Here is a 57,671-nt window from a genome sequence, read left to right as displayed (position 1 = left end):
TGTGCTAAATAATCCAAGTATGTTAACTCGGCTGAAAGTTTAGTGCTTTCTGAAAGCTGATAGCCAATATGAGCAAAGATATTTTTAGACTCAAATTCAGAATTAGGTCTAAAGCCATCTCCTTTTTTATAGTTAAAAAAGGTATAATAGCTCCACTTATTTTTTGTTCCGCTAATGCTCGTAAAATTGGTATAAAGTCCAAAACTGCCCAACGTGTTTCTGGTAATTAATTCGAAAGGTTTATTTGGGTTGGGTTCCTTCATTACAAAATTTACGAGTCCACCAAACTGTGTACCGTACTGCAATGAAGCTGCACCACGAATCACTTGAATTTGCTTCACTCCTTCGGCAGCTGGCGCATAATAACTTTCAGGATAACCAAGTACGTCAGCGCTTATATCGTAACCATTTTGGCGTGTGTTGAAGTTTGCTGTTCGGTTTGGATCGAGACCACGACCTCCAATGTTAAGCTGCAAACCTGCATCATCATTCTGATAAATATTCAATCCTGCGACTTGTGCATAAATTTGACGCGCATTGTTGGTGGCTAAATTTGCCATAGATTGCTCTACCAACACTACCTCTGTTTTTTTACCTGCATAAATGGCGGTTTCTTCTACGTCCCTTAGCCTACTTAACTCAAATACTCTGTTTTTTCTTGCTGTGATTTCTACCGCTGTTAATTCTTCTCCCAACAACTCCAGTTGCTGATTTAAAACAACATCGCCATTGATTATAATTTCAGTTTCAACAATTTGAAAATCATAGGTAAAAAACACCAGATTCAATGTTGAAGCTTTTCTTGAAAACTCATAGTAACCTTGCTCATTAGTCTTCGCCAATAATCCTGCAGTTTTGTCGTACACCTCAACATTATTTAATGGTTGTTGTGTCGCTTTGCTTGTGACGACGCCAGACACTTTATTTTGTGCGGTAGCAGTTAAAACGAGAGTAAAAAATAATATGAAAATTCTAAAGTCCTTTAATTTCATCCTTAAATGGTAAAATCCAATTTTTGGGTTTAAACGTTTCTTTTTCTTTGGTTAAATCAACCTTTGGGTCTATGTAGCGTTGGCTTCGTCTTCCATTAAGCGCAACGAAGCTATCTACATAAATTTCAATATTTTGATGTCCTTGTGATTCAAAATGCTGCTCTAAATAATTGGCATATTGTAATATGAAATCGGGTTGTGTGCTCATTTCCTTTTCCTGAAATGGTGTGAGGAAATCTGAATTATCCACTAAAAAAAATTGTCCAGTTTTGCCATCCACCACTTTAAATTCTGCATAACCTGTTTTTTCAATAAGCATAACGCGCCATGAAAATCGGTAGCCTTCTTCTGTCCAGAATAATTCGTTTGGATACCACAGATAACGCCATGGTAAAATGAATTGTATGCTAAAGAACAGAATTAAAATTGGAAGGATAATTTTTCGATTTGAAATGGTTAGAGTTTCAATTTTTGTGATTTCTGATTTCGGCTTAAAGCGTTTGAAAAGTCTTCGGAATAGGTTTAAAATTCGTTCATGAATGTTTGCATCAAAAAATATCAGTGCTGAAACAATCATGACATAAGGAAACATACCGATAGGAAACAATACTCTTGTGAACAAATGGAAAAACACTACGAGTACAAAGGCGAAAATTCTGGTTTTTCGAAATAACAATAAAAACGGAATCATTAAATCATATAGCATTCCAGACCAACTCATTGCTACGTGGAACCAATGCTGCATCAAAGTTTCGCCAATAAACGGCAAATCGTATTTTGAAGGTAGCCAGATTTTAAGAGGCATAGCCTTAAACAACCAATCACTATTTATTTTAGCCAAACCTGCGCAAAAATAGACGATAGAGATAAGCAGTTTTATACTGTCAATCGTCCACCTTGGGATTTGATTATATTGTTTTTTTCTAATTAAATTATCGACGGAATAATAGGCATTGGCAGGTAAAAAACACATTAAAAAACTCAACATACTAATAAAATAGTAGTGATTGAGATATGTGGTTTTATCCATTAACTCAATGTAAGTGAAGCTCAAAAAAAAGGTAATAATAGCGATGCGGTATTTTAATCCCATAGCCACGAAAAGTGCAGCTAAACCGCAGATTGCAAATAAAATGTAGGTATAATTTCCGATGGGTTTTATCCAATCGAAACCATAATAAGTGAAATGAAATTTTGGATTGATGTAGAGTTTTTCAATCCAACCGTAAGTCCAAAATCTTATGATACTTATGAGCATCATCAACCCAAAACCAATTCTACAAACCGCTAAAGGTGCGGCTGAAGTTTTGAGGTTTAGATATTTTTGAATTTGGTATTTCATAAAACAAAAAAAGGATTCCCGAAAAATGAGAATCCTTTACTGACTCTTATTTTTTATTAATCTCCGTCACTATCGGTAAAATCTACTTGCACATCGAAAACTGAAACCATATCCACTTTTAATAATACCACAGCTTGTTGAAGTAAATCGTAAGCCTGTGTCATTTGCGTATTGTCATTAATGACTTGCTGACTAAAACTAGGGTTTAAGGTCTGTATCTTTTGTTTTGCCGCTTCAAATTGTGCATTAGTATCGTTCTTTAAATCTGAACTCTCCAAATAATCTAAATACGAAGCAAAACTTACTCCCGATGTGGATGCATCTACTAAAGATTGACCATTAAATACTTTTTGAATAGCTTCCAATCCAAGCAATGCCAATTCTCTTGAAACATCATTCTTATAAAATGCCTCTACTTTTTCAGGAAATGTATTTCCCGCTGAGAAATTTCCTGCAGGTGTACCTATTTTGTTGGCACGAAGTCCTTTTTCGTAATAATATATATAGTCATTCACAATTTTATTGAATGAACCTGTAACACTAGATGATGTGTTACTTATAAATTCATCTCTATAAGCAACTTGCCAATCGTTAATTACCAGGCTGAACTTACTATTCATTTGCAACTGTACATTGTTTAAATAATCTATATAGCCCAAATTGTGAACGTTTGTTGTGAACTTATCCAATGATGAAGCATCAGCATCTGCGACCCCGTGAATTAAAAAATCCAAAGCAGGAAAACCCTGTGCATCATAATAATTGATGCTATTTAAATCATAGTTTCCTGATTCTGCACCTGTTTCAATATCTGAAACTGTGACAGGATATCTATTAAAAAATACCACAAAACCATCATTTTCATCAGCAGAGAGTGTTTCTGCTAGACCAATATTGAACATTTCAACAAACTGCCAAGCTTTGTAAGCGTCCAGCCAAGCCTCACTCAACAAATCTAAATTAGTTTGATTGATGTCGTTTACAAAGTTCTCGCGAGCTATATCCATAGCAGCCAGTTTAGATTCAAAATTCTCTAAGGCTGGGATTATGATATTGTCTGCGTAATTTGTTAATAACGCTTCTCTATCGAAACCATCGTTTCCATTATCATTGCTGTCATCGGAAGATGTACATGCTATTGCAACAAATACAATTGCAACAAGCAGGATTGCTTTTTTAAACATAAAATTCAATTTTTCTTTTACGGCTGCAAAGATAAATAAGCATAAGCTTGCAACCTAATGAAGCTTATGCTTTAGTGTTATTAAAATATTAATTACTTGCCTGCTCAACCGTAAAGTCGAAACGTGCTGCAATCTCATCAGACATAGTGTCTAACTTTTCTGATGTGATGTCCCAAAATCCGTTGCCTTCCAACAATTCCGCTAAATAACCATCTACTTCTGATTTGGAAAAATATGGACTGTCAGTTCCTGGTTGTCTTGTAAATTGTAAACTCATTACAAAACCGAAACCTTCAGATAAATCGTGAAATGCACTTGCGTTATCAGTTCCTAATACTGTTTTAGCAGATTGTAAATAATAGACTGCTCTAATGCCAATGATTTCTGAAACTTTTTCTCTAATGATTTCAGCTTGCTCATCTCTAACTTCATAGTTTTTCTCAACAATTGCAGCTCTTCCTAATTTAAAAGCATTATAGATTGTTTCAGCATAATCACTAAAATCTTGATCATTATTGACACGTTGTAAATATTTATTTAAAAAACTATCTTGATTTAATTGTGGTGCCAATGGGTCGTCAGTTCCATAAAGATATCCGAAAGCTTCATCCCATTTGTGCTCCATATTGGTATAGTTTTTACCTTCAGCAAGGATTTCTGTGTCATTATCAGTTCTGTTGCTACCAGCGTCCAAAACCGATGTGCTTAAATAGTTATTAAGCATTTGGTCTACTATTAGTGCACCAATCAATCCTTTATTAATAGCTTGGTTATATTCTAATCCTTTACTATTTACATAGCGAATTGATCCGCCAGCTTCTTGTATTTGACCAGCGTTTCCAGCCGTTGCAACGTTATCCCAATTTGGGAATACCTCATTAACTTGAGCCGCGATGTAACCATCAAACTGAGCTTTTATTTCGTTTGCTTCTGTTGTATTTGCTGCAAAATAATCGCTTGATGCTGCTGTTTTACTTCTTATGTTTTTTGTGGATTCATTTAATTCTGTAGTAGAAAAATAATCTCCGGTGTTTGTGAACATGCCATCCAACTTTGCTTCCGTATTGGTATTATCTGTTAAAGCACCTAAAAACTCAGCACCCATTTGAATGCGAGTGGTTTGACCACTGTAACTTACTGTAGTATTTCCGTTTCGTTGAAACTGATAGGTTGCAGGAGCTTCAACTTGCTGTTCTGTTGCAGTGTTGTCATCATCGTTAGAGCATGATGTAAGTAAGGCTCCAATTGTAAATAAACTTAAGGCAATTTTCTTCATTTTTGACTGTTTTGTTATTCTTATTAAGACTTGTTATAAATAATTTGTGCAAAAATAATAGGGTAAGTCAAAATCACAAAATTTATTTAGATTAATTTTAAATAAAAAATCAATTAAATTTTAAGGTGATGATTATTAACGATTTAATGAATTTCAATAGAATTTAGTGAGCTCTGCTCACTTATTGATTTTAGATTTTAAAATATTTTTAGTGCGCCATATCCACTTATAAATTGTTGGTATTGGATCTGATAATGAATATTTTAAAGGAGTATTATTTCTTATAAAGTTGAATTTTACAATAAATCTTTTGTCTTTTTTTATTTGCTTTATTAAGCCTTTTAAATTCAAAAAGTCTATAACCTTGTATTCTGGCGCTATAAATTCTTTATCTAAACTTGAAAGACAATACAGGTAAGGAAAATTTACGCCAGCGAGCAATGACGCCTCCAAAGAAACCCAGAATCGTGTGTTGATTTCTATGGCTTTATATTGGTCGGTATGTGCATCATAGCGCATATCTAAATGAGCTACTCCACTCCAGTTGAGGGATTTCATAATGTGTTTTACGGTATCAATGAGCTTTTTGTTATACTGAAACTGTACGCCAAACTGCGGTGAAAATTGGTGCGTCCCAATCATATTGCCTTTTTGTATGGTGTATGCCAATATTTGTCCGTCCTTACAGAGCACGCTGCAATCTATATCGTATCCTTGAACATATTCTTGAACGATATTGTTGTATATCATTGGATACTTCTTAAAATGAGCCAATAGCTCATCTTTACTATCAAATTTGAAAATGCCCTGTCCTCCACCATAACCTTCCACTGGTTTAATGATTACCGGAAACTTTAAACCATTCACTTTGTCCAAATCGGCAAAAGAAGTAACCAAAGTGCATTTTGCATAAGGAATTTGATTGGCCTCAAGATGTTTGGTCAGTTTATTTTTATTGAAAGCTGTTTCGTAATCTTCGATATTGGATAATAATCCTAGTTGGTCTTGTTGAATTATTTTTGACCTGTATTGAATCAGAGTTTTTATACGTGATTCAAAAATGGGCATAACAACATCGATAGAATGACGTTTTACTTCTTTATTAATGTTTTCAATCCAATCTAAATCTGAGCTTGTTTCAGCATAATATGTGAATTTTTTAATGTAGCGTGAATAACGCATTGGGTGATACTTTGTATTGGACATCACATAAATATCTATATGTTTTATTTGAGCCAAACAATTGACGACATAAAGCAAGATATGGCTTTCACCATCTGGTATTAAAACAGAAATAATATTTTGTTTCGATTTAGTTTTCATTCAAAGCAATAATTTTAGGACTTTTACGAGTAAAATCTTTAGGCAAATAGAATAGTACAATTAACCAAAAAACAACAAGCTGGATACTATGCATTATACTACCGTTAAATAGAAATCTAATGAGTTGATCAAAAAGAAAAATTGATATATAGAAGTTAGGAGTGAATTTTAATAAATGCCTAAGAGCGCAATTATTTATTAAAGTTTTTCCGTCAGATTCGACCTTTAGCCAAAACGTTTTCTCTTTGAATTCTTTTTGGTAAACAACAGTACTATTCGAAAAATAAAAATCAACGATTGGTCTAAAAAATGAGTTGATATTTTTATTAATAAAGACCACTATTTCAGTTTTTGGCCATACCAGGAAAATCAATAATATAATTACAATATCGTCAAAAAAGTGGCCAAATCTAAAGAAGGTCATAGTATATAATAGTGAATGAAATAATAAAATCATCCAAACTGCCAATACATGTTTTCTTCTGAACCACAAAAGAATAGCAATGGTAAACTCAATTATCATTGAGCTCCATGAAAGGATTTTAGCCAACCACATATCTGGTAAAAAACTTGAAAATGTTATAAAAAACTGATTCTCTTTTGAGTTGACCAACCAATTATACATAAACTGCCCAGACCACCAATCTGGCTCAAATATTTTATTCAAAACAGCTCCAAAATACACTAAGCTTAACTGAATGCAGAGCAACCACGGAAACTCTTTTCTATCTGTCAATCCTGCTAATAAAAAGGCACAACCACATATAAACAAATGATTTCTAAACAATGATTTAGAAGCCAGTAACATAAAAATAACAGAGCAACCCAAGATAATAGACATGGCCCTTGGTTTTACATTAAATAACAGTAATATGCCAGAGCCTAAAAACAATGTTTTTATCGTAATCTTAAAAATATTGGGGTAATCCAACACAAAATCAAAGAGTCTGAAAAATGGTACAAATGGATCACTTATATATCCATGAAATCCGTGAACCACTAACAACAAAAACAGCAACTTACACATTAACAGAATGTTGGGCTGCATTTTTTCTACATTAAAATTTAATGGAAAATAACGATTATGGAACGTGTATTTTATTGCTCTAAGTTCCATATACGTTCTTCCTTACCATTAGTTGTGTATATAATCTTTACTGAAGTCTTATCTTGTTTACCATAAGTTGATTCATACTGCCTTACAATATTAAAAACATTATTGATGCTCCGAGGCTCCCAACCTTTGGAAACATAACGGTAACGCTTTTCTATTTCTTCGTTGGATAATTTTTTACCATTAACATCGACATTAATATCCAAATACGTATGCTCATCATAAGGTGCCCAGCAGAAAAAACGTTCTGGGACAAACCTTGCGTAAATAATTAGAGCTATTTGTGAAACAATAAAAAGAACGCCTATTTTTTGTCTTAGCTTCATTTAAGTCAGTGAAAAATGGTAACTGTATACCAATCTTAACATAAACTTTTGAGAATGAAAAACTTAATCGTTCAAGGTATTTATTTGTGAGTTAAAACAAACTCAAGCTGAAGAAAAACAAGCATCGACTAATGATACGTTGTAAAAATTTTGGTGGCTTCATTATAAGCACTTTCAAAACTCATTGCATTAAGATTGTGTGCTTTTTTCTGTGTGAAGTACGATAGCATCTTTTCCGTAGGCATATTGCCCGTAAGATCATCCTTTGCCATTGGACAACCACCAAAACCTTGTATGGCACCATCAAAACGTCGGCATCCAGCTTTGTAAGCTGAATCAATTTTCTCAAACCATGTGGTAGGTGTCGTGTGAAGATGTGCACCAAACTCAATATTTGGATATTTTGGAATTAAATTTGAAAATAAATAATCAATATTTTCAGGATCTGAACTTCCGATAGTATCACTTAACGATAGAATCTTGACTCCCATTTTAGATAATCGCTCTGTCCAGTCTCCAACGATATCAACATTCCAAGGATCACCATATGGATTACCAAAACCCATGGAGACATATACCACGACTTCTTTGTTACATTTATCTGCAATCTCTAAAATTTCCGAAAGAGTCACAACTGATTGTGCAATGGTCTTGTGCGTATTTCGCATTTGAAAATTTTCAGAGATAGAAAATGGAAAACCCAGATAATCAATTTCAGGATGTACAGATGCATCATTTGCGCCTCTCGTATTGGCGATGATAGCGAGCAGCTGACTTTCTGTTGCACCTAAATCCAACTGGGCCAAAACCTCAGCAGTATCTACCATTTGCGGTATAGCTTTTGGCGAGACAAAACTACCAAAATCAATAGTATCAAAACCAACACGGAGCAAGGATTGGATGTATTGCACCTTCTTTTCGGTAGGAATAAAGTCTTTGATACCTTGCATGGCATCCCGTGGACATTCAATAAATTTTACCGTTTTTTCCATTGGTTCAAATATACGTTAGTTGAAGTTGAAAACGAAGCGGAAACTTAATTTGAAGTTGAGTGGTTTTTTGTTTCACGAATTTCAAGAATTGGCTCGAATAAAATTCTTGTCAAGTTGATTTTTAATGATACGATTATATAAGAATAAAAACTGCTATGCCTATAAATACCACTATCTGGAGCCATTTTAAAACCACTCCGAAATAATCATTCTTAGTTATATAAGTTTTAATCTGTCCTGCCAAAAGTGCAATAGCGGCAAAAATAACGAATGAAACTAGCACGAAAATACCGCCAAGTATATAAAATTGAATAACTGTACTTAAAGTCTCACTAAACAGAAAGGCTGGAAAAAATGCCAAAAAGAAAATGGTCACTTTGGGATTAAGAACGTTCATAAAGAATCCTTGAACAAACAATTCTTTTAAGCTCTTGTCTTTGGCGTTATTTTCATCTATTTTCAATTTAGCATCAGATTTAAAAACCTTGTATGCCAAATACAGAAGGTAAATTGCTCCCAAAATTTTAATACCAAAAAACAAATTTTCGTTCGCCTTGATTATGGCAGATACACCAAAGGCTAACAATGTGGTATGAATTATACAGCCTGTAATAAGGCCACAAACAGTTGCTAAACCATGTTTTTTACCATTGGTTATGCTCTGTACCAACACATAAATATTATCTGGTCCTGGCGAAACAGCCAGTGCCGACGTTGCTAGTGCAAAAGATATTAAGATTTCATCGTTCAACTGAAAAAGTTCATGTCAATTAGTATAAAAACGGCTACTACTATCCTTTATCGTTTTTCATTAATTCTATGTTTTAACAAAGCCTTATTAATGTCTCTCACCAATCTTGGACCCTCATAAATAAAACCTGTATAAAGCTGAAGTAAATCTGCACCTGCATCTAATTTTTCAATGGCGTCTTCGACAGAATGAATACCTCCTACACCAATGATCGGAAATGCCTTATTACTTTTCTCTGCTAAAAATCTTATGACCTCTGTAGACTTTTTCGTTAAAGGTTGTCCGCTCAAACCTCCCATTTCAACTTTGTTTTCACTAAACAATCCTTCTCTCGATATTGTAGTATTGGTCGCAATGACACCATCAATTTTAGTAGTTTTTACAATATCTATTATATCCATCAACTGCTCATTGGTTAAATCCGGAGCTATTTTTAACAGAATAGGTTTTGAATTTTGTTTTTGAAAATTAAGCACTTGTAATGCTTTCAGCAATTCAGTTAGAGGTTCTTTATCTTGAAGCGCCCGTAAGTTTGGAGTATTTGGCGAGCTTACATTCACAACAAAATAGTCCACATATTCAAATAATGCATTGAAACAAATTTTATAATCTTCTACAGCATTTTCATTAGGTGTAATTTTATTTTTACCAATATTACCACCTACCAAGACGCCTTTGTTATTTTTCAAACGATTTACGGCAGCCTCTACTCCTCCATTATTAAAGCCCATACGGTTAATAATTGCTGAGTCTTCCTTTAGTCTAAACAATCTTTTCTTTGGGTTGCCATCTTGCGGTTTTGGTGTCAAAGTTCCAATTTCAATAAAACCAAAACCAAAATTAGAAAGTTCATTATATAATTTCGCATCCTTATCAAAACCTGCTGCGAGGCCCACAGGATTTTTAAAAGTTAAACCAAATAAATTTTGCTCGAGCTTATCATCTTTAATAAGATACATTCTTTTAAAAAGCCATTTCATTCCAGGGATCAAAGAAAGGTTCCGAATTAATGAAAATGTAAAATGGTGCACTTTTTCCGGGTCGAAAAAAAATAGTATTGGTCGAATGACTGATTTATACATGAAGGCGGTTTTGAACAGCAAAAATAAACCAATTCAATATAACTAAAAAGAAACCAAGCTTACACTTGTACCTTAAAATTGTTGTAACTATTTTTGAATGCAATCTCCCTATTACTATGACATCAAAACAAGCGATTATAGATCGATTTATAAGCTACGTAACAATTGATACCGAATCTGATCCCGATTCAAAAACCACACCAAGTACAGAGAAACAATGGGATTTAGCACATAAGCTAACCAAAGAGCTTATTTCTATTGGGATGAAAGAGGTCACGATAGACCAAAATGCATATGTCATGGCAACATTACCAAGTAATGTAGATCATGATGTACCAACCATAGGCTTTATATCACATTTTGACACCACACCGGATTTTACGGGTAAAAATGTAAAACCTCGTGTTATCGAAAATTACGACGGAAAGGATATTGCACTTAATGCTGAACAAAATATCATTCTATCTCCAAATTATTTTGAAGATTTACTGCTTTACAAAGGCCAAACGTTAATTGTAACCGATGGTACCACATTATTAGGAGCAGATGATAAAGCAGGTATAACCGAAATTATGACTGCTATGGAATATCTCATTAACCATCCGGAGATAAAACACGGTAAAATAAGGGTTGGATTTACACCTGATGAAGAAATTGGTCGAGGAGCACATAAATTCGATGTCGAAAAATTTGGAGCTGATTGGGCCTATACTATGGACGGAAGCCAAATAGGTGAGCTCGAATACGAAAATTTTAATGCAGCCGGTGTTACCGTAAAGGCAACAGGAAAAATTGTACATCCAGGCTACGCGAAAGGTAAACTCGTAAATTCCATGTATTATGCTACAGAATTTATTAATGCTTTACCACCTATGGAAACCCCTGAGCACACAGAAGGTTACGAAGGATTTTTTCATCTATATAGTATAGAAGGTAAGGTTGAAGAAACAGTTTTAAAGTACATCTTACGTGATCATGATAAAGATAAGTTTGAGGCTAAAAAAGCTTTAATGGAAAAAATTGTATTCGATCTTAACACTAAATTTGAATCAGAAGTTTTTAATATTGAAATAAAGGACCAATACTTTAACATGCGAGAAAAGGTTGAACCCGTAATGCATATTGTTGATATTGCAGAAGAAGCTATGAAGGCCGTAGGGATAAAACCTTTAATTAAACCCATTAGAGGAGGTACTGATGGTTCACAACTTTCTTATATGGGCTTGCCTTGTCCAAACATTTTTGCTGGTGGCCATAACTTCCATGGTCGTTATGAGTATGTGCCAGTAGAAAGTATGCAAAAAGCTGTGGAGGTGATTTGCAAAATAGCTGAGTTGGTCGGACAGAATCAGGAAAGAGACCAATCCTAAAGCAAACATATGTGGATTTCTCAAAAAAAACATAATTGCAACTTTTGCTTTGCTTTGCTTTTCTTTGCTTTGTATGAAGCGATTATGCGCAAAAAAAAAAAAATGAACTATTGACTCCTTTATTTTAAAGCTCTCATATCTAAGTTAAATTTAATAATCTTTTAATTGGTCACTTTATTGTCATTATAATTAGTTGTCATCAATGAAATATTTCATTTTCAAACTTATTTTTCTTCAAAACTCAAAAACCATTGCCAATTAACTTTCCTTTTATTACTTTAGTTCTATGACAGCCGAGGCGATAGAAATAGAGAACGCAGCCATTGCAAAAGCTTACAAAGAACTACTCAAAGTAAGTTACCTGACCCTAACCAAAGACGATAAGAAATTAATCCGTCATGCGTTTGAGGTAGCCGTCGATGCACACAAAGACCAGCGACGAAAGTCTGGTGAAGCCTATATTTTTCACCCAATTGCAGTTGCTAGAATTGTTGCCAAAGAAATTGGCATGGATGCCACTAGCATTGCCGCTGCCTTGCTTCATGATGTGGTTGAGGACAATCCAAATTACACCTTAGCCGATATAGAGCAATTATTTGGTGATACGGTAGCTCGAATTGTAGATGGTCTTACCAAAATTTCTTCCTTAAAAAAGGATATGGATGATGTCTCGTTACAAGCGGAAAACTTCCGTAAAATGCTACTTACCCTCAATGAGGATGTCCGGGTAATTATAATTAAAATAGCAGACCGACTGCACAATATGCAGACGATGGATGCTATGCGTCCAGATAAACAAGTCAAAATTGCCTCTGAAACTTTATACATATATGCTCCACTAGCGCACAGAATTGGGCTTTATAATATTAAAACAGAACTCGAGGATCTTGGCCTCAAATATACAGAGCCCGAAGTTTATGACGATATTCTGACGAGGCTAAAAGAAAGTAAGGAAGATCAGGACGCGTACATCAAAGCATTCTCAAAAGTAATTGAGGATTCCCTAAACAAAGAAGGGCTCAATTACGAAATTAAAGGTCGTCCAAAATCCATTTTTAGTATTCGTAGAAAAATGGTAAAACAAGGGGTTTCTTTTGATGAAGTTTATGACAAATTCGCTGTAAGAATTGTCTATAAGTCTGATTTAGAAAACGAAAAATTTCTAGCTTGGAAAATATATTCGGTTGTTACAGACCATTTTACGCCCAATCCTGTAAGACTAAGGGATTGGATTTCGTCACCAAAATCTACAGGATATGAAGCTTTGCACATTACTGTTGTCGGACCAAAAAGTCGTTGGGTAGAAGTCCAAATACGTAGTGAACGCATGAATGAGATTGCAGAAAAAGGCTATGCCGCACATTACAAATACAAGAATAAAGATGATAAGGATGACAGTTTAGACCTTTGGATCAATCGACTGCAAGAAGCTTTGGAAAACAACGAAGCAGATGCGGTAGATTTTGTAGAGCAGTTTAAACTCAACCTATATTCTAAGGAAATTTTTGTGTTTTCACCCAAAGGTGATTTAAAATCGCTTCCAAAGGGAGCCACACCTCTGGACTTCGCCTTCAGCATTCATACTGAAGTTGGCATGAAAACCCGAGGAGCAAAAGTCAACGGAAAACTGGTGCCTTTAAGTCACGAACTAGAAAGTGGCGATCGGGTAGAAATCCTCACGGCAGAAAATGCAAAACCTAACGTCAACTGGCTGGATTATGCCACAACAGCTCGAGCACGTAGCAAAATTAAATCTGCACTAAACGCTCATACCAAAGAAATTGCCGAAGAAGGCAAGGAAATTCTTAGACGAAAACTCAAACAGCTCAAAATTACGTTGAATGAAAAATCAATCAACGAACTTGTCAATTATTTTAAGCTGAGCACTTCTTTGGATTTGTTTTACAGAGTTGGCATTGGCTCAATAGACAATACAAAGCTCAAGGCATTTGCTTCTTCCCGAAGCAACGCGTTTATGTCTTACATTAAAAACAAAATCAGGAAGCCAGATACACCTAAAAATATTGATAAAGAGGAAATAACCTCTAAGTACGATATGCTGGTCTTTGGCAAAGAGGAAGAACATTTAAATTATACACTTGCCAATTGCTGTAACCCAATTCCAGGGGACAAAGTTTTTGGATTTGTAACAATTAACGATGGTATTAAGGTGCACAAAAAGAATTGTCCGAACGCGTTGAGTCTGCAATCTAACTACGCCTATAGAATTATGCCTGCAAAATGGATAGATTCAACCCAGCAGGTTTATACTTCACAAATTTCACTATCAGGAATAGACAATCTTGGTTTGGTCAATGACATTACAAAATTGATTTCGCAAACAATGCACGTTAACATGAAAAGTATCAGTTTTTCTAGTGATGATGGTGTATTCTCTGGTAAGATAACAGTTGAAGTGAAAAACCAAACCATGTTAAAAAAGATTGTCGATAAGCTCAAAAAAATAAACGGAATAGATAAAGTTGCGAGAATTTAATTATGACTCACACTTATTGAGACTCTTGAAAACTTGTTCATTTCTTTCAACTTTTAAGCCTTTTTTTATAATTATTATCCTATAATATTTGGTAAATTTGCAACTTACTTATGAATGCAACCACAGAAGAAAGTAATCAGGAAATAGTAAAACGTGTGTTTACCCAATTCCTTGAAGACAAAGGTCATAGAAAAACACCTGAACGCTATGCTATACTTCAAGAAATTTATGATAGCGAAGAACATTTTGATATAGAGTCACTTTACATCAAAATGAAAAACAAGAACTATCGCGTAAGTCGTGCAACGCTATATAATACAATAGAATTACTGTTGGAATGTGCCTTGGTACGCAAACATCAATTCGGGCAAAATCAAGCACATTATGAAAAATCATATTTCGATAAACAACACGACCACGTGATTCTTACGGATACAGGTGAAGTTATAGAATTCTGTGATCCACGCATTCAATCAATTAAAAAAACCATCGAAGAGGTTTTTGACATTCAAATTACTAACCACTCATTATATTTTTACGGTAAACGTAAAACAAACGACTAACTCACTTATTTAAAATGGCAGTAGATTTACTACTTGGATTACAATGGGGAGACGAAGGCAAAGGAAAAATTGTTGACGTTTTCACTTCTAAATACGATATTATAGCACGCTTTCAAGGTGGACCAAATGCAGGACACACCCTAGTTTTTAACGGTAGAAAGCATGTGTTGCACACCATTCCATCAGGTATATTTCATGATGATACAGTAAATCTTGTGGGAAATGGTGTGGTAATAGACCCTGTCATTTTCAAAAAAGAACTTGATAAACTCGATGAGCAAAATGTTAATTATAAAAAGTCCCTCTGCATCTCGCGCAAGGCACATATTATTTTACCTACACATCGCTTATTGGATGCTGCAAGTGAAGCTTCAAAAGGAAAAGCAAAAATAGGCTCGACTTTAAAAGGAATTGGCCCAACTTATATGGACAAAACTGGACGAAATGGAATAAGAGTTGGCGATATTGAATTAGCGGATTGGAAAGACAAGTACAGAACCTTGGCAGACAAGCACGAAGCCATGATTGCTTTTTACGATGTGGATATTCAATATGATCTTAAGGAATTGGAAACGGATTTTTTCAATGCTATAGAGACTCTAAAAAGTTTAAAATTCATTGATTCTGAAGAATTCATACACCAAGCTCAGGCTTCCGGAAAGTCAATTTTAGCAGAAGGTGCACAAGGCTCACTATTGGATATTGATTTTGGAACGTACCCATTCGTAACCTCGTCAAATACTACAGCAGCAGGTGCATGTACTGGTTTGGGTGTAGCACCAAACCAAATCGGTGAAGTATTTGGAATTTTCAAAGCATATACGACACGTGTTGGCTCCGGTCCTTTTCCAACAGAATTATTTGACAAAGATGGTGAAACTATGGCCAAAGTTGGCAACGAATTTGGCGCAACCACTGGTCGACCAAGACGTTGTGGCTGGTTAGATTTAGTAGCTCTTCGTTATGCATGTCAGGTCAATGGTGTCACGCAACTAATTATGATGAAAGGTGATGTACTTTCTGGATTTAAAACATTGAAAGTTTGTACAGCTTACAAATATAAAGGCGAAGAAATCACTCATTTACCATATAATATTGAACCTGAAAACGTTACACCTATTTATACAGAATTAAAAGGTTGGGCAGCAGATTTAACTGGCATGACAGAAGCCTCAGAATTACCTGATAATTTGAATGCTTATGTTGAATATTTAGAAAACGAGCTAAATATCCCAATTACTATAGTTTCTGTTGGCCCAGATAGAAAGCAGACTATTATAAGAAAGACGGTTTAACTTCTAATACATGCGACAGAATCTGTGCCTACTGTTTGGTCTAATAGTTTTTAGTGCATGTGCACAGAATTCGAAATTCAATATAGAAGTGAGCTACCCTATAACATTCGGTGATAATTTTGTAGAACAAAATTATAATGGTGTTGTTGACCTCGGACTAAAATATCGTTTTGCTGATTTAAAAGTAGCCAATTTAGGCGCATCCATAAACGCTGGATATTTAAAAAACTCAAAAGAAGACCGTGTTCAACCTATTGATGTTAATTTGTATACGGTTCAACCCAGAATTTTCGCAGAGTTAAATTTAGCTGCATTAGCAAAACTACATCCATCTGCAGGTATTGGTTATAGTGTATTGATCTTCAAACCTCAATACAATAGGACTTTCAATGCTAGTCCAAATGAAGATGAGACCTTAGACCAATCTGGATTCAATATCAATTTCGGATTAGCTTATGATATCACCAACAAATTATTTATCCAAGCACGATACGATTTTGTAAAAATTAATGTTGAGGATAATGTACCTGACGTTAGTTACAATACTAACGTTAATGTTATTAAAATAGGATTGGGTTATCACCTCTAATTTTATATACTTTTGTTAAAAAAAGGGCATACTGATAATAAAGCCATCTGCTAAGTGTTATTTTGTAAACTGCGTATGACATTCAATAGTTTTAAATATATCCTCTTATTCTTCTTTTTGTTGAATATAACTTTAGTTTCTGCCCAGAAGCAAAAAATTACCATTGAATATGCTGGTACACTTTTCACTGACCCTGAAATAGAAGAAGGTGCTCAAGTATTTTTAAGAGATAAATCTCAACAAGTCCATTTTATTCATGAGGGTGCCAACGTTTGGTGCGACAAAGCCATTTATTATGAAAATGAAGATTTTATTGAAGCCTTCAGCAACGTGGTAATGAAGCAGGGAGATACTATTAACATGACTGCTAAGTATGTTGAATATAGTGGCAAAACACAGTTGGCTTTTGCAAGTGGAGATGTAGTTTTGACCGAACCAAAATCAACTTTAACAACCGACACACTTCATTTCGATAGGCAAAGACAATTAGCATATTATCAAACCAGAGGAAAAGTAGTTAGGGATTCATCGGGAACCATTACTAGCCAGATAGGTCGTTATTATATGAACGCCAAAAAGTATCAGTTTATTAAAGATGTGGTACTGGTAAATCCGGAATACACGTTAAATACAGATCGGCTCGACTTCTTCACAGAAACTGGTTATGCTTATCTTTTTGGTCCTTCGACTATTGTGGGAGAAACCAGCACAGTCTACACAGAGCGTGGTTTTTACGATACCAATAATGATATAGGCCATTTTCAACGAAATGCAAGGATTGATTATGATAACCGAACAGTTGAAGGCGACAGCCTCTATTTTGACCGCAACCGAAGTTTTGCATCAGCTACCAACAATATTACAATTACCGACACCATAAATAAAAGTGTGGTTAGAGGACATTATGCCGAAGTTTGGCGTGAAAAAGATTCAGTTTTTATTACCAAACGTGCATTGGGTATTACCGTGCAGGAACAAGATTCGGTTTATATCCATGCCGATACGCTGATGGTTACAGGGAAACCAGACCATAGAATTACAAGAGCATATTATAATGTAAAGCTTTATAAAAGTGATTTAGCCGGAAAATCAGATTCCATCCATGTGGACCACAAGACGGGATTAACTCAGCTGATTAACCTTTCTCGATTCAGTTCCACTGATGCCTTTGCAACAGCAAGAAAACCGATACTTTGGAATATAGGTAATCAAATGACAGGAGATACAATTCATCTCATTTCAAACGTCGAAACTGAAAAACTGGATTCACTCAAAATGTTCAACAATGCCTTTTTAATTGGCAAGGATACTCTAGGTGTGGATAATTACAACCAGATTAAAGGCAAGATACTAATAGGGTTATTCAAGGATAATGAACTATACAATGTAGATGTGGACAAAAATGCCGAAGTCATTTATTATTCTAGAAATGAAAAAGGTGAGTTGGCAGGTATTAATAAGTCGAAATCGGGAAGTTTGAATATTAAACTAAAAGATAAAGCCATACAACGCTTGGCATTGATCAATCAAATAGATGGTGAGTTGTTGCCAGAATCAGAGTTTCCAAAAAGCGCCAAGCGTTTTAGAGGTTTTGATTGGCGCGAAGAAGAGCGACCGCTTTCTGTTGAAGATTTATTTAAAGACGATCCACCATTAGTATTGCCAGTTATAAAAGGTCTAGAAGATTATGTGCCGCCCGAGGAATTTGTGAATAAAGACTTAATTGAAAGAGTGGAAAAAGCAAAAGATTCAACCACACAAAAGCCAAATAAAGCTGCGCGGAACATCCCTAAAAAAGACAGTATTCCACCTCTTCAAGCAGTCCCAAAAGCTAAATCTGGTAATAATTCTGCATTAAAGAAAAAATCGGATCAATAATTTTTGTATGCGAGATGATTTTTTAAAATATCAAGCGCAGACCACACCACATCCACTGGCAATGGAAGTGAGTCATGCCAAAGGTTCTTATATTTTTGACACTAACGGTAAAGCATACCTCGATTTCGTGGCTGGTGTTTCTGCTAACAGCTTAGGCCATTGCCACCCAAAAATTGTTAATGCTGTAAAAAATCAGTTAGATAAATATCTACATGTCATGGTTTATGGAGAATACGCCCAAAAACCAGCTGTAGAGTTATCCAAATTATTAGCCAAACATTTACCGCAACCTTTGGACACCACTTATTTGGTCAACTCAGGCACCGAAGCGATTGAAGGAAGTATGAAATTAGCCAGACGCTATACTGGACGCAGTGAAATTATCGCTGCAAAAAATGCCTATCATGGTAATACGATGGGCTCACTGAGCTTGATGGATTATGCAGAACGAAAACAACCTTTTTTACCATTAATTCCGGACATTAAACACATTAGTTTTAATTGTGAGTTTTGCCTGAAACAGATCACCCAAGAGACAGCTGGAGTAATTTTAGAAACTATACAAGGTGGTGCAGGTTTCATTGAACCTAAAGAAAATTATCTACGTAAAGTTCAAGAACGATGCACAGAGGTTGGAGCTGTTTTTATTCTAGATGAAATTCAGCCAGGAATGGGTAGGACCGGAAAATTGTTCGGATTTGAAAATTATAATTGCCAACCAGATATATTAGTTACCGGTAAGGGATTAGGAGGCGGATTACCTATTGGTGCATTTACAGCTTCTAATGAGATGATGGCTCATTTGTCGGATAATCCAAAACTTGGGCACATAACTACGTTTGGAGGTAATCCCGTAATCGCTGCCGCTGCATTAGCAACTTTGAAAGAAATAACGGAATCTGATCTAATGTCTGAAGCATTGGAAAAAGAAAAATTAATCCGCGAACATCTTCAACACAAACATATAAAAGCAATTAGAGGCCGTGGATTGATGTTGGCCATAATTCTTGAAAATTCCGAAATTGTCAATCAAGTAATTTTAAAATGCCAAGACGAAGGACTCATTTTATTTTGGTTACTTTTTGAGCCCAAGGCTATCCGTATTACACCTCCATTAACCATTTCGATTGAAGAATTGATAAAAGGTTGCCGGATGATAACTTCTGTTTTGGATCAAATTCAATAATTATTATTTAAAAACAACTTACTGAATATTAAGGTTTAAAAATCAATACTTCAACTAAAACTCTAATGTTAACTATTTTGTTAAAAACATTAAGCGGAAATTTCCTAAAGTCTACTTGATAACCTTAATTTTATTTCAGTGAAATATTAAACCGCTTATGCAATATAGTCACGACGACGAAAATTTTCCGCTTACCCGATTTGAATCCATGCTTAAAACAAATGATATTTTGTTTTTTGATTCAAATGAATTCGAAAATATCATTCACCACTATCTTGAAAATGGTAAAATTGCACTAGCAAAACGTGCAATTAAACTTGGACTGGAACAACATCCCACTTCAATTAATTTAAGATTGTTTCAAGTTGAAATATTAGTGATTGAAAATAAATTTCCAGAAGCCAACGACATATTAGAAATGCTTCACAATTTGGAACCGCTGAATGAGGAAATATATATTCAAAAAGCCAATGTATTATCTAAACAAGATGAACACCAAAAAGCAATAGATACACTTCTAATTGCTCTAGACTTATCTACTACTCCACAAGATGATGGAGATTTGTATGCGTTAATTGGGATGGAATATTTGTTTTTGGATCAGTTTGAAAACGCTATCATTTATTTCAAAAAATGTTTAGAAACAGATACTACAGATTATTCTGCATTACATAACATCGTGTATTGCTATGACTTTCTAAATAAAAATGAAGAAGCCATTGAATATTTAAATAATTTTTTGGATAAAAATCCTTACTGTGAGGTGGCGTGGCATCAATTGGGAAGACAGTATTTTGCAATTAAGGAATACGGCAAAGCCAATGCATCGTTTGATTTTGCTATAATTTCGGACGATACTTTTGTGGGTGCATATATTGAGAAAGGAAAGGTACTTGAGAAAGTGAAAAATTACGAAGAGGCCATCGAAAACTACAAAGTGACTTTGGCCTTAGAAGACCCAACTTCTTTCGCACTATTGCGTATGGGACACTGCTATTCTAAACTAGGTCAGGATGATTTAGCCATTCAATTCTTTACAAAAACAGTTGAAGAAGATCCTCTTTTAGATAAAGGCTGGATAGCAATTACAAAGTTTTATATGAAACACCTCAATTATCAAAAGGCACTTTATTACATCAAAAGAGCCGTAAATATTGATGGTGACAATGTATTATACTGGAAACTTTACGCTACAGTTAACAAACGCCTTAATTTCTTAGAAGAGGCAGAAAGAGGTTACAAAAGAACAATAGAGTTAGGTAATTATGAATTAGATACCTGGATTTGCCGAGCAGATATTTTAATTGCTTTGGGAGAATATGAGGGTGCTATTTATAATCTAATCCAAGCTTCTGAATTTTATCCGGAAAATGCGGAAATAGAATACAGACTTGGAGGACTATATTTTACTACACATCAAACAGACGAAGGCCGCTTTCATCTCAAAAACGCTATGCGCTTAAATAAGGACTATAATTTCATTGTACCAGAACTGTTCCCAAAACTGGACAATAAACCAATGGTTAGAGCTATAATTTCGGATACGAAAAAGGCATCCAACTAAAAAAATCCATACCTTAGCTTTCTTATTTTATTAAAAAATGCAAAGACGTTTTATAGACTATTTAGTCGTTACTTTTAAGGGCATCGCTATGGGCGCTGCAGATGTAGTTCCTGGTGTTTCTGGTGGTACTATTGCGTTTATTTCTGGTATTTACGAAGAACTTATTGAGAGCATTGACAAAATTGATTTGGGCTTTTTCAAAGTTTGGAAACAACAAGGATTTAAAGCTGCGTGGAAATCCATAAACGGCACCTTTTTATTGGCACTATTTTCTGGTGTGGCAATTAGTATTCTATCTCTAGCAAAAATTATTAAATGGTTATTACTCAACGAACCAATTTTGCTTTGGTCATTCTTTTTTGGGTTGGTATTAGCAAGTATCCTATATATTGGAAAACAAATTAACCAATGGTCTGCCAAAATAATAATAGCCATAGCAGTTACCTCTATACTTTCTTATTACATCACATTAGCAGAACCATTTGCATCACCTGATAGTCCGTTGTATTTATTATTCTGTGGTTTTATTGCCATAATTGCAATGATTTTACCTGGAGTATCTGGTGCATTTATCTTATTAATTTTAGGCGCTTACCAGACCGCAATTGATACTATTAATAATTTACGTGATGGATTGCTAAATGGTAATATGGAGCTGTTTAAAGATGCACTATTAAAATTTGTTTTATTAGGTATTGGCGCAATCATTGGCTTAAAAGTCTTTTCTAAGGCATTAAATTGGATGTTTAAACATCATAAAAATTTGACTTTGGCTATTCTCACAGGATTCATGATTGGTTCATTAAACAAAATCTGGCCATGGAAAGAAATTGTTAAAACCAGAATCAACTCCGAAGGTATTGAAGTCACATTGCTCGATGCGAGTATACTACCATCAGCATATAATGGTGATAGCAAGGTTCTTATGGCCATTGTTTTTATGGTAATCGGCTTTGCAGCTATTCTTACACTAGAAAGTTTGGGAAACAAGAAAAATAAAGTGTAATGCAGAATACGCGAACTTTTACAGATCGATTCTTCTTGATCATTAAAGGTTTGGCTATGGGCGCTGCCAATAAAGTTCCTGGTGTTTCTGGTGGTGTGGTTGCTTTTGTTGCAGGTTTTTATGAAGAATTTATCTATTCGTTGCAGCGCGTCAATAAAAAAGCATTTCTATTGCTCATTAGTGGCAGATTCAAAAGTTTTTATCGCTATATCAACGGAAAGTTTTTGGGATTACTGTTTTTAGGGATGGTTGTGAGTTATTTTAGTGTTTCAAAAGTACTGGATTACTTCTTAGACCATTATCAACTTTATGTGTGGAGTTTATTTTTTGGAATGATTCTCGGTTCCATATATTACATCAGCAAAGATTTTCAAGATTGGAACAAAAAAATGGTTATTGCCCTCATACTGGGTACAGCTTTGGGTGTAAGTATCAGTTTTTTAGATCCTGCTACCGAAAATGACAACTTATTTTTTGTGTTTTTCTGTGGCATTATCAGTGTTTCGGGCATGACACTTCCTGGATTTTCAGGTTCATTTATTTTAATCTTATTGGGTAACTACGTACTACTTTTAGTAGATTCTGTCAATGCCCTTTATGATACTATGTTCGATATTATAAGCGGTAATTTTGAATTTATTCAAAATGAAGCTAGACTTCGACTTTTAAAGGTTTTAGCTGTATTCACATTAGGTTCTGTAACAGGATTAGTTACTTTTTCCCATATACTTAATTATATTTTAAAGCATTATAAATCGATCACTTTAGCAACAATAACAGGGTTTATCATTGGGTCTTTAGGAGTGGTTTGGCCGTGGAAAGAAACAATCTACAAAACCAATTCCGAAGGTGCTTTTATTTTAGACTCCACTGGGAAAGAAATCATTGAAAACTACGAACGGTTTTTACCCGAATTGAACACCCAGACTTTTATTGCAATTGTTTATATTGCCTTGGGAATCCTCATTGTTTTAGGATTAGAATGGTATGGCAACAGAACAAAAAAAATCTAAATATAAATTCGGACTTGTAGGAAAAGATATTTCCTATTCATTTTCTAGAGGCTATTTTGCTGAAAAATTTAAAATTGAAAAGCTACCGCATACTTACGAAAATTTCGATCTTCAATCAATAGAAGAATTAATCCCTATCATAAAATCAACTTCAAATCTTAAAGGGTTGAACGTTACAATTCCATTTAAAGAAGCTGTGATACCGTTACTGGATGGCTTGAATAAAAAAGCAAACGCAATAGGTGCCGTAAATACTATTAAAATTACAGATGAAAACAAGCTAATAGGCTATAATACAGATTACTATGGTTTTAAAAATTCATTAGTTCCTCACCTTAAAAACCATCACGAGAAAGCGCTTATTTTAGGTACTGGCGGAGCATCAAAAGCCATTGCGCACGCTCTCAAAAAGCTAAAAATTAAGTTCAGCTACGTATCACGATCAGAAAAAAAAGGAGTAAAATTTATATATTCAGATTTAAGCAATGAAATTATCAGAGCGCATCAAATTATCATTAACTGTACTCCCATTGGGACGTTCCCTAATATTGAGTCTTGTCTTGATATTCCTTATGAAGGGATAACCGACAAGCATATTCTTTACGATTTAATTTATAATCCGGCAGAAACAAAATTTCTTCAGTATGGCAAATCGAAAGGTGCTTCGATTATAAACGGTGCTAAAATGTTAAAGTTGCAAGCCGAGAAATCCTGGGAAATTTGGAATAAATCCTAATAAGAGCATTAGATGCAATTCCTTTGCATTTCACGCACTTGTTACTATCTTTAACGTTCTAAACAAAATAACGACACATGTCTGAGAATGATAACCTGCAAGATGCAGATGGAAAAAAAGAAGTAGAACCACAAGAAACTACTCCAAAACCAGAAACGACCGAAACAATTGAAGATAGTTCTAAGGCTCAAATTAATGAAGTTGAAGCCGAAACTAAAATCGATAAGCCAGAAGACAAGGTTGAAAAGGCGGAAACTAAAGTGGATGCTGACGTGAATAATGAAGATTCAGCCGAAACGACTAAAACCAAAGAAGATTCAAAAAGCGAGAGAGAGTCAAGTTCGAAAGATTCACACGTCGATGAAATTGATGCCGAAAATGCCGAAGATGCGGAAGATGAAACCAACGCCGAACGACACAATTTAGAAGACAAGGATTATCATGCCATGACAATGGACCAATTAGTAAAAGAATTGGATCAACTTCTCAAAAAGCATAAAATTCAAACCGTTTCAAAACATGTCAATGAAATTAAAGCTGAATTCAATGCGAAATTTGGAGAACTTCTAGAGGAAAAGAAAGAAGAGTTTGTGAACGATGGTGGCAATGAAATTGATTTTTACTACACTAATGACACCAAAAAACAATTCAACACGCTTTATAAAGAATACAAAAAATCCATAAGTTCTTATTATAAGGAAAGAGAACAAAATCTTAAACAGAATCTTGAAAACAGATTACAGATTATTGAAGACATAAAAGGTTTGCTCAGTGTTGAGGAAAACATGGGCACCACCTATAAAAACTTTAAGGAGCTTCAAGAAAAATGGCGAAATGCAGGGCCAATTCCGCGCGATAAGTATAATAATGCCTGGAATACCTATCACCATCATGTTGAGCGTTTTTATGATTTCTTACATCTCAATAACGATTTAAGAGACATGGATTTTAAGCACAATTATGAGCAAAAACTTAAAATCATAGAGCGAGCAGAAGAACTTGCTGCTGATGATAATGTAAACAGAACGTTTAGAGAGTTGCAAGTTTTGCATAAAATGTGGAAAGAAGAATTAGGTCCTGTGGCAAAGGAACATCGTGAAGCTATTTGGGAACGCTTCAGCAACGCTACAAAAACTATTCATGATAAGCGACAAGCCTACTATGCCGATTTAGACAAGGCCTATGAAAAAAATCTTGAAAGAAAAGAAAAGATTATAGCAGATATTATTGCTATTGGTGAAGATAAAGCTAATAGTCATGGTGCATGGCAGAAAAAGATAAAGGAAATTGAAAAGTTGCGTCAGGCATTTTTCAACGCTGGCAAAGTCCCATTAAAAGTTAATGAAGCGACTTGGGCAAAATTTAAGGAGGCAGTCAGAAAATTTAATCGTGGAAAAAATAGTTTTTACAAAGAGTTAAAGAAAGATCAATACGAGAATCTCAAGAAAAAGAAAGAACTGATTAAAATTGCCGAGGACAATAAAGACAGTGACGATTTTAAAACCGTCACTCCTTTGATGAAAAAAATCCAAAGCGATTGGAAAAAGATTGGTCATGTTCCAAGACGTGATAGTGATAAGGTTTGGAAACAGTTTAAAAAAGCCTGCAACCATTATTTTGATAGAATGCATGCTGAACGCAAAGCTGAAAATCAACATTTATACGATGCGTTTGAGAAAAAGACTAAAATGCTGGATGAGTTAAAATCTATGGAACTTTCTGGCGATGCAAAAACCGATGTGGCAACACTTCAAGAAAAAATTAAGGACTGGAAAGCTATTGGGTATGTGCCGCAAAACAAGCGTTACATTGACGGTAAATTCTACAAAGCCATTGACGATGCTTTTGACCAACTTAACATGGACAAATCGAAATTAGAAATGGTTAAGTTTGAAAGCAAGCTTGAAAACCTGGCAAATCCAGATGACACACGATTATTAGACAACGAACAGAATTTTATACGTAAAAGAATTGACGAGGTGAAGTCCGAAATCAATCAATTGGAAAATAACTTACAGTTTTTCTCAAATGTAGATTCTGATAATCCGCTAGTAAAAGATGTTCACAAAAACATAGATAAGCATAAAAAAGAACTTGAAACTTGGGAAAAGAAGCTGACTAAGCTCCGTGGGATGTACTCTTAAAATTCCATATCGGGCAGACCAACATTACTAGGAGTGTTATCAGAAATAATTGGCCATATATTTCGGAAACAAAAGGGACATATCGATAAAAAAAAGAATTAAGCATTGTTTCAATTAATCATTATACAATTTCCTATCAAGGCATACAAAAAATCAAAACCCATCTGCTATTCACAGATGGGTTTTGCCCTAACTAAACTAAATTAACCTTAATTACAACCGCTTAAATAATAATTAAGATCTCCTACTAAGAATATAAGAACGTTTTTTGTTCTTACATATTCTATTTACGTACGAAAATTCTGTTTGGATGTTTTGGATAAGACTTTTTCTTGATTTTAATACTTTCTTAACTTTTACGGCGGAACCTAATCTTTGGCTCATATGATTAAGTAATACCATCGCAACTTTCATTTTTGAGAAGGCAGAAATCAAAAACTACTTCTAAGTACAAAAATAGAATTCCGCCTGCATAAGAATGCTAAAAAATTACAACAACTTTGCCTCTTCCCAAAAAACATCCATTTCTGTTAGTGTCATATCTTTTAGAGATTTATTCAAATCCTTTGCTTTGCTTTCTAGATATTGAAAGCGTTTAATGAATTTTTTATTGGTGCGCTCCAATGCATTTTCAGGATTCACTTTTAAGAAACGTGCATAATTAATCATCGAAAATAGCACATCACCGAATTCACTTTCTATGGCATCATTATTACCCTTTGCGATCTCCGCTTTAAGCTCGGCCATCTCCTCCTCTACCTTTTCGAATACTTGTTCTGGGTGTTCCCAGTCAAAACCCACACCTGCGACTTTGTCTTGTATTCTGCTAGCTTTTACTAAGGCAGGTAAAGTTTTTGGAACTCCTTCGAGTACGCTATTTTTGCCTTCTTTTAGTTTTAATTGTTCCCAATTGCGTTTAACGTCGTCTTCATTTTCAACTTCAACGTCTCCGTAGATATGCGGGTGACGGTCAATCAATTTATCGGAAATACTATTACAGACATCTGCAATGTCAAAAGAATTGGTTTCGCTACCAATTTTAGCATAAAAAACAATATGCAATAGTATGTCTCCCAATTCTTTTTTGACTTCATCCAAATCATTATCCAAAATAGCATCTCCGAGTTCGTAAACTTCTTCAATGGTAAGATGACGTAAAGACTCCATTGTTTGCTTTTTATCCCATGGACATTGCTCTCGCAGCTCGTCCATGATGATAAGCAAACGTTCAAAAGCTTTTAATTGGTTGGTCTTACTGGACATTTTTACTCTTCTTCATCCGAAATTTTTTCGTCATCTTCAGGTTCAAGTGTATCCAACATATTGTTTTTTTGAAGCAAATTGTACCATTGTATCACTTTTTTTATGTCTGAAGCATACACACGGTCTTCGTCGTAATCTGGCAGCACATCAAAGAAATATTCTTCGAGCTTTATTTTGCTGTCTTTATGGCTTATAGATGTTTGTTCACCATTTTCCTTGTCCTTAATTTTTTTAAGCACATCACGCAATGGCACTTCTTCTGTAAGTGTGTAAATAGCAATTTCGCTTAATACACTTATATTACTGTGAGCACCAACGGTCAATCTTTTGTTATCCACTAAAGATTCTACGACAGCACCTGTTCTGGTCTGTGTTACAATTTGGTATAAACCTGGTTTTCCTGAAATGGAAAGTATTTTATCTAAACTCATATATTTATTTTTAACGCTTTCTACTCATGGCAGGAAAACGCATTTTGTAATCTATTTTAATTTTTCCTTTCGATATATTGGTCAGCTTACCTTTGATTAAACGCTTCTTAAAAGATGATAGTTTGTCAGTAAACAAAATGCCTTCGATATGGTCATATTCATGCTGAATGACACGCGCAATCAACCCTTCATACTCTTCAACGTGGGTTTCAAAATTTTCATCTTGATATTGAATTTTTATTGTTGGCTGTCTGAATACATCTTCTCTCACTTCTGGGATACTTAGACACCCTTCGTTAAAAGCCCATTCATCTCCCGTTTCTTCTAATATCTGTGCATTAATGAACGTTTTTTTGAAGTTTTTCATTTGCTCACGTTCTTTTTCAGATAGATCCTCATCATCAGAAAAAGGTTCTGTATCCACTAAAAAAAGTCGGATAGGCAAACCAATCTGTGGTGCCGCAAGACCAACTCCATAAGCGCCATACATAGTTTCATACATGTTAGCAATAAGCTCGTCTAAGTTTGGATAATCTTTATCGATCTCTTTTGCTTTCTTCTTTAATACAGCATCGCCATAGGCTACGATTGGTAAAATCATATTTTTTTTGTTTTCGGTTGCAAAAATACAATTCTTATTTAAGAATTTGAAGCCAAATAGCTTTGCAAAATTAAGGTTGCACTAATCTCATCAACAAGTGCTTTATTTTGGCGCTGTTTCTTTTTTAAACCAGAGTCAATCATCGTTTGAAAAGCCATTTTTGAAGTAAAACGTTCATCAATGCGAACAATAGGAACACTTGGAATTGCCTTTTCTAATTGTAATAAAAACTTTTGAATGTAAACTTCACTTTTAGAAGCCGTATTGTTCATTTGCTTGGGTAGACCCACAACGAATTTTTCGACCTTTTCGTTGGATATATAGTTTTTCAAATAATCAAGCAGATTTTTAGTTTCGACCGTAGTAAGTCCAGATGCTATAATTTGCATTTCGTCGGTAACTGCCAATCCTGTGCGCTTTGTACCGTAGTCTATTGCTAGAATTCGTCCCATAGAGCGCAAATATACTGTAATAATTTGCATTTAAGGCATTGCTATAGACAAGAAAACCCCTCAATTAGGGGTGAAGAGTTTTCTATCATAGCTATTCAATTAAATTCTTCGGATTTAACGTTATAAATAACCTATCTCCTTGTATTTAATACCTATAAGACACTAAAGATTTACCTAAGTCACATTTTTTTTGAAAAAGATTTTTTGGGGTCAGTTATTATAAAAGTATCTTTGGTCATTAAACATATTTAAATACATGAAACAACTGCAAACTGTTATAGAAAATGCTTGGGAAGACCGTTCCCAGTTAAAAAATGAAGTGACGATAAATGCCATTAAAAGTGTGATTGACCTTATCGATGAAGGCACTCTTAGAGTTGCCGAGCCAACTAAAGATGGATGGCAAGTAAATGAGTGGGTAAAAAAAGCAGTGGTTTTATATTTTCCCATACAAAAAATGGAAACTTTTGAAGTGGGTATTTTTGAATACCACGATAAAATTCCGTTGAAGCGAGATTATGCCCACAAAGGGATTAGAGTTGTGCCACATGCTGTGGCTAGGCACGGTGCATACATATCGAGCGGAGTGATTTTGATGCCAAGTTATGTAAATATTGGTGCGTACGTCGATGAGGGCACAATGGTAGATACTTGGGCAACTGTTGGTAGTTGTGCACAGATTGGTAAAAATGTGCATCTTTCTGGTGGAGTCGGGATTGGTGGTGTGTTAGAGCCTTTGCAAGCCTCACCTGTGATCATTGAAGATGGTGCTTTTATAGGAAGTCGATGTATAGTTGTTGAAGGTGTTAGAGTTGAAAAAGAAGCAGTTCTTGGAGCTAATGTGGTTTTAACCATGAGTACAAAAATTATCGACGTTACTGGAGATGAACCTGTCGAAACTAAAGGTGTTGTACCAGCTCGGTCGGTCGTAATTCCAGGAAGTTATACTAAGAAATTTAAAGCAGGAGAATTCCAAGTTCCATGTGCGCTAATAATTGGTAAGAGAAAGGAAAGTACAGACAAGAAAACATCCTTGAATGATGCTTTACGTGAGTATGATGTAGCAGTATAACAATGGCTGATGTAAAAAATGTATTGTGGACAGGTGGTTGGGACTCCACATTTAGGGTCATTCAGCTTTATCGCCTAGGAGCCAAAATTCAACCTATTTATGTAATTGATCATAATAGGCCATCCGCAAGCAAAGAGTTGGAAACAACTGAGCGCTTGATTAAGGAAATTCCGTTACGTTTTAAAAAAGATAAAGGAGGTTTGTTACCTTTAATTATTATTAAAAGGCGAGATATTCCATCAAATTTTTATTTAAAATCCGTTTTCAGAAGACTTAAGCGCAGTATGAATTTAGGCAAGCAATATTACTGGTTGGCATCACTCGCTAAGCACTATAACAATTTAGAAATCTCATTGCATAAAGAGGATCGGGAACGGTTTTTTTACGAAAATCAACTCACTGAAATTAAAGATGACGAATTAGGGGCTAATTGGATAATAAATCCGAAAAAAGTAGGTTTTTTAAAAAGGCAATTATTTAAAAACATGAATTTTCCGCTTATTTCAATTTCAAAACCAGAAATGAAACAAATTGCCGAAGACGATAACTTTATAGATTTAATGGAAAGTACTTGGTTCTGCCATAAATCGGACAAGACTCCTTGCGGTAAATGCAACCCTTGCAAACAATATATTAGGGATGGGTTTGGGTACAGATTAGAATAACGTCCTTTTAAAAAAATAACTTTCAGTTATATCTTGGTAAATTAAATACAATGCTAGATAAAATACGTCGGTTCTTTATAAGACAGCTACGAAAAATGCGTTGGCTGCCACCCAAAATGTACGTAAAGTTCCATTACGAATATTTTTCTGGCAAAAAATTGAACTTGGCTAACCCAAAGGAATTCAACGCTAAAATAGAATGGTATAAAGTATTTTTTAGACCTAATTTATTAACACAGCTAGTAGACAAATACGAAGTAAGATCGTATGTCAAAAACAAAGTTGGCGAAGAGTATCTTAATGAGCTTTATGGGGTTTACGAAAACCCTGAGCATATAGATTTTGACAGTTTACCCAACAAGTTTGTTATAAAAGCTAACCATACCAATGGGCACAACCTCATTGTAAACGACAAAAGCAACCTCAATAAGCAGAACGTAAAAAAATTGTTTAAGAAATGGTTAGGTAAAAATCAATATTACCGAAGAGGACAAGAATGGGCCTATAAAGACGTAAAGCCAAAAATAATTATAGAAAAATTTTTAAAGGAAGACGATAAGAGCACTTTAGTTGATTATAAATTCTATTGCTTTGATGGCAAACCCAAATTTATTGATGTACATATAGATCGCGAAGATGACCATAAGCAAGGTTGTTTTGATCTCGATTTTAACCTTTTGCCTTTCGGAAAGAGTTCTACCTATAAAAGTATTTCGGCTGATATTGAAAAACCGAGTAATCTCAAAGAGATGGTGCTTTTAGCAGAAGCGTTATCTCAAGATTTACCTTTTGTACGTGTGGACGTCTATTCGGTAAACGGAAAAACGATTTTTGGAGAAATGACATTTTATCCGTCTGACGCTAGAAGGGAATTTTATCCCGATGAATATAATAGAATAATAGGAGATTATTTTAAGTTACCAAAACTCAAAGACAGTCAAGATATTATTACTGAAATCAATTAAATTATTTTTTTAAAACATAAACAGATATTCTTCAATGCAAAAGACAGCAACACAAAGTCACGATACTGAATTACCTATAGACGCAGTAATATCTTGGGTTGATGGTAATGACGAAGAACATCAAAAAAAAATGTTGCCCTATTTAGAAGATACTAAAAAAATAGAATCAAAAAAGTTCAGAACACGCTTTGATCAAGTTAACGAAATAAAATACACAGTAGATTCTATTTTAAAATTTGCCCCCTTTATTAGAAATATTTTTATTATTACGGATCAACAAATACCGGATTTTTTAAAGAATAACAATGCAGTTGATATTTATAAAAATGTAACCATAATAGATCATAAGACTATATTTTCTGGTTATGAAGAATATTTACCAACATTCAGCAGTCGGTCTATAGAATCCTTTATGTTTAGAATACCTGCTTTAGCAGATCATTTTATTTACCTAAATGACGATTTTTTCTTAATTAATGAGGTAAAACCTACTGACTTTTTCATCAACGGACAACCTGTTTTAAGAGGTAAATGGTTAAAATTTGAAGAAAATATTTTTTACAAAAAATTAAAAGCACCAAAGGTAAGTGGACATAAAGCTGCCCAACAAAGAGCTGCGAAGTTAGCAGGCTTTAATAAATACTACAATTTTAAACACACCCCACACCCTTTTAGAAAAACTACATTTCAACAGTATTTTCAGGAGAATGAAGATCTATTTATAGATAATATTAAGTATCGGTTTAGAAGTAATCATCAATTTTTATTTCAGGGATTAATTAATCATTTAGAAATTAAAAATAAAACCTGTGTTCTAAAAGACGATTTACAATTAATCTATTTTAGGTCTTATAAAAAGCCATTGTTCTGGTATAAGTTTAAACTAAATATAAAATCTAAAGGGAATTTGTTTTTAGGGTTACAGGGTTTGGACCAATGTCCTCCAAACATATTAGAATATATATTACAATGGCTTAAAGACAGAACAAACTAAGATCAATTCCGAGTTACTTCTTTATCCCATAATCCGTCCACTTTAAATTTTCTTTTCTAGTCGTTTCTCTAATGGCTCGATTCTTATCAATGGAGTCTTGAGTTTTATAGCCTCTAGGGTGATCTAAATGCAAGCAGACCGCACTGTACCTAATTTGCTTTGATTTTATGCCGTAATTAAAAAGTCGTTCACCCAATTCACGATCTTGTCCACCATATTGCATACGTTCATCAAAACCATTTACAGCAATAATATCCGTTTTCCATCCAGATGAGTTATGACCATTCCAACTGGCATTGGTAGGTGTAACTGTATTTAAGAACTTCTCAGTAAATCCACTGGCCGTAAGCTTGTTGTTTTTAAAAGATGATTTGAGTCCGTGTGATTTTAACCAATTGACATTAAAACAACGTTGCGTTAAAATATCTTCTTTTGTAATTTCTTTAGAAATTGACATGGGCAGCATAAAATAACCTCCTGATAAAAAGTACCCTTTTTCACGGGTTTCAATATGGACTTTCACATAATCTTCACGAGCCATGCAATCTCCGTCACTCATTAAAATATAATCTGAATTGCAGGCTAAAATAGCTTTATTCAAAATTTGTGATTTTTGAAAACCGTTATCCTCGTGCCACACATGATGTATTGGATAATGTATCAATGATTTCATCTTATCAATCAAATCAAACGTAGGCTGTTTTGAGCCATCATCTGCAATAATCATTTCAAAATCCTTGAAGTTTTGAGCTTCATAACTCCACATTACTTTTTCTAACCAAGCTTCAGAATTATAGGTACTTATGATTATTGAAATTTCTGGTTTCTGCATTATTTTATGAATTGATTCCGAATGGAGTTTTTATCGTTTTATACTTTTTTGTGGATTGTCTAATTTTTTCATTTTCTAATCGGGCAGCTTCATTTTTATATGGCCTTTCATGATACAAATGTACGCAAATACAGCTGTAACGTACTTGGAGAAATTTTACACCATTGTGCATCATGCGCTCACCCACTTCCCTATCCTCACCGCCATAGCACATGCGCTCATCAAAACCATTGACCTCCAGGATGTCTATTTTCCAGCAGGACACGTTCATGCCATCAAATGTGGCCTTAGTCGGTGTTACAGTATTCAAAAACTTCGATTTAAATTTCGATGCAGTAAGTTTATTGAGTTTAAAACTTTTGGGTTGTCCATTCTCCAACAACCAAATTTTATCAAAACATTTTTGTTTGAAAATAAGGTCTTTTGAGATTTTTTTTGAAACACTTTCCGTAAGCTTAAAATAGCCGCCAGAGAGCGCACAATTATTACGACGAAGCGCTAAATGTGTTTCTACAAAATCCTTTCTTGCTATACAATCTCCATCCGTAAATATTAAGTAATCTGAGCCTGAAGCTACAATGGCCTTATTTAATATTTTTGTTTTTTCAAAGCCATTGTCTACCTGCCAAACGTGTACAACTTTAAAATCGGTTTTATTCTTAAAAATATCAATAACATTTTTAGTACGGTCATCAGAACCATCATCCGCTATAATAATTTCAAAATTCTTATTCGTCTGAATACTGTAGCTATACAAAACCAACTCCAGGTATTCTGGCTTGTTGTATGTACTAATTATTACCGATGCTTGTATTGAGGAGTGCATAAACACAAAAATACTATTTTTACAGCTCAGAAAAATATACCAATGCCAAAACTATCGGGAGTAATAATAACCTTTAACGAAGAACGGAATATTGAAAACTGTTTACAATCCTTGGTCGATGTTGTGGATGAAATAGTGGTTGTAGATTCCTATTCTACGGATAGGACAAAAGAAATATGTGAGGGTTTTAATGTAAAGTTTATTGAAAAAAAGTTTCTTGGCTACATTGAGCAAAAGAATTTTGCATTAACGCAGGCCAGTCATGATTATATAGTTTCATTAGATGGCGACGAATCACTTTCTGAAACACTACAAAAATCCATAATCAACGTAAAAAGCAATTGGAAATATGACGGTTATTATTGTAACAGATTAAATAACTTTTGTGGCCAATGGATTAAACATTCAGATTGGTATCCCAACAAAAAGCTACGAGTTTTTGATAGGCGAAAAGCAAAATGGACGGGAATCAACCCTCATGATAATGTAAAATTGAATGATTCAAATTCCAAAACAGGATATTTAAAAGGCGATATTTTGCACCAAACCTATCAGAGCTATTCAGAATTCAACCAAAAAACAGAGTATTTTTCTTCCATTGCAGCTAAAGCCTATTTTAAAAAAGGAAAAAAAGCACCAATCTGGAAAATCATTTGGAATCCCGCTTGGGCCTTCTTTAAATCCTATTTTTTAAGATTGGGGTTTTTGGATGGATTTAATGGGTATGTCATTTGCAAACAGACTGCTAACATTACGTTCTTAAAGTATTCTAAATTGCGTGAAATTTATAAGTCCCAAACTTAATTTTTCTTTTTCCAGAATTTCAGTTTCTTTTTCAACTTCTTCTTGTTGTGGTATTTACGCTGAAATTCCTCAGTAGATTTCCACATAAGATCAACTATCTTGTTGTAATCTTCACCTGAAAGTTTAGCATATTCGTCACTCATGATTTCAACCATGGATTTATGGATGGTCAATCGGTCAAAATTTTTGATACGTTCTTCAAAATCCATTTGTTTAAATTCCATACGGTTCAAATCCACAAGAAAAAATGCATAACCATCTGCGGTCTTTTTTATCAATGTATTTCCCGGAGAATGATCCAAGAATTTAACACCTTTTTCATGAAGCTCATAAGTAAATTTGGTGAACTCACGCAGAATCTGTTCATAATCTGGGTAGTTAAAATCCGTGGTAAGTTCCCTATAGGTTAAATCACAATCCAGTTGCTTTGAAACATAGTAACTATGCTTAAACAAAACAGGTGTTTTAAACTCGTAATATGCTATTGGTTCTGGTGTCCCTATACCCAATTCTTGTAATTTTAATGCATACTCAAATGAACGTTGTGCTTTGCTTTTTCTTAAAAAATTGTATGCTATTTGGTTGAGAATATTGGGAACTTTAAAGGATTTTATATTGATGATAGAATCATTTAACTCAAACAGCCGTAGTGCATTTCGCTGCTGATTGCCAAATGGAGTGCCTTTTGTATTAAAATTAGCTATGAAATCATCCAGCTTATCCTGATGGAGTCTATATTCATCTTTAATTTCAAAATTTTTCATACGGCAATATTACAATTTTTAGAAATCAAAAATAATAATCTATTACTTTTCTAGTATAGCTACACAATTTTCATGTTCAAAACATCTAAAACCATTTTATTACATAAACAGCAAGACGTATCTTTGCAAAGCGAAAATTAAGTCAATGAACCATAAACGCGCTTTACAACATCCTGTTTTTAAATTAATTTCTAAGTCTGCAGAAGTACTAAACGTAGATGCCTTTGTCATCGGCGGATTTGTACGTGATTACCTGATAGAACGAGGGAATGCCAAAGATATTGATATTGTTGCCGTGGGCAGTGGTATCGAGCTCGCTAAAAAGGTGTCAGAACATATTCCTAGCAAACCAAAAGTGCAGATTTTTAAAACTTACGGTACGGCAATGCTCCAATATGAAGATATCGAAATTGAATTTGTTGGCGCAAGAAAGGAAAGTTACTCAGAAAACAGCCGAAATCCAATTGTTGAAAACGGTACGCTTAAAGACGATCAAAACCGTCGCGATTTTACCATCAATGCCTTAGCGTTAAGTTTGAATCATGATGATTTTGGTGAATTATTAGACCCTTTTAATGGACTTGAGGATTTAGATAAAGGGATTATCCGTACACCCTTAGACCCTAATATAACTTACAGTGATGACCCTTTGCGCATGATGCGTGCCATCCGTTTTGCAACTCAGCTCAACTTTAAAATAGAAGAACAATCCTTAAAAGCGATTACTGAAAATAAGGATCGAATAAAAATCATAACAAAAGAGCGTATCGTAGTTGAGCTTAACAAAATCCTTGAAAGTGATACACCTTCAATCGGATTCTTATTGCTCGAAAAAACAGGATTATTGGATTACATTTTACCAGAACTTACAGCTCTAAAAGGCATTGACGAAAAGGAAGGACAGCGCCATAAAGATAACTTCTATCACACATTGGAGGTTGTAGATAACATCTCTAAAACCACCGATAATCTATGGTTGCGCTGGGCCGCCTTATTACATGACATTGGCAAAGCACCAACCAAAAGATTTCATAAAAAAATTGGTTGGACCTTTCATGCTCACGAATTTGTAGGCAGTAAAATGGTATACAAATTATTCAAAAGGTTGAAAATGCCATTGAATGACAAAATGAAATTTGTTCAAAAGATGGTATTAATGAGTTCGCGGCCAATTGTTTTGGCGAGTGATGTCACGGATTCAGCCGTGCGCCGTTTGGTATTTGATGCTGGTGACCACGTGGATGATTTAATGACGCTTTGCGAGGCAGATATCACGACAAAAAATCCAAAGAAATTTAAAAAATATCATAACAACTTTCAAAAGGTAAGAGATAAAATTGTTGAAGTTGAAGAACGTGATCAGATTCGGAATTTTCAGCCACCCATTTCTGGTGAGGAAATTATGGAAGCATTCAATTTGAAACCTTCTCGCGAAATTGGTGTTATAAAGGAGGCCATTAAAGAGGCCATTTTAGAAGGTGAAATTCCTAATGAACACGAAGCGGCTTTTCAACTCATGTTAGAGGAAGGGAAAAAGTTAGGACTTAAAGTGGCTGAATAACCATGATAAAAATCGTAAGAACTAATTCTATAAATAAAGATTTTATTCGACTTATCAGTGAGCTGGATACCTATTTAAAAATCACGGATGGTGACGAACATGAATTTTATAATCAGTTTAACGGCATTGAAAACTTAGAGCATGTGGTCGTAGCTTATGATAATGAAAATCCCGTTGGCTGCGGCGCATTTAAAAATTTCGATAACAATTCAGTCGAAATAAAACGCATGTTTACAAAACCTGAAGCTAGAAAAAAATCAGTAGGTTCAAAAATTCTAAAAGAGCTTGAAAATTGGGCTTCAAAACTAAAGTATGAATCCTGTATTTTAGAAACTGGAATTAGGCAGAAAGAAGCTGTTGAATTTTATAAAAAAAATAACTATCAAATCATCCCAAAATACGGACAGTACCAAAATATGGATAACAGTCTTTGTTTTAAAAAAGTATTATAAAGCGTGAGAAAAAGATTCAGGAAAACAGTAAAAATAGCTTTGGTAATGATTTATCTCGTCATCATAGCTGGTGCTGTGGTACGTATGACAGGATCTGGCATGGGCTGCCCAGATTGGCCAAAATGCTTTGGATACTATATTCCACCAACCGAACTTTCGGAATTACAATTTAAACCAAATCACGATTATAAAAAGGGAGTTGTGATTATTGTAAATGAAGAATTGCAAGTATCAAAAGAAGATTTCACATCAGCTAAAAATTTCAATATTAATAATTGGGAACCCTATACAGCACATGATTATGCCGAGTTCAATCCATTGCACACATGGGTCGAATATGTCAACAGATTATTGGGCGCACTTTCTGGCATCCCTATTCTTATATTCACCATTATGTCCATTTGGCTTTGGAAGGACAGAAAACGCTTTTTATTACTTTCAATTTTTACCGTTATAGCAATGGGTTTTCAAGCATGGTTAGGAAAAACGGTGGTCGATTCTAATTTGGCGCCGTACAAAATTACTATTCATATGGTTATGGCTTTGGTCATTGTGGCAGTGATTCTTTATCTCATATTTGCCTCAAAAACGAGTTTTAAAAATCAAAAGTTTGATAAAACATTTAGAAACGGCATTATTATAGCCACCTTGCTATCACTTGTTCAAATTATTTTAGGAACTCAAGTACGGCAATTTGTCGATATTCAAAATAAGCTCAATGGTTATTTTAACTGGGATATTACTGCAATAGCACCTATGGAATTCTATGTGCATCGTACACTTTCAATCGTGCTACTTCTTATAAACTTGTGGTTATTTTATCGTAACAGAAAATTAAATCTTGGTTACAATAAATTCAAACTAGTGCTCATTTGTATTGGTTTAGAAATTGCCACAGGCATTGCTATGTACTACTTTAACTTCCCGTTTTCTACCCAACCGTTGCATTTGGTCATCGCTACCATAATGATAGGAATTCAATTTTACATTATTTTAGAAAGTAGTCGTAAGCATCAACCAAAAACAGTAAAAACTTCAACATAAATTGTATCTTTGCAGACCATTAATATGCAACTATGATTTACAGATTTAGAGTCGTTTTAGACAATGATACCGAAGATGATGTGTTCCGTGATATTGAAATCCGAGAAACGGACACTATGGAAGATTTGCACAATGTTATCACTCAATCTTTTGGTTTTGACGGTATGGAAATGGCGTCTTTTTATGTGAGCGACGACGAATGGAATCAAGGTGAGGAAATTGCCATGATGGATATGAGCGAAGCTGGTAATCAGGTAAGAACAATGAACGAGACCAAAATTAATGACGTCGTTCATGAAGCCTCTACCAACCTCATTTATGTGTATGATTTTTTGAGTATGTGGACTTTTTATGTAGAATTAGGTGAAATTCTTGAAGAAGCCGAAGGTACAGACTACCCAAATTTAATGTATGTACAAGGTCAAATCCCTGATGAAGCGCCAGAGAAAAAGTTTGAGGCGGAACAGGATGATGATGACTACAATGAGTTTGACGACGATTTGGATGTCGATGATTATAGCGATTTGGATTTTGATGAGAATTGGAATTGATCCTTATCGATTTTTTATAATTTTGAATCCTTATCTGAAATTATGAGAATCCTATTTTTTTCACTGTATTCAAGAGGCTTGTCTTTCTTCTGATTATTAATTTTTATCGAATCTTTGAAATCATAAAAATTCAGGTTTTCTTTTAAAAAATATTTAAAATTAAATTGCAATTCATCCAGTTTAGATTTAAAACTTCTCCTATCTAAATAAAGATTTTTCGTTGGAAACTTTTTGGAATTAAAATCGTCTATTAAAGTTGTATTGTAATGAAAATTCACATTATGATTATCCAAAGACCCATCAATATTATCGATAGTCTGTGCTATTCCCTGAAATGAACAGAATAAAATAACCGACGCTATAACCGTAATTTTTTTCATCTTATTGATTTTTATAAAGTTACAATATTTTATTAAACCTAGATGTAACAATTCTTCACCTCTTTCGTCTTATTTTTATAACCAACTTTTGCCAGACTTGCTTTGGCATCTTTAAACCGATCAATCTTGGAACCCATCCTAACAATCAACAACCTTACAAAGAAATTTGGCCATCTTACAGCGGTCAAAGATTTAAGTTTCACCATTAACAAAGGTAATGTTTACGGCATCCTTGGACCCAACGGCAGTGGTAAATCCACTACTTTAGGCATTGTTCTAAACGTAGTCAATAGAACTAATGGTAACTTTCATTGGTTTGACGGTAATACCACCACGCATGATGCATTAAAACAAGTTGGGGCAATTATAGAACGGCCAAATTTTTACCCTTATATGACGGCGGAACAAAACTTAAAGCTAGTCTGCAAAATAAAAGGTGTGGACTTTTCTAAAATTGAAGAAAAACTTGAAGTGGTCGGTTTGTTAGACAGAAAAGGTCATAAATTCAAAACCTATTCGTTAGGTATGAAACAACGGTTGGCCATTGCCTCTGCTCTACTCAACGACCCTGAAATTTTAATTCTGGACGAACCAACAAACGGTCTGGACCCACAAGGTATTCATCAAATAAGACAGATTATAAAAGACATTGCATCTGAAGGTACCACGATTTTATTGGCATCACACCTTTTGGACGAAGTCGAAAAAGTTTGTTCACATGTTGTGGTACTGCGTAAAGGTGAAAAATTATATTCCGGTAGAGTAGACGAAATGATAAATAGCCACGGATTCTTCGAATTAAAAGCTGAAAAGCATCAAGATTTATTACATGTGCTTGAAAACAATTCAGACTTTGGAAAGATTAAAATTGAAGGCGAACTGATTACAGCATTTTTAAATGAACCGATGTCTGCACCAGAATTCAATAAATTAATGTTTGAAAAGGGTATCATTCTTTCGCATTTAGTAAAACGAAAAGAAAGTTTAGAAGAGCAATTTCTTCAACTTACAGACAACCTAAACGAAGTTGCTGCGCAAAATTAAAAATCAATCAAAATTTTAATGTTGTATCTAGATTTATCGAGATGTAACATAACCAACAATCAACCCATCCATCATGTTAAGACTATTAACTCTCGAATTACAAAAACTTTGGCTCAACAGAGCAAGTAAAGTTCTTATTATAATGTCGTTTATTTTACCTTTTACGGTATTAATTCTATCATCGATAAAAATCAATTTCTTTGGTTTTTTTACACTTGAATTAGGCGAGCTTGGTATTTTCAACTTTCCTATTATTTGGCATATTACGACATTTTTTGCGGCACAGTTCAAATTTTTCTTCGCCATTGTTGTAGTAAGTATGATTAGTAATGAATACAGTAACAAAACTTTAAAACAGAACCTCATTGATGGTTTGAGCAAAAAGGAATTTATATTGTCAAAATTCTATACAATTCTATTCTTTTCGTTCGCGGCTACAGTTCTCATTGGTATAGCAACATTTTTAATAGGCCTATATTACTCCAGCTATACGGAAGCTAGTATTATCTTTAGAGAGACCGAATTTTTGTTGGCGTATTTCGTCAAACTCACAGGATTTTTTAGTTTGTGTTTATTTTTGGCGATGCTTTTAAAACGTTCGGCTTTTGCATTGGGCTTCTTGTTTTTATTATTTATTTCAGAAGGTATTATCTATGGCTTAATGCGTTGGCAAATCAGTGCAGAAGTTGCGGATAGTATACATAACTTTATGCCACTGCAATCTATGTGGAACTTAATTGAACAGCCCATACAAAGGATTGTCATGACTAAATTTCCAGAGAAAACGGATATCGCTTACGATTATGCCGTTCATTGGTATGAAGTTTTCATCGTCTTAGGCTGGACAGCTATTTTTATCTTTTTATCGTATCGATTACTAAAAAAGCGCGATTTGTAATATCTTTGGTAGTCATTGCTGCCTTAGATGAAAAGAAAAAGTTTTTTAATTTTAATTCTACTAATTTCCTTTACTTGCTATGCCCAAAACGAAGCATCGTATTGGTACTTTGGACAAAATGCAGGTTTAAGATTTAACACAACAACAGGAACTGTAAATGCAGTAACGGATGGGCAAATTAACACCCTAGAAGGATGCACCTCCATATCAGACAAAGCTGGTAACTTGCAATTCTACACAGATGGACAAACCGTATGGAACAGAAATCACCAAATTATGTCTCAAGGTGATTATTTTGGTGGTACAGGACTTTTGGGAGATCCGTCAAGCACATCTTCTGGACTCATAGTTCCTAAGCCAGAAGATCCTATAAAATATTACATTTTTACCGTGGATGAACCACACCATGATAATGCGGCATTTCATCCTAATCAAAATATTAATGTTCCGGCTTTTCAAGATGACGGTTTTAATAACGGGTTCAACTATTCATTAGTAGATATGAGCCTAAATGGCGGACTTGGAGATGTAGACACCTCTGAAAAAAATATTCCATTAATCACATACGACCCTAGCAATTCTGAACATGTAAAATATAAATGTTCAGAAAAAATAACCGCAGTAAGAGCGGAGGATTGCTCATCGTTTTGGGTTATTACTCATTTTATAGATTCATTTTATGCCTTTAAGGTAGAAACTACAGGTGTTATCACAACTCCCGTAAAATCTACTGTTGGACCAGTGGTACCTATTTCTGGTTACAGACGCAACGCACTTGGTTATTTAAAAGCATCACCTGATGCTTCAAAACTGGTGGTAGCGCATCAAGGATTGGCACAGATAACTGCTGGTGAAGCACCAGGTAATGTTTTTCTTTTTGACTTTGATAATAATACAGGTATTGTTTCAAATGCACTAGAACTTTACGGTGAAGAAAATAACAATAGTGCTTATGGTGTAGAATTCTCTGCAGAGAATAGAAAAGTTTATGCTTCAATTGGCATTGGTCCGGCTGGCAATAACGCTAGTCAAATCTTACAATGGGATTTGGAAAGCGCAGATATACCCAATTCGCTGCAAGTAATACATACATCGTCCAATATAAGTGCTGGAGCATTACAACTGGGTGTAGACCGAAGAATTTACAGAGCGCAATTTAGTTTTAACGGAGGTGACCCTAATGCCCAAAGGTATCTTGGTGTTATCAATAATCCTGAACTTAATGGCAGCCTTGCGGATTATGATGAGCGAGGTATCTTATTGGATGTTAATGGTGGATTTAATAATACGGGCAGAATTGGTTTGCCTCCATTTATACAATCATTATTTAATTCACAAACTGATATTATAAGAAATGGGTTAAGCACGACCGAATTAAAGTTATGTGATGGTGACAATTACACATTACAGGCCGATGATATTATAGGAGCAGACTATATATGGACTTTAGATGGTAATCCATTAGCCGAAACTTCATCAGAACTTTTTATTGATACTCCCGGTTTTTATGAAGTTGTTATCGAACCTAACAATGGTGAATGTCCCATAGAAGGTAGCGCTGTTGTTGGTGTTTTTGATATTCCATTAGCCAACCCTCTTTCTAATTTAAGAATATGCGATAATTCTGGAAATGACGGTAAATTTGAATTTGATTTTACTTCGAAAAATTCTGAAACACTTTTAACGCAAGACCCAACAATGCTCAACGTACGTTATTTTGAATCTTCGGAAGATGCAAACAATCTTGAAAACGAAATTACCTTTCCTTATACCAATTCAAGCAACCCAATGACCATTCACGTTAGAGTTGATAATGTCGAAAACAATAATTGTTTTGATTTAAATTCATTTGAATTGGAAGTATTCAATACACCAGAAATCGTACAACTCAATAACATTGATAGATGCGATGTAGAGGATAATCTGATAGATGGTATTACTACAATTGACCTTTCAGAATTTATTCCTGAAATTAGGGGAGATCAACCTGAAAGTGACGTTAACATTACCTTTCACTCCTCACAAAATGATGCTGAAAATGACGTGGGTGCCTTACCTTTAATGTACAAAAATAATGATCCTTTTTCTGAAACGATTTATGTAAGAATTGAAAACACAACCAATACTGTATGCTACACCACAGATAGTTTTATGTTTACAGTTTTTGCAGCACCAATTGCCAACAACAGTTCAATCTTACAATGTGACGAGGATGGCATACAGGATGGCAAGACCATCTTTAACATCAACCAGATCGTGGACGACATCACCGGCGGCGCAACCGGCCGATGGGTCGAGTACTACCGTTCACTCAACGATGCGCAGGACCAGATGGATGCCATTGACGGAGACAATTTTGAGAACATCACCAATCCCGAGACCGTTTACGCCAGGGTGACCGATACAGGTACCGGCTGTGTCAACTTCTGTGAGGTATCGCTCGAGGTGAGCACCACAACCTCCAACGATACCAGCCTTTCAGAATGTGACGATGACGGTATCGAGGACGGACTTACCGAGTTCGACCTATCTATGGCCAACAGCATCGTGCTGGCAGGCTCGCCCGCAGGCCTCGATATCGAGTACTTCGAGACCTACGAGGATGCCCTCCTGGAGACAGATCCCATAGGGACCACCTTTACCAATACCGTTGCTTACAACCAGACCGTTTATGCTCGTGTCGAGAACGGCAACGCCTGTTACGGCATCAGTGAAATTGAGCTTACCGTGCTGAGGCTGCCCAACATCGAGACCGAGCTCGAGACCTTCTACTGCCTCAACTTTTTCCCTGAGACCATCAGGTTGGACGGTGGCCTAATCGACGATCTGCCCAACAACTATTTTTACGAATGGTCCACCGGCGAGAACACATTGGCCATTGAGGTGAACGAGCCGGGAACCTATACGGTAAGGGTGACCGGTGTGAACGGATGCTTCAAGGACAGGACCATTACCGTGCTGCCGTCCAACATCGCCACCGTTACGGATATTGAGGTGGTGGATGCCTCGCAGAACAATTCCGTGACCGTGATGGTAAGTGGCCAGGGCGACTATGAATACGCACTGGACAGCATAGACGGCCCCTACCAGGACAGCAACACCTTCGACAACGTGCAACCGGGACTCTACACCGTATACGTAAGGGACAGGAACGACTGTGGCATCACCGAGCAACTCGTATCGGTTGTGGGATTTCCAAAGTTCTTCACGCCAAACGGTGACGGACAGAACGACATCTGGCGCGTGAGGGGCATATCCTCACGGTTCCAGGCCAATACCAAGATCCTCATTTTTGACCGGTATGGAAAACTGCTTCGGGAACTCGATCCGCTCGGTCCCGGCTGGGACGGAACGCACAATGGACAGAGGATGCCAACCAGCGATTACTGGTTCAAGGTAAAGCTCGAGGACGGAAGGACCTTTACAAGCCATTTTACTTTAAAACGATGAATTTGAAACTCGACTTTTATAAAAAAATAAGGTGTATTGCCTTTGTTGCACTTTTTTCATTTTTCGCAAATGCTCAAGAGCCTAATGATTGCCAATTTGCAGTAACAGTCTGCGGAAATTCAAATTTAAATATTGATGCCAATGGAATAGGTACCCAGGAATTATCAGGGTCTAATACATGCTCAAGCCAAGAAAATAACAGTATTTGGTTATTGATCAATATAGCTACTTCTGGAACATTGGGTTTTACCTTAACACCAGAAAGCAGTGATATAGGCATTGATTATGATTTCTTTATCTATGGTCCAGACGTGGTCTGTGGCAATATTGGTCAAGCTATTAGATGTTCTACAACAAATCCAGTAGCTGCTAACCAAGGCAATAATCTAACTGGTATGAATTCTACCGAAACCGATACTTCTGAAGGTCCTGGTCCCGATGGTAATAGTTTTGTACGTGAATTGAATGTTTTAGCCGGTGAGAGCTATTTTTTTGTAATAGATAGACCTATTGGGACGAGCCCGTTTTCTTTAGAATGGACTGGTACAGCTACTTTTCCTGACAATCCGTCTAACCCGTTAACCACAAATGCATCTTCTTCAAGTTTAGAAGATTTTGCAATTTGCGATAGTCAAGCACCTTTTGATGATAATATCACTGCTATTGATCTTACTCAACTCAGCCAAGCTATTATAAATGGCGAAAGTGATGTTGTGGTCTCTTATCACAATACGGAGAGTGATGCTAACCTAAATATTAACTCTTTAGGTGAAAATTTTAATAATTCGGCAAGTCCACAGAATGTTTATATCCGTGTGGAAAACACAACAACTGGTTGTTTCATTTTGAATGATTTTAATATAATAGTAACTGCCTTAACCAATTTTAACACACCTACCGACTATCCCATTTGCGATAATGATGATGATGGCGATAATCAAAATGGACAGGTCACTTTTGATTTTAATACTAAAACACAAGAAATCACAGAGAATGTTCCAGGTGCGAATTACAATATTTCATATCACTTAAGTGAGTCCGATGCTGAAGCAAATGCCAGTCCATTACCATTAATTTATACTAACAACACACCGACTCCAACGGAAATTTTTGTTAGAATTTTTGACAACGACTCGGGATGCTTTGGTTTTACCTCATTTATGATTGAAGTTTCGGAAATTCCAGAAGCCAACAACAGTTCAATCTTACAATGTGACGAGGATGGCATACAGGATGGCAAGACCATCTTTAACATCAACCAGATCGTGGACGACATCACCGGCGGCGCAACCGGCCGATGGGTCGAGTACTACCGTTCACTCAACGATGCGCAGGACCAGATGGATGCCATTGACGGAGACAATTTTGAGAACATCACCAATCCCGAGACCGTTTACGCCAGGGTGACCGATACAGGTACCGGCTGTGTCAACTTCTGTGAGGTATCGCTCGAGGTGAGCACCACAACCTCCAACGATACCAGCCTTTCAGAATGTGACGATGACGGTATCGAGGACGGACTTACCGAGTTCGACCTATCTATGGCCAACAGCATCGTGCTGGCAGGCTCGCCCGCAGGCCTCGATATCGAGTACTTCGAGACCTACGAGGATGCCCTCCTGGAGACAGATCCCATAGGGACCACCTTTACCAATACCGTTGCTTACAACCAGACCGTTTATGCTCGTGTCGAGAACGGCAACGCCTGTTACGGCATCAGTGAAATTGAGCTTACCGTGCTGAGGCTGCCCAACATCGAGACCGAGCTCGAGACCTTCTACTGCCTCAACTTTTTCCCTGAGACCATCAGGTTGGACGGTGGCCTAATCGACGATCTGCCCAACAACTATTTTTACGAATGGTCCACCGGCGAGAACACATTGGCCATTGAGGTGAACGAGCCGGGAACCTATACGGTAAGGGTGACCGGTGTGAACGGATGCTTCAAGGACAGGACCATTACCGTGCTGCCGTCCAACATCGCCACCGTTACGGATATTGAGGTGGTGGATGCCTCGCAGAACAATTCCGTGACCGTGATGGTAAGTGGCCAGGGCGACTATGAATACGCACTGGACAGCATAGACGGCCCCTACCAGGACAGCAACACCTTCGACAACGTGCAACCGGGACTCTACACCGTATACGTAAGGGACAGGAACGACTGTGGCATCACCGAGCAACTCGTATCGGTTGTGGGATTTCCAAAGTTCTTCACGCCAAACGGTGACGGACAGAACGACATCTGGCGCGTGAGGGGCATATCCTCACGGTTCCAGGCCAATACCAAGATCCTCATTTTTGACCGGTATGGAAAACTGCTTCGGGAACTCGATCCGCTCGGTCCCGGCTGGGACGGAACGCACAATGGACAGAGGATGCCAACCAGCGATTACTGGTTCAAGGTAAAGCTCGAGGACGGAAGGACCTTTACAAGCCATTTTACACTTAAGCAATAATTTTAAAATAGTATCTTAGTTTCACTAAAAAATCAAGTGAAAAGACCCTATTACATTATATTTTTAATTTTAAGTGTGTCTGTATTATCAGCTCAAGATGTTTCGTTATTTCAACAATTAAATGGCAGATATGATTACACGGCCATTGGAAACACACTCAACATACAAGAAAACGGACCTACTGCTCCTTGCAATATTCTGACTTCATCTTCTGCGATTCTGAATCTCAATCCCGATCAAAGCATAATCGCTGCATATTTATATTGGGCTGGCTCTGGGACTGGTGATTTTGAAGTAGAATTGAATGGAATTCCCATAAGTGCCGAACGCTCATTTAGTGACTCATTGGATCCCAATCGTATTTTTTTTGCTGCGTTTGCTGATGTTACAGAAATAGTTTTAAATCAAGGTAATATATATTATACCATTTCCGGTTTTGATATCCAAAGTGTTATTCCTCCTTACTGTCCATCTGGTACCAATTTTGGTGGTTGGGCAATTTCAGTAATTTATCAAGATGAAGATCTTCCACTTAATCAATTAAACATATACGATGGTCTGCAAAGTGTTCCGGAATCGTTGTCAATAACTTTGGATAATCTCAATGTACTGGACAACGAGGATGCTAAAATTGGATTTATTGCTTGGGAAGGAGATAATGCTTTGGCCGTTAATGAACAGTTGACCATCAACGGAAATATAATTAGCAATCCACCATTAAATCCCGCTAACAATGCTTTCAATGGTACAAATTCTTTCACTGGCGCATCTGACTTGTACAATATGGACATTGATGTTTACAATATTCAAAATAATATTTCCATTGGAGATACCTCAGCCAACATTACTTTAACCTCTGGACAGGATTTTGTAATGATCAATTCAATTATTACGGTATTAAACAGTCAACTACCTGATGCAACCGTTGTTGTTAATGATTATGTAATAGAATGTAACGACCAAACAATTCAGGTTTTATATACGGTCAATAATTTTAATAGTACCGATTCACTTCCTGCGAATACACCTATCGCTTTTTATGCAGATAATGTTGTGGTTGGCCAATCTGAAACCAGTAATATGCTTCCAATCGGCGGAACTGAAAGCAATTCAATTTTTCTAACGATACCAGAAAGTTTAGGTGAGTCTTTTAAGCTCTTAGCTATTGCAGATGACGATGGAACAATGACCGGAACAATTACAGAAACCAACGAAAACAATAATAGTTTTAGTGTTAATTTAGAATTACTTCTCATACCACAACCAACGCTATTAGCTGACCTCTCGGAATGCAATCAGGGTTTTGAAACTTCAACTTTTAATTTATATGAAGCTATTGACAGTCTGGATGTTGACGAAAATACAATTACCTTCTACCAATCTTTAAATGATTTAGAAATTGAAAGCAATGCAGTTGCTTCACCACAGTTTTATACAAACATTGCAAACCCTGAAACTATTTACGCGCGTTTAGAAGGTGAACCATGTTATGAAATTTTTCAATTTCAACTTGAAGTTGAAAACTGCCCTCCAAGGATTCCAGAAGGGTTTTCGCCAAATAATGATAACTTAAATGACCATTTCAATATCCAAGGATTATATAATATTTTTATTGACCATGAATTAAAAATTTTTAATCGTTATGGTGATTTAATTTTTCAAGGTGACAATGAAAATCGATGGTTCGGAAAAATAAACAGAGGACTTAACAATAATGGTAACTTGGTTCCAGTCGGGACATATTATTACATTTTGCATTTTAACGATTCAAATTATCAACCTTATTCTGGTTGGGTTTATGTTAGCTATTGAGAAGAATATTTATTCTAAATAAACTAAAAGCAATCTCAAATGTTAATATTTAATGTATTTCACCGTATTTATTTGTATTTTATCTAATATTAGTCTATTTTTCCGCTCAATAAAGTTTGAGTTAGTGTTGGCCCCAAATCTACCCTCACTTAAGTTTTGAAATTTAACCGCAACTAATGACGCCTACTAAACGTTCCCTCAGCTTAATTCTGTGCTTATTATGTTATGTCAATTTTGCACAACAAATTTCAGTAGATAACACCATTTCTCCGCAAAGTTTAATTGAAAACACCTTGATTCAAGGGTGTGTAGAAGTATCTAATATTGCGTCTGAGATCAACGGAAATTCTATAGGTATAGGCAGTTATGGTTATTTTGAACGTCATAATTCAAACTTTCCTTTTGAAAACGGAATTGTGCTATCTACCGGAAATGCAAATGCAGCTGGTAACGGACAGAATAACGAAACATTAAATGATGGTAACCCATCTTGGACTACTGATGAAGACCTGGAAACTGCTTTGGGTATCACCGAAACACTAAATGCAACTTCTATAGAATTCGATTTTAGATCTATTTCCAACACTATACAATTCAACTACATACTGGCATCCGAAGAATATTTCAGCAATTTCCCCTGTAATTATTCAGATGGTTTTGCTTTTTTAATCAGAGAAGCTGGCACTACTAATCCTTATACCAACATCGCTTTGGTCCCAGGAACAAACCTTCCCGTAAACACCAACACAGTTCACGACGAGATTGTTGGCTTTTGCGATGCTGAAAACGGTCAATATTTTGAAGGCTATAATATTGGAGATACCAATTATAACGGCAGAACGACAGTCTTATCTGCAACAGCAACAATCCAACCCAATGTAGTGTACCAAATAAAATTGGTTATTGCTGACCAAACGGACGAAAATTATGATTCTGCAGTTTTTATTGAGGGTAATAGCTTCAATGCAGCTGTTGATTTAGGTGATGATATCACTACTTGTGCTAGTGATGTACTTTTAGATGGCAACATCCAAAATTCACAGGCCAGCTACACCTGGTATTTTAACAACAATATTATAACTGGAGCTTCACAACCTACCTACAACGCAATACAAACCGGAAATTACCGAGTTGAAATTGAAATCCCACTTGCAGGTGGAACATGTATCATTGAAGACGAGGTGGCAATCACTCTCAGTTCTACACAATCCTCTGACCCAATTATAGACTTTGAACTGTGTGATGATGCCTCCAACGACGGAATTGAAACTTTCGATTTATCATTAAAAAACGCCGAAGTACTCGCTTCGGTTCCTGCTTCAAATTATAATATTTCTTATCATTTTTCGAATGCCGAAGCTCTGAATGGAACAAGTCCCATAATTAACCCAATTCAAAATTCGGATAATCCACAAACTATTTATGTGCGTATTGAAGATGTTGATAATGGTTGTTTAGCTTTTTCAGAATTTAATTTGGTCGTTAATCAATTTCCAATTATTGTAGATCCTACACCACTTGAAGTATGCGATGATCAAACGGCAGATGGTTTTACCGCTATTGATTTGAACGTAAAAAATGATGAAATAACCAATGGGCAAACCAATCTTGTGGTAACCTACCACAGTTCTGCTTCGGATGCTACTCTTGGAGTCAATCCGCTACCAATGCCATATGTGAATACCAATACAAATGAACAAGTTTTTGTGAGTGTCCGAAATCCTCAAACAGGATGTAGCGCTACCACTACTTTGGATATTTCAGTTTTAGATAATCCTATTATAAACACAGACCGTCACTATATTGATGCCTGTGATGCAGATCATGACGGGTTTGCCGATTTTGATTTAACTACAATTATTGATGATGTTTTAGATGGATTGACTGGTGTAACCGTAACTTTTCACGAATCCAATGATGATGCACTTTCTGGCTCAAACCCAATCGCTGATGATACAAATTACTCTAATATTATAGGTGAAGAACAGCTCGTTTATATCCGTGTAGAAGATGATATCACTGGTTGTGCTTCGGTAACTCCCATTGAAATTCACACTAACTTATTATTAACAGGAACCAACATTAACGATGTTACTTTTTGCGATGTAGATAATGATGGTGTTGAAGAATTTGATTTGATTAATATTGCTGGCGGAATTATTAATGATTTGGATAATGTTACGGTTGTTTTTTATGAAAATGAAGATGACAGAGATAATGAAACTAACCCAATTGATACCACAGTCCCTTATGTACCAGGTAGCAATCCGCAAACTTTATATTTAGCGTTAGCCAGTGAAACATGTAATGATATTGCTGAAATTCAATTGATATTGTTACCTGTTCAGGAATTTGAATCTATTGACGACCAAACAGTTTGCGACGAGGATCAAGATGGATTTACAGTTACTGACTTATCACAATTTGATGTTTTGGTAACGCTAGGTCAGTCCGATTACGCAGTCACTTATTTTCCTACTGAGGAAGATGCATTAGCTAATACCAATGCATTACCAAATTTTTATACAAATGCCGTCAACCCATATACAGTGTATCCTAGAATCGAATCTGTGGGTACTGGTTGCTTTGATGTCAATTCTTTTGATATTACTGTGCTTGAAGCACCTATGACCACTGCTCCATCCGAGATTATTATTTGTGATAATGATCAAGACGGTTTTTCACAAATTAACCTTCAAGATGTCATTACCGAAGTTGTCACAGATACCAACAATCGTCTTTTTAGTTTTTATAATTCACAGAATGATGCGGAAAATGCTTCAAACGAAATTACAGCTGAAACTAATTATAGCGCACAAACTGAATCTGTTTTTATTAGAGTTGAAAATGCGCAGACAGGTTGTTTTTCAACTGAAAGACTTTCAATTATTGTAAATACTCTTCCAGTTTTTCAACCTATTGATAATTATAATATCTGCGAAAATAACAGTGATGGTATTGGTGAATTTATATTCAGCACTAAAGATTCCGAAATCTTAAACGGTCAGGCCAACAAACAAGTGCTGTATTTCCGCAATCAAAATGATGCAGACAACAGAACAAATGCTATTGACAAGAATAATGTATTTCAAAATACATCCAACCCACAAACTATTTTTGTAAGAGTTGAGAATATATCTGATCAAGATTGTTACGGAACGTCCAGTTTTTCAATTGAAGTTGGTAGTAATCCAGAATTCAACATACCTGATAACTGGTTTGTTTGCGATGACGTTTCTAATGACGGTAGTGAGTCTTTTGACCTTACAACCAAAATTGCTGAAATTACTGAGAATATTTCGGACGATTTATCAGTGACCTTTTACACCTCTCAATATAACGCTGAACATAGTATAGACCCCTTGCCGCTTGAATTTTCAAACACCGTAAATCCACAACAAATTTACGTACAGATTGATAACGGAACTATCTGTAATTCCATAACATCTTTTGAGCTCAATGTGATTCAGGTGCCTCAAGTGAATCCTTCACAACCTCTGGTAACTTGTGATACAGATTACGATGGACTATCTGAATTTGATTTAACCATTGCAGAATTTGATATTTTAGATGTAAGGCAAGATGATATAAGAATTGAATATTTTGAAAATTTAGACGATGTTGAAACGGGATTAAATGCCATAGTAAACCCAGAGCAGTACGAAAATGTTGCCAGTCTACAAACGGTATATATCAAGGTGACCAATACCATTTCGGAATGTTACGCAACCGTGCCAATTGAACTTATTGTGAATCTTCCTCCTGCAATTAACGATTTTCAAGTTTATGATATTTGCGAGAATGCGACTAACAGCTTTGATCTAAATGAAATTAATTCAGTTTTAGTAGATGACGGCAATAACATTTTAATAAATTACTTTAGTTCTGAAGCTGATGCACTCAACAATACAAATGCTTTAGATACCGACTACACCTATCAATCTAATTTTGATCTGATTTATGCTCGAGCACAATTTAGCACCACACAATGTGTCTCTATTTATGAATTTAATTTAAATGTTGATCTGTTACCTTTTGCAAATCAACCCAATGATTTAGAAGCATGTGACGACGATTTTGATGGACTTTTAGAGTTTGATTTATCGCAGCAAGATGTTAGTGTTCTCGGTTCGCAAGATTCAAATTCATATACTGTAACCTACTATAATAATGAGCAAAATGCTAACGATGGTGTTTCGTTAATTGAAACCAATTACATCGCTTTTGATGGTGAAATAATTTTTGCGCGAGTTGAGAATAATGCAACTGGTTGTTATAGTTTGTCACAATTCAATATTTACATCAATCCGCTTCCAGTAATCGATATCGAAGATCAGGTAATTTGTTTGGATAATTTCCCATTACTAGTTTCTGCGAATACCAACATTACAACTGATCAATATCTATGGTCTACAAATGACACCACACCAGAAATTGAAATTACGGAAATAGGTAGTTATTGGGTAACCATTACCACGGCATCTGGATGCGAAAACACACGAGTATTTAACGTTACAGAATCTGAAGCAGCCAGCATTGATGTGACCGAAACGGTTGATTTTTCTGATCCAAACAATATTACTGTTACTATAAGCGGTATTGGCGATTATCTTTACCAATTGGATGATAATGAGCCACAAGAAGACAGTGTTTTTGAAAACGTTAGCATGGGTTACCATACCATTACTATAATAGACCTCAACGGATGCTCAAGTGTTACTAGAGAGGTATTGGTCATCGATGCTCCAAAATTTATGACACCCAACAATGATGGTGCTTTTGATACCTGGCACATTGTGGGAGTTGAAACTTTACCTGGAACCATTATTCATATTTTTGATCGCTATGGTAAATTGCTCAAAAAATTAAGCCATAATTCACCTGGTTGGGATGGTACCTTCAACGGAAATAAAATGCCTGCGAGTGACTACTGGTATTTAGCTGAAGTGAAACGTGGCACAGAGTCTTTTGAGGTCAAAGGTCACTTTTCTATAAGGCGTTAAACAAAATTTCACCTACTTTAACAACTCATTTTTATTTCATAATCTTAAGGTTGCTTATCTTTGCGGTCCCTTAATATTTAGATGAAACAATTACTTTTACTCATTAGTTTCTTATTGACGCTGTCATGCTTTTCACAAAATATCATTGTAGATAGCCAAACTTATACTCCACAACAACTTATTGAAGATATTTTAATAGACAGTGATTGTATTGAAAACGTGGTGGTTACTAATGTAGTTGGTGGAAATTTTAATAGCTCGGATGAAAGCTATGGTTTTTTTGATGCTACAGGAACTACATTTCCTTTTCAAAGTGGTTTGGTGATGAGTACCGGAAGATTGGCAAATGTACCAGGTCCAAACAATAATCTAAGTGATGATGATGCGCCTGGTTGGAATGGTGATAATGACTTAGAAGTTGCACTAAACGAAAGTAATACCACAAATGCTACCATATTGGAATTTGATTTTACATCTGTGGCGTCTCAAATTAGTTTTAGATATATTTTTGCTTCGGAAGAGTATCAGGAAAACAATCCTAATAGTTGCCGGTTTTCAGATTTATTTGGTTTTTTAATACGTCCAGCAAATAGTCAAGAACAATATGAAAACATAGCTCTCGTTCCTGGCACCAACATACCAGTAAAAGCAACTACAGTAACACCAGGTGTTCCGGGAAGTTGTCCTCCAGAAAATGAAACTTATTTTGGGACATATAACGGCACAAATGCTCCAATAAATTTTAATGGGCAGACTGCAATATTAACAGCCACGGCAAACGTAGTACCAAATGAAACTTATCATGTAAAATTGGTAATTGCGGATGAACAAAACTTTAGATTTGATTCTGCTGTGTTTTTGGAAGCTGGTAGTTTCCAGCTTTCGACTGATTTAGGCATAAACAGACTGTTGTCCACTAACAATCCGTTATGTGAAGGTGAAACCCTTGACCTCACCATCAATGAACCTGGAAATCCATCTTACGATTGGTTTCGAGACGGAGTTTTAGTACAATCTTCACCTAGTGGTTGCATTAACTGTGGCACGTATACAGTCACACAGCCTGGCACTTATACTGTTGAGGTTGGGCTCGACAATAATTGCATTTCCTATGGAGAAGTTGTAATTGAGTATGCACCCACTCCTACAGTAACAGATTCAATTTTAACAGAATGCGACCTTAACCAAGATGGATTGACCACATATAACTTATTTAATGCTGAAAATGATTTAACAGGAAATGATGATGGTCTGGCCATCGTGGATTTCTTTTTCAACGAAAATGAGGCCATTAATAACATCGATCCAATTACCAACCCAACTAATTTTGAGAATGACATACCTCAACAAATTGTTTACGCTAGAATTATAAATCCGGCCAACTGTTTTGAAATTGCCGAATTACAATTAATTACATCAAATAACAGTGTAGCTATCGACCCTCTAGAAGCATGTGATGGAGAAATAATTGACGGTTTTGCTGAATTTAATTTAACAGAAATTGAGGCATCTATAATCAATCAAATCCCAACCGGCTCCGAAGTCACATATTACGAAAACGAAGCCAACGCTTTGAGCGGTATAAATCCTCTACCAAATATATACGAAAACATTGTTGAAGACTCTCAGACAATTTTTGTAAAGATTGAAAACCACAACCAGTGTTTTAGTATTTCTACGGCAGAACTTAATGTAATCTTCACCCCTGAACTCGAAAACGACGTAACGCTCTTTTATTGTACTGATACATTCCCTGAGACTATAAGACTTTTTGGAGGTGTGGTCAATGACCTGCCAAATAATTACTTTTACCAATGGTTATTCAATGGAACAGACACAGGCTTAACTACTTCGTTCATTGATGTAAACGAAGTTGGAATTTATACTGTAATCGTTACCGACCCAAACGGTTGCTCATCTACTCGTGAAATTACAGTCAGCTCCTCATCTAGCGCCATGATAGATTCTATAAATATTGAAGGAATTGCACCCAACAATAGTGTCACAATTACTATTTCTGGAGACGGTGTTTATGAATTTGCATTGGATGATCCTATCGGATTTTATCAAGAAAGTAATGTGTTCACAAACGTTTCTGGGGGAATACATACCGTTTATATTAGAGACAGAAATGGTTGCAGTACGATAGACGAAAGTATTTCAGTTATTGGCTTTCCAAGATTTTTCACACCTAATGGAGATGATGTAAATGACCTTTGGCTGGTTTCTGACTTAAACACACCCACTAGCCAGATTGAGAATATTAGCATCTTCAACCGTTACGGAAAACTTATAACTCAGCTTAATTCATCAAACTTAGGTTGGGACGGAACTCTTAATGGTAAAGATTTGCCTAGCAGCGATTATTGGTTTTTGGCTAAATTTTCTAACGGAAAATCTTATACTGGCCATTTTACGCTGAAGCGATAATTTACCGTTTTATTTCCCATAATCTTTATCGTAACTTTGCTCTATGCGATTTAAAATTGAGTCAGAATTTAAACCTACAGGAGACCAGCCACAAGCTATAAATCAATTAGCAAAAGGTATTAGCAATAATGAAAAATACCAAACGCTTTTGGGAGTTACAGGCTCTGGGAAAACTTTTACCGTTGCTAATGTCATTGAAAAAGTACAGCGACCGACTCTGGTTTTGGCACATAATAAAACTTTGGCGGCTCAACTCTATTCAGAGTTTAAACAGTTTTTTCCTGATAATGCTGTTGAGTACTTTGTGTCTTATTACGATTATTATCAACCTGAAGCATATATCCCGGTTTCTGGTGTTTATATAGAAAAGGATTTATCTATTAATGAAGAAATTGAGAAAATGCGTCTCAGTACTACTTCTTCCCTACTTTCCGGTCGTCGTGATGTTTTGGTGGTTGCTTCAGTATCGTGTTTATACGGCATTGGTAACCCTATAGAATTTCAGAAAAACGTTATTACTTTAGAACGTGATCAGGTTATTTCGCGCACAGCGTTATTGCATAAATTGGTTCAAAGTCTCTATTCCAGAACTGAGGCTGATTTTAAAAATGGAAACTTCAGAATTAAAGGAGATACGGTTGATGTATTTCCAGGATATGCAGACCATGCTTTCAGAATACATTTTTTCGGAGATG

47 protein-coding genes (2 of these 47 running past the window's edge) are annotated in these 57,671 nt (G+C 35.6%); 29 read left to right on the top strand and 18 right to left on the bottom strand.

Annotated elements, in window-relative coordinates:
• The 10 genes from HM983_RS14105 to HM983_RS14060 all read right to left on the bottom strand — a co-directional run.
• On the bottom strand, positions 1 to 992 hold the beginning of the coding sequence (locus HM983_RS14105; RefSeq protein WP_179346375.1) for a TonB-dependent receptor domain-containing protein. Its footprint begins 1,435 nt before the window's first position; the window shows 992 of its 2,427 coding nt (coding positions 1-992); its start codon is at positions 990 to 992; its stop codon lies off the left edge, out of view.
• Positions 973 to 2,334 carry an HTTM domain-containing protein gene (locus HM983_RS14100; protein ID WP_179346374.1) on the bottom strand — a complete coding sequence of 454 codons (1,362 nt, stop codon included), beginning with the start codon at positions 2,332 to 2,334 and terminating at the stop codon, positions 973 to 975. Before HM983_RS14100 ends, HM983_RS14105 begins: the two co-directional genes overlap by 20 nt.
• Positions 2,335 to 2,390: 56 nt before the next feature.
• On the bottom strand, positions 2,391 to 3,518 hold the full coding sequence (locus tag HM983_RS14095; protein WP_179346373.1) for an imelysin family protein: 1,128 nt from the start codon (positions 3,516 to 3,518) through the stop codon (positions 2,391 to 2,393).
• A gap of 88 nt (positions 3,519 to 3,606) precedes the next feature.
• Positions 3,607 to 4,794, bottom strand: coding sequence for a DUF4856 domain-containing protein (locus HM983_RS14090; RefSeq protein ID WP_179346372.1), 1,188 nt, complete (start codon positions 4,792 to 4,794; stop codon positions 3,607 to 3,609).
• Between the two features lie 177 nt (positions 4,795 to 4,971).
• On the bottom strand, positions 4,972 to 6,117 hold the full coding sequence (locus HM983_RS14085; RefSeq protein ID WP_179346371.1) for a carboxylate--amine ligase: 1,146 nt from the start codon (positions 6,115 to 6,117) through the stop codon (positions 4,972 to 4,974).
• Positions 6,107 to 7,234, bottom strand: a complete 1,128-nt coding sequence (locus tag HM983_RS14080) for an HTTM domain-containing protein (protein ID WP_179346370.1) — start codon at positions 7,232 to 7,234, stop codon at positions 6,107 to 6,109. Before HM983_RS14080 ends, HM983_RS14085 begins: the two co-directional genes overlap by 11 nt.
• Positions 7,216 to 7,557 carry a hypothetical protein gene (locus tag HM983_RS14075; RefSeq protein ID WP_179346369.1) on the bottom strand — a complete coding sequence of 114 codons (342 nt, stop codon included), beginning with the start codon at positions 7,555 to 7,557 and terminating at the stop codon, positions 7,216 to 7,218. Before HM983_RS14075 ends, HM983_RS14080 begins: the two co-directional genes overlap by 19 nt.
• Before the next feature lie 128 nt (positions 7,558 to 7,685).
• Positions 7,686 to 8,549, bottom strand: a complete 864-nt coding sequence (locus tag HM983_RS14070) for a hydroxymethylglutaryl-CoA lyase (protein WP_179346368.1) — start codon at positions 8,547 to 8,549, stop codon at positions 7,686 to 7,688.
• Between the two features lie 133 nt (positions 8,550 to 8,682).
• Positions 8,683 to 9,300, bottom strand: a complete 618-nt coding sequence (locus HM983_RS14065) for a LysE family translocator (RefSeq protein ID WP_179346367.1) — start codon at positions 9,298 to 9,300, stop codon at positions 8,683 to 8,685.
• A gap of 47 nt (positions 9,301 to 9,347) precedes the next feature.
• Positions 9,348 to 10,382 (bottom strand): quinone-dependent dihydroorotate dehydrogenase, encoded by a 1,035-nt coding sequence (locus HM983_RS14060; protein ID WP_179346366.1) that lies wholly within the window; start codon positions 10,380 to 10,382, stop codon positions 9,348 to 9,350.
• A 116-nt stretch (positions 10,383 to 10,498) separates the two neighbouring features.
• Between HM983_RS14060 and pepT the strand changes: the two genes are divergently transcribed.
• From pepT to HM983_RS14000, 12 genes are all read left to right on the top strand, one after another.
• The gene (gene pepT / locus HM983_RS14055) at positions 10,499 to 11,752 is read left to right on the top strand and encodes a peptidase T (protein WP_179346365.1); all 1,254 of its coding nucleotides are present in this window, start codon (positions 10,499 to 10,501) and stop codon (positions 11,750 to 11,752) included.
• A gap of 286 nt (positions 11,753 to 12,038) precedes the next feature.
• The gene (locus HM983_RS14050) at positions 12,039 to 14,249 is read left to right on the top strand and encodes a RelA/SpoT family protein (protein WP_179346364.1); all 2,211 of its coding nucleotides are present in this window, start codon (positions 12,039 to 12,041) and stop codon (positions 14,247 to 14,249) included.
• A gap of 110 nt (positions 14,250 to 14,359) precedes the next feature.
• Positions 14,360 to 14,812 (top strand): Fur family transcriptional regulator, encoded by a 453-nt coding sequence (locus HM983_RS14045; protein WP_179346363.1) that lies wholly within the window; start codon positions 14,360 to 14,362, stop codon positions 14,810 to 14,812.
• Positions 14,813 to 14,826: 14 nt separating this feature from the next.
• Positions 14,827 to 16,107 carry an adenylosuccinate synthase gene (locus HM983_RS14040; protein ID WP_179346362.1) on the top strand — a complete coding sequence of 427 codons (1,281 nt, stop codon included), beginning with the start codon at positions 14,827 to 14,829 and terminating at the stop codon, positions 16,105 to 16,107.
• Between the two features lie 10 nt (positions 16,108 to 16,117).
• Entirely contained in the window at positions 16,118 to 16,696 is a 579-nt protein-coding gene (locus tag HM983_RS14035; RefSeq protein WP_179346361.1) for an outer membrane protein, read from the top strand.
• A 75-nt stretch (positions 16,697 to 16,771) separates the two neighbouring features.
• Positions 16,772 to 18,574 (top strand): OstA-like protein, encoded by a 1,803-nt coding sequence (locus HM983_RS14030; RefSeq protein WP_179346360.1) that lies wholly within the window; start codon positions 16,772 to 16,774, stop codon positions 18,572 to 18,574.
• A gap of 7 nt (positions 18,575 to 18,581) precedes the next feature.
• A complete protein-coding gene (locus HM983_RS14025; protein ID WP_179346359.1) occupies positions 18,582 to 19,760 on the top strand; it encodes an aspartate aminotransferase family protein in 1,179 nt (392 codons plus the stop codon).
• 157 nt (positions 19,761 to 19,917) lie between these two features.
• Positions 19,918 to 21,324 (top strand): tetratricopeptide repeat protein, encoded by a 1,407-nt coding sequence (locus HM983_RS14020; protein ID WP_179346358.1) that lies wholly within the window; start codon positions 19,918 to 19,920, stop codon positions 21,322 to 21,324.
• Between the two features lie 37 nt (positions 21,325 to 21,361).
• Positions 21,362 to 22,330 carry a DUF368 domain-containing protein gene (locus tag HM983_RS14015; RefSeq protein WP_179346357.1) on the top strand — a complete coding sequence of 323 codons (969 nt, stop codon included), beginning with the start codon at positions 21,362 to 21,364 and terminating at the stop codon, positions 22,328 to 22,330.
• The gene (locus HM983_RS14010; RefSeq protein WP_179346356.1) at positions 22,330 to 23,343 is read left to right on the top strand and encodes a DUF368 domain-containing protein; all 1,014 of its coding nucleotides are present in this window, start codon (positions 22,330 to 22,332) and stop codon (positions 23,341 to 23,343) included. The genes HM983_RS14015 and HM983_RS14010 overlap by 1 nt, the downstream gene beginning before the upstream one ends.
• A complete protein-coding gene (locus HM983_RS14005; protein ID WP_179346355.1) occupies positions 23,318 to 24,079 on the top strand; it encodes a shikimate dehydrogenase family protein in 762 nt (253 codons plus the stop codon). The genes HM983_RS14010 and HM983_RS14005 overlap by 26 nt, the downstream gene beginning before the upstream one ends.
• A 77-nt stretch (positions 24,080 to 24,156) precedes the next feature.
• A complete protein-coding gene (locus HM983_RS14000) occupies positions 24,157 to 26,223 on the top strand; it encodes a DUF349 domain-containing protein (protein WP_179346354.1) in 2,067 nt (688 codons plus the stop codon).
• A 489-nt stretch (positions 26,224 to 26,712) separates the two neighbouring features.
• Here the strand turns inward: HM983_RS14000 and mazG are convergent, their stop codons facing one another.
• The 4 genes from mazG to ruvX are packed head-to-tail and all read right to left on the bottom strand — an operon-like array spanning position 26,713 to position 28,970.
• Positions 26,713 to 27,486: a nucleoside triphosphate pyrophosphohydrolase gene (mazG, locus tag HM983_RS13995; protein ID WP_179346353.1), complete on the bottom strand. Its 774-nt coding sequence runs from the start codon at positions 27,484 to 27,486 to the stop codon at positions 26,713 to 26,715.
• 2 nt (positions 27,487 to 27,488) lie between these two features.
• Complete coding sequence (locus tag HM983_RS13990) at positions 27,489 to 27,917, bottom strand: DUF5606 family protein (protein WP_179346352.1); 429 nt, start codon at positions 27,915 to 27,917, stop codon at positions 27,489 to 27,491.
• Between the two features lie 10 nt (positions 27,918 to 27,927).
• Positions 27,928 to 28,518, bottom strand: coding sequence for a peptide deformylase (gene def / locus HM983_RS13985; protein ID WP_179346351.1), 591 nt, complete (start codon positions 28,516 to 28,518; stop codon positions 27,928 to 27,930).
• Between the two features lie 38 nt (positions 28,519 to 28,556).
• Positions 28,557 to 28,970, bottom strand: coding sequence for a Holliday junction resolvase RuvX (gene ruvX, locus HM983_RS13980; RefSeq protein WP_179346350.1), 414 nt, complete (start codon positions 28,968 to 28,970; stop codon positions 28,557 to 28,559).
• A 256-nt stretch (positions 28,971 to 29,226) separates the two neighbouring features.
• Between ruvX and HM983_RS13975 the strand changes: the two genes are divergently transcribed.
• The 4 genes from HM983_RS13975 to HM983_RS13960 are packed head-to-tail and all read left to right on the top strand — an operon-like array spanning position 29,227 to position 32,666.
• The gene (locus tag HM983_RS13975) at positions 29,227 to 30,042 is read left to right on the top strand and encodes a 2,3,4,5-tetrahydropyridine-2,6-dicarboxylate N-succinyltransferase (protein WP_179346349.1); all 816 of its coding nucleotides are present in this window, start codon (positions 29,227 to 29,229) and stop codon (positions 30,040 to 30,042) included.
• Positions 30,043 to 30,044: 2 nt separating this feature from the next.
• On the top strand, positions 30,045 to 30,707 hold the full coding sequence (locus tag HM983_RS13970) for a 7-cyano-7-deazaguanine synthase (protein ID WP_179346348.1): 663 nt from the start codon (positions 30,045 to 30,047) through the stop codon (positions 30,705 to 30,707).
• Positions 30,708 to 30,757: 50 nt separating this feature from the next.
• Positions 30,758 to 31,672 (top strand): ATP-grasp fold amidoligase family protein, encoded by a 915-nt coding sequence (locus HM983_RS13965; RefSeq protein WP_246277523.1) that lies wholly within the window; start codon positions 30,758 to 30,760, stop codon positions 31,670 to 31,672.
• A 34-nt stretch (positions 31,673 to 31,706) separates the two neighbouring features.
• The gene (locus HM983_RS13960; protein WP_179346347.1) at positions 31,707 to 32,666 is read left to right on the top strand and encodes a stealth family protein; all 960 of its coding nucleotides are present in this window, start codon (positions 31,707 to 31,709) and stop codon (positions 32,664 to 32,666) included.
• Between the two features lie 13 nt (positions 32,667 to 32,679).
• Here the strand turns inward: HM983_RS13960 and HM983_RS13955 are convergent, their stop codons facing one another.
• Positions 32,680 to 33,498: a glycosyltransferase family 2 protein gene (locus tag HM983_RS13955; protein WP_179346346.1), complete on the bottom strand. Its 819-nt coding sequence runs from the start codon at positions 33,496 to 33,498 to the stop codon at positions 32,680 to 32,682.
• A gap of 4 nt (positions 33,499 to 33,502) precedes the next feature.
• Positions 33,503 to 34,324: a glycosyltransferase family 2 protein gene (locus HM983_RS13950; RefSeq protein ID WP_179346345.1), complete on the bottom strand. Its 822-nt coding sequence runs from the start codon at positions 34,322 to 34,324 to the stop codon at positions 33,503 to 33,505.
• Positions 34,325 to 34,366: 42 nt separating this feature from the next.
• On the opposite strand from HM983_RS13950, the gene HM983_RS13945 reads away from it, so the two are divergent.
• Complete coding sequence (locus HM983_RS13945) at positions 34,367 to 35,128, top strand: glycosyltransferase family 2 protein (protein ID WP_179346344.1); 762 nt, start codon at positions 34,367 to 34,369, stop codon at positions 35,126 to 35,128.
• On the opposite strand, the gene HM983_RS13940 is transcribed toward HM983_RS13945, so the two are convergent.
• Entirely contained in the window at positions 35,125 to 35,892 is a 768-nt protein-coding gene (locus HM983_RS13940; protein ID WP_179346343.1) for a lipopolysaccharide kinase InaA family protein, read from the bottom strand. The genes HM983_RS13945 and HM983_RS13940 overlap by 4 nt on opposite strands.
• 145 nt (positions 35,893 to 36,037) lie before the next feature.
• Between HM983_RS13940 and HM983_RS13935 the strand changes: the two genes are divergently transcribed.
• The 4 genes from HM983_RS13935 to HM983_RS13920 are packed head-to-tail and all read left to right on the top strand — an operon-like array spanning position 36,038 to position 39,500.
• Positions 36,038 to 37,453, top strand: a complete 1,416-nt coding sequence (locus tag HM983_RS13935) for a CCA tRNA nucleotidyltransferase (RefSeq protein ID WP_179346342.1) — start codon at positions 36,038 to 36,040, stop codon at positions 37,451 to 37,453.
• Positions 37,454 to 37,455: 2 nt separating this feature from the next.
• Positions 37,456 to 37,905: a GNAT family N-acetyltransferase gene (locus tag HM983_RS13930; protein ID WP_179346341.1), complete on the top strand. Its 450-nt coding sequence runs from the start codon at positions 37,456 to 37,458 to the stop codon at positions 37,903 to 37,905.
• 3 nt (positions 37,906 to 37,908) lie between these two features.
• Entirely contained in the window at positions 37,909 to 38,949 is a 1,041-nt protein-coding gene (locus HM983_RS13925; protein WP_179346340.1) for a COX15/CtaA family protein, read from the top strand.
• A 32-nt stretch (positions 38,950 to 38,981) separates the two neighbouring features.
• The gene (locus HM983_RS13920; protein ID WP_179346339.1) at positions 38,982 to 39,500 is read left to right on the top strand and encodes an IS1096 element passenger TnpR family protein; all 519 of its coding nucleotides are present in this window, start codon (positions 38,982 to 38,984) and stop codon (positions 39,498 to 39,500) included.
• Between the two features lie 14 nt (positions 39,501 to 39,514).
• Here HM983_RS13920 and HM983_RS13915 read toward each other — a convergent pair whose 3' ends face one another.
• Positions 39,515 to 39,880 (bottom strand): hypothetical protein, encoded by a 366-nt coding sequence (locus HM983_RS13915; protein WP_179346338.1) that lies wholly within the window; start codon positions 39,878 to 39,880, stop codon positions 39,515 to 39,517.
• 126 nt (positions 39,881 to 40,006) lie between these two features.
• Between HM983_RS13915 and HM983_RS13910 the strand changes: the two genes are divergently transcribed.
• The 8 genes from HM983_RS13910 to uvrB form a co-directional block, all read left to right on the top strand.
• Positions 40,007 to 40,924, top strand: a complete 918-nt coding sequence (locus HM983_RS13910; protein ID WP_179346337.1) for an ABC transporter ATP-binding protein — start codon at positions 40,007 to 40,009, stop codon at positions 40,922 to 40,924.
• Between the two features lie 73 nt (positions 40,925 to 40,997).
• Complete coding sequence (locus HM983_RS13905) at positions 40,998 to 41,822, top strand: ABC transporter permease subunit (RefSeq protein WP_179346336.1); 825 nt, start codon at positions 40,998 to 41,000, stop codon at positions 41,820 to 41,822.
• Between the two features lie 27 nt (positions 41,823 to 41,849).
• The gene (locus HM983_RS13900) at positions 41,850 to 45,272 is read left to right on the top strand and encodes a T9SS type B sorting domain-containing protein (RefSeq protein WP_179346335.1); all 3,423 of its coding nucleotides are present in this window, start codon (positions 41,850 to 41,852) and stop codon (positions 45,270 to 45,272) included.
• 2 nt (positions 45,273 to 45,274) lie between these two features.
• On the top strand, positions 45,275 to 47,731 hold the full coding sequence (locus HM983_RS13895; RefSeq protein ID WP_246277522.1) for a T9SS type B sorting domain-containing protein: 2,457 nt from the start codon (positions 45,275 to 45,277) through the stop codon (positions 47,729 to 47,731).
• A gap of 36 nt (positions 47,732 to 47,767) precedes the next feature.
• Complete coding sequence (locus HM983_RS16000; protein WP_317166971.1) at positions 47,768 to 49,543, top strand: T9SS type B sorting domain-containing protein; 1,776 nt, start codon at positions 47,768 to 47,770, stop codon at positions 49,541 to 49,543.
• 176 nt (positions 49,544 to 49,719) lie between these two features.
• On the top strand, positions 49,720 to 54,546 hold the full coding sequence (locus tag HM983_RS13885) for a T9SS type B sorting domain-containing protein (protein ID WP_179346333.1): 4,827 nt from the start codon (positions 49,720 to 49,722) through the stop codon (positions 54,544 to 54,546).
• Between the two features lie 81 nt (positions 54,547 to 54,627).
• On the top strand, positions 54,628 to 56,976 hold the full coding sequence (locus tag HM983_RS13880) for a T9SS type B sorting domain-containing protein (RefSeq protein ID WP_179346332.1): 2,349 nt from the start codon (positions 54,628 to 54,630) through the stop codon (positions 56,974 to 56,976).
• A gap of 43 nt (positions 56,977 to 57,019) precedes the next feature.
• Positions 57,020 to 57,671, top strand: partial view of an excinuclease ABC subunit UvrB gene (gene uvrB / locus HM983_RS13875; protein WP_179346331.1) — the start only. 1,355 nt of this gene lie beyond the right edge of the window; only the first 652 of its 2,007 coding nucleotides appear in the window; its start codon is at positions 57,020 to 57,022; its stop codon lies off the right edge, out of view.

Source organism: Winogradskyella ursingii (assembly GCF_013403975.1).
GTDB lineage: Bacteria > Bacteroidota > Bacteroidia > Flavobacteriales > Flavobacteriaceae > Winogradskyella > Winogradskyella ursingii.
The sequence above is the reverse complement of the archived record's forward strand: the minus strand, read 5'-3'. Positions and strand labels throughout refer to the sequence as shown.

Bases quoted from the DNA above. Each gene is read 5' to 3' on its own strand.
- HM983_RS14070 (WP_179346368.1), bottom strand. From the start codon at position 8,549: ATGGAAAAAACGGTAAAATTTATTGAATGTCCACGGGATGCCATGCAA.
- HM983_RS13965 (WP_246277523.1), top strand. From the start codon at position 30,758: ATGCTAGATAAAATACGTCGGTTCTTTATAAGACAGCTACGAAAAATG.
- HM983_RS13930 (WP_179346341.1), top strand. From the start codon at position 37,456: ATGATAAAAATCGTAAGAACTAATTCTATAAATAAAGATTTTATTCGA.
- HM983_RS13885 (WP_179346333.1), top strand. From the start codon at position 49,720: ATGACGCCTACTAAACGTTCCCTCAGCTTAATTCTGTGCTTATTATGT.
- pepT (WP_179346365.1), top strand. From the start codon at position 10,499: ATGACATCAAAACAAGCGATTATAGATCGATTTATAAGCTACGTAACA.
- def (WP_179346351.1), bottom strand. From the start codon at position 28,518: ATGATTTTACCAATCGTAGCCTATGGCGATGCTGTATTAAAGAAGAAA.
- HM983_RS14005 (WP_179346355.1), top strand. From the start codon at position 23,318: ATGGCAACAGAACAAAAAAAATCTAAATATAAATTCGGACTTGTAGGA.
- HM983_RS13935 (WP_179346342.1), top strand. From the start codon at position 36,038: ATGAACCATAAACGCGCTTTACAACATCCTGTTTTTAAATTAATTTCT.
- HM983_RS13950 (WP_179346345.1), bottom strand. From the start codon at position 34,324: ATGCACTCCTCAATACAAGCATCGGTAATAATTAGTACATACAACAAG.
- HM983_RS14035 (WP_179346361.1), top strand. From the start codon at position 16,118: ATGCGACAGAATCTGTGCCTACTGTTTGGTCTAATAGTTTTTAGTGCA.
- HM983_RS14010 (WP_179346356.1), top strand. From the start codon at position 22,330: ATGCAGAATACGCGAACTTTTACAGATCGATTCTTCTTGATCATTAAA.
- HM983_RS14020 (WP_179346358.1), top strand. From the start codon at position 19,918: ATGCAATATAGTCACGACGACGAAAATTTTCCGCTTACCCGATTTGAA.
- HM983_RS14025 (WP_179346359.1), top strand. From the start codon at position 18,582: ATGCGAGATGATTTTTTAAAATATCAAGCGCAGACCACACCACATCCA.
- HM983_RS14060 (WP_179346366.1), bottom strand. From the start codon at position 10,382: ATGTATAAATCAGTCATTCGACCAATACTATTTTTTTTCGACCCGGAA.
- HM983_RS13920 (WP_179346339.1), top strand. From the start codon at position 38,982: ATGATTTACAGATTTAGAGTCGTTTTAGACAATGATACCGAAGATGAT.
- ruvX (WP_179346350.1), bottom strand. From the start codon at position 28,970: ATGGGACGAATTCTAGCAATAGACTACGGTACAAAGCGCACAGGATTG.
- HM983_RS14075 (WP_179346369.1), bottom strand. From the start codon at position 7,557: ATGAAGCTAAGACAAAAAATAGGCGTTCTTTTTATTGTTTCACAAATA.
- HM983_RS13900 (WP_179346335.1), top strand. From the start codon at position 41,850: ATGAAAAGAAAAAGTTTTTTAATTTTAATTCTACTAATTTCCTTTACT.
- HM983_RS14095 (WP_179346373.1), bottom strand. From the start codon at position 3,518: ATGTTTAAAAAAGCAATCCTGCTTGTTGCAATTGTATTTGTTGCAATA.
- HM983_RS13915 (WP_179346338.1), bottom strand. From the start codon at position 39,880: ATGAAAAAAATTACGGTTATAGCGTCGGTTATTTTATTCTGTTCATTT.
- HM983_RS13945 (WP_179346344.1), top strand. From the start codon at position 34,367: ATGCCAAAACTATCGGGAGTAATAATAACCTTTAACGAAGAACGGAAT.
- HM983_RS13960 (WP_179346347.1), top strand. From the start codon at position 31,707: ATGCAAAAGACAGCAACACAAAGTCACGATACTGAATTACCTATAGAC.
- HM983_RS14040 (WP_179346362.1), top strand. From the start codon at position 14,827: ATGGCAGTAGATTTACTACTTGGATTACAATGGGGAGACGAAGGCAAA.
- mazG (WP_179346353.1), bottom strand. From the start codon at position 27,486: ATGTCCAGTAAGACCAACCAATTAAAAGCTTTTGAACGTTTGCTTATC.
- HM983_RS13970 (WP_179346348.1), top strand. From the start codon at position 30,045: ATGGCTGATGTAAAAAATGTATTGTGGACAGGTGGTTGGGACTCCACA.
- HM983_RS13940 (WP_179346343.1), bottom strand. From the start codon at position 35,892: ATGAAAAATTTTGAAATTAAAGATGAATATAGACTCCATCAGGATAAG.
- HM983_RS14015 (WP_179346357.1), top strand. From the start codon at position 21,362: ATGCAAAGACGTTTTATAGACTATTTAGTCGTTACTTTTAAGGGCATC.
- HM983_RS14085 (WP_179346371.1), bottom strand. From the start codon at position 6,117: ATGAAAACTAAATCGAAACAAAATATTATTTCTGTTTTAATACCAGAT.
- HM983_RS13975 (WP_179346349.1), top strand. From the start codon at position 29,227: ATGAAACAACTGCAAACTGTTATAGAAAATGCTTGGGAAGACCGTTCC.
- HM983_RS14090 (WP_179346372.1), bottom strand. From the start codon at position 4,794: ATGAAGAAAATTGCCTTAAGTTTATTTACAATTGGAGCCTTACTTACA.
- HM983_RS13955 (WP_179346346.1), bottom strand. From the start codon at position 33,498: ATGCAGAAACCAGAAATTTCAATAATCATAAGTACCTATAATTCTGAA.
- HM983_RS13990 (WP_179346352.1), bottom strand. From the start codon at position 27,917: ATGAGTTTAGATAAAATACTTTCCATTTCAGGAAAACCAGGTTTATAC.
- HM983_RS14030 (WP_179346360.1), top strand. From the start codon at position 16,772: ATGACATTCAATAGTTTTAAATATATCCTCTTATTCTTCTTTTTGTTG.
- HM983_RS14045 (WP_179346363.1), top strand. From the start codon at position 14,360: ATGAATGCAACCACAGAAGAAAGTAATCAGGAAATAGTAAAACGTGTG.
- HM983_RS13905 (WP_179346336.1), top strand. From the start codon at position 40,998: ATGTTAAGACTATTAACTCTCGAATTACAAAAACTTTGGCTCAACAGA.
- HM983_RS14080 (WP_179346370.1), bottom strand. From the start codon at position 7,234: ATGGAACTTAGAGCAATAAAATACACGTTCCATAATCGTTATTTTCCA.
- HM983_RS14100 (WP_179346374.1), bottom strand. From the start codon at position 2,334: ATGAAATACCAAATTCAAAAATATCTAAACCTCAAAACTTCAGCCGCA.
- HM983_RS14050 (WP_179346364.1), top strand. From the start codon at position 12,039: ATGACAGCCGAGGCGATAGAAATAGAGAACGCAGCCATTGCAAAAGCT.
- HM983_RS14000 (WP_179346354.1), top strand. From the start codon at position 24,157: ATGTCTGAGAATGATAACCTGCAAGATGCAGATGGAAAAAAAGAAGTA.
- HM983_RS13880 (WP_179346332.1), top strand. From the start codon at position 54,628: ATGAAACAATTACTTTTACTCATTAGTTTCTTATTGACGCTGTCATGC.